The organism is Variovorax sp. CF313, from assembly GCF_000282635.1.
GTDB lineage: Bacteria > Pseudomonadota > Gammaproteobacteria > Burkholderiales > Burkholderiaceae_C > Variovorax.
Window position 1 is genome coordinate 1 of the sequence record NZ_AKIW01000026.1, and the last position, 45,311, is coordinate 45,311.

Sequence of the window (45,311 nt, forward strand, 5' to 3'; positions counted from 1 at the left end):
CGAAGATCCTCGACATCTAAGCCGAGCGAAAAGAGTACCGGAGGGGTATAGCTCAATTGGCAGAGCGTCGGTCTCCAAAACCGAAGGTTGTAGGTTCGATTCCTACTGCCCCTGCCACCTAGGTGGCACCCCGAAAAAGCCCATCGTGACCCGATGGGCTTCGGCGTCTCAAGAGGCGCATTGAATAGAAGGCCGAAAGGCGCAGGAAATCAGCCAACCATGGCCACTTCTCAAATCGAAACCGTGAGCACCGGCGCAGACAAGGCCAAGTTGGCCGCGGCTGTTGTGCTGGCAGTGGGCGCCATCGTGGCGTTCTATCTGCTGTCGCGTCAGGGCTCGCTGGTGCAATGGGCTGCGCTGCTGGTCGGCCTGGCCGCTGCGGTGGGTGCCTTTGGCAGTTCGGAGAATGGCCGTCAGTTGTGGGCTTTTGGCCGCGACTCGTGGCGCGAGGTCAAGAAGGTCGTGTGGCCGACCCGCAAGGAAGCAATGCAGATGACGGCTTATGTGTTCGCCTTTGTGGCGATCATGTCCGTCTTCCTCTGGCTCACCGACAAGACGCTCGAATGGGTGTTTTTCGACCTCATTCTGGGCTGGAGAAAGTAAGCAATGACCGACGACGTAGTTGAAACCACGCCTGAAGAGGAAAACACTCCGATTCTGGCTCCCGCCGCCAACCCCGATCTGCGTTGGTATGTGGTGCATGCCTATTCGGGCATGGAAAAGGCCGTCGAGCGCAACATCACCGAGCGCATCAACCGCGCCGGCATGCAGGACAAGTTCGGCCGCATCCTGGTTCCGACCGAGGAAGTGGTCGAGATCAAGAACGGCCAGAAGCGCACCACCGAGCGCCGCTTCTTTCCTGGCTACGTCCTGGTCGAAATGATCATGGACGACGAGAGCTGGCACCTGGTGAAGCACACCAACAAGGTGACGGGTTTCGTGGGTGGCGCCAAGAACCGTCCGGCCCCGATCTCGCAGAAAGAGGTCGAGGACATCGTCAGCCAGATGCAGCAGGGCACCGAGAAGCCGCGCCACAAGGTCGAGTTCACCGTCGGCGAATTCGTGCGCGTCAAGGAAGGCCCGTTCACCGACTTCAACGGCACGGTCGAAGAAGTCAACTACGAGAAGAGCAAGGTCAGCGTGTCGGTCATGATTTTCGGCCGCGCGACGCCTGTGGAGCTCGAATTCAGCCAGGTCGAAAAGACCTGAGCCACAGGCCGCAAGGCCTGAAGCATTCCCGGCTGCGCGTTGTCCGACTCGGCGCGCGGCCTTGATCGAAGAGTCGTTCAACCCCGGGGAGCCCTGGCCGCAAGCCAAGGCGATATCACCCGCAAGGAGCAAAAAGCATGGCGAAAAAAATCGTCGGCTTCATCAAGCTGCAAGTGCCAGCTGGTAAGGCCAACCCGTCCCCGCCGATCGGTCCCGCACTCGGTCAGCGCGGTCTGAACATCATGGAGTTCTGCAAGGCGTTCAATGCGCAAACCCAAGGCGTCGAGCCGGGTCTGCCGCTGCCGGTGGTCATCACCGCGTTCGCTGACAAGAGCTTCACCTTCATCATCAAGACGCCCCCGGCGATCACCTTGATCAAGAAGGCCATCAAGCTGGAAAAGGGCTCGGCCCGTCCGCACACCGACAAGGTCGGCAAGATCACTCGCGCACAGCTCGAAGAAATTGCCAAGGCCAAGATGAAGGACCTGACTGCCGCCGACCTCGACGCAGCAGTTCGCACCATCGCCGGCTCGGCCCGCTCGATGGGCGTGAATGTGGAGGGCGTGTAAATGTCCAAGATCACCAAGAAGCAGAAGTCGCTCGCAGGCAAGGTCGACAGCAACAAGCTGTACCCGCTGGCTGACGCGATCGTCATCGTCAAGGACGCCGCCACCGCCAAGTTCGACGAATCGATCGACGTGGCTGTGCAGCTCGGCATCGACGCGAAGAAGTCGGACCAGGTCGTGCGTGGCGCCGTCGTGCTGCCCAACGGCACCGGCAAGACCAAGCGCGTCGCCGTGTTCGCCCAAGGCGCCAAGGCTGAAGAAGCCAAGGCCGCCGGCGCCGACATCGTCGGCATGGACGACCTCGCTGCCATGGTCAAGGCTGGCGACATGCCTTTCGACGTCGTGATCGCTGCCCCTGACGCGATGCGCGTCGTCGGTACGCTCGGCCAGATCCTCGGCCCGCGCGGCCTGATGCCCAACCCGAAGGTTGGCACCGTGACGCCCGACGTTGCGACCGCTGTCAAGAACGCCAAGGCTGGCCAGGTCCAGTTCCGCGTCGACAAGGCCGGCATCGTGCACGGCACGATCGGCCGCCGCTCGTTCGACAACGACAAGCTGCAGGGCAACCTCGCCGCGCTGATCGACGCTCTGGTCAAGGCAAAGCCCGCGACCAGCAAGGGCGTGTACCTGCGCAAGGTGGCTGTGTCGTCGACCATGGGTCTGGGTGTCCGCGTGGACACGCAAACCATCTCGGCGAGCTAAAGAGATTTGCCTTGCTCCTGATCTAACGTGAAGGGGCGGGGCGAATGTGGTGGGTCGCGGCAGCTCAGGTTGCTGCGGGCCATCCAAGACCGCTGGTGTGCAGGGCGCTGCACTTAATCGCCGGATCGATCCTTCCGGTATCCAGCGCAGATGGCGATCCCGCTGCAAGGAATTTGATTTTTGTTCCGAAACAGTTGTTGGTCGCTGCATGAAGCGCGATCCCAGGCCCCGGCCGAAGATCGCATTAAAAGGAGTAGACCTTGAGTCTGAATCGCAGTGAGAAAGAAGCGGTCATCAGTGATGTGACCAGCCTCGCCGCAAAAGCTCAAACGCTCGTGATGGCGGAATACCGTGGCATCACGGTGGCCGATATGACCAAACTGCGCATCGAGGCGCGCAGCAAGGGTGTGACCCTGAGTGTTCTGAAGAACACCCTGGCACGCCGTGCTGTCGCCGGTAGCGCGTTTGAGATTGTTGGCGACCAGATGACCGGTCCGCTGATCTACGGCTTTTCCGAAGACGCAGTGGCTGCCGCCAAGGTGGTGGCCGACTTCGCGAAGACCAACGACAAGTTGGTGATTCGCGGTGGCGCGTTTGGCGGCAAGGCCCTGGACGTGAACGGCGTGAAGCAACTGGCCAACATCCCTTCGAAGGAAGTGCTGCTGGCGCAATTGCTGGGCTTGATGCAATCCCCGATCTCTCGTACCGCCCGCGTGCTCGCGGCGCTGGCCGAGAAGCGCGGTGGTGGCGAAGCTGCACCCGTTGCCGATGCACCGGCAGAAGCGCAGGCCGCTTGAGCCTCGCGTTTGAAACATTCAACCCAATTGTTAGGAAACAAAAATGGCATTCGATAAAGACGCATTTCTGACCGCACTCGACGCGATGACGGTCCTGGAACTCAACGACCTGGTGAAAGCCATCGAAGAGAAGTTCGGCGTGAGCGCCGCTGCAATGTCGGCTCCGGCCGCCGGTGGTGGCGCTGCCGCCGCTGTGGTCGAAGAGAAGACCGAATTCAATGTCGTGCTGGCCGATGTCGGCGCGAACAAGGTGTCGGTCATCAAGGCCGTGCGCGAAATCACCGGCCTGGGCCTCAAGGAAGCCAAGGACCTGGTGGAAGCCGCTCCCAAGGCTGTCAAGGAAGGCCTGTCGAAGGCTGACGCTGACGCTGCCAAGAAGAAGCTGGAAGAAGCCGGCGCCAAGGTGGAACTGAAGTAATTCAGACCCCCTAGAGGGCTGGAGGTGCTTGAAAAGGCCCTCCAGCCTTTGCCGCTTTCAGAGCGCACCCGAAAGTCGGCTTGATTGCCGGCTTCCCCGGAGATCTTCAGGTCGAAGGGAAAGTCAAAATCAAGCGGATTTTCGAGTGTCTTCTGACCCCGACTGCAGAAGATCCCTTGGTTCGGGCGATGTGCAACGCATCGCTGTCCGCCAACGGCTGGTAGTGGCCAGCCGCCAAGCAGTGGTGCCTCGGCACTGCTGACAAGTCGCTGAAGATCTCAAGCACCGGAGCTCTCATGGCCCAATCGTCCGCGTACAGTTACACCGAACGCAAGCGCATCCGAAAAAGTTTCGGCAATCGCGACAGCGTCGTCGAAATCCCCTACCTGCTGCAGATGCAGAAAGACGCGTACACCGCGTTCCTGCAAGCCGGCATTCCCCCGAAACAACGCACCGTCGAAGGCCTGCAGGCCGCGTTCGACGCCGCCTTCCCGATCGTCTCGCACAACGGTTTCGTCGAGATGAAGTTCCTCGAGTACAACCTGGCGAAGCCGGCGTTCGACGTGCGTGAATGCCAGACCCGTGGTCTGACCTTCGCCTCGGCCGTGCGAGCCAAGGTCCAGCTCATCATCTATGACCGCGAGTCGTCGACGTCGCAGTCGAAGGTGGTCAAGGAAGTGAAGGAGCAAGAGGTCTACATGGGCGAAGTGCCGCTCATGACCGACAAGGGTTCGTTCATCATCAACGGCACCGAGCGCGTGATCGTCTCGCAGCTGCACCGTTCGCCGGGCGTGTTCTTCGAACACGACAAGGGCAAGACGCACAGCTCGGGCAAGCTGCTGTTCTCGGCCCGCGTGATTCCTTACCGCGGTTCGTGGCTCGACTTCGAGTTCGACCCGAAGGACATGCTGTACTTCCGCGTGGACCGTCGCCGCAAGATGCCGGTCACGATCCTGCTGAAGGCCATCGGCCTGAACCCGGAATCGATCCTCGCGAACTTCTTCGTGAACGACAACTTCCGCCTGATGGACAGCGGCGCGCAGATGGAGTTCGTCTCCGAGCGCCTGCGCGGCGAAGTCGCGCGCTTCGACATCACCGACAAGTCGGGCAAGGTCGTGGTCGCCAAGGACAAGCGCGTCACCGCGCGCCACACGCGTGAGCTCGAGCAGGGCGGCACCACGCACATCAGCGTGCCGGAAGACTTCCTGGTCGGCCGCGTGATCGCCCGCAACATCGTCGACGCCGACTCCGGCGAAATCCTGGCCAAGGCCAACGACGAGCTGACCGAAGCGCTGCTGAAGAAGCTGCGTACGGCTGGCGTGCAGGACATCCAGGTCATCTACACGAACGAACTGGACCAGGGCGCGTACATCTCGCAGACGCTGCGCATCGACGAAACGGTGGACGAATTCGCCGCCCGCGTGGCCATCTACCGCATGATGCGCCCCGGCGAGCCGCCGACGGAAGACGCCGTGCAAGCGCTGTTCCAGCGCCTGTTCTACAACCCGGACACGTACGACCTGTCGCGCGTCGGCCGCATGAAGTTCAACGCCAAGGTCGGCCGCGACGAGTCGACCGGCCCGATGGTGCTGACCAACGAAGACATCCTGGCCGTGGTCAAGATCCTCGTCGACCTGCGCAACGGCAACGGCGAAGTCGACGACATCGACCACCTGGGCAACCGCCGCGTGCGTTGCGTCGGCGAACTGGCCGAGAACCAGTACCGCACCGGCCTGGCACGTATCGAAAAGGCCGTGAAGGAACGTCTGGGTCAAGCGGAACAAGAGCCGCTGATGCCGCACGACCTGATCAACAGCAAGCCGATCTCGGCCGCGCTGAAGGAATTCTTCGGTGCGTCGCAGCTGTCGCAGTTCATGGACCAGACGAACCCGCTGTCCGAAATCACCCACAAGCGCCGCGTGTCGGCCCTTGGCCCGGGCGGTCTGACGCGTGAACGTGCAGGCTTCGAAGTGCGCGACGTGCACGTGACCCATTACGGCCGCGTGTGCCCGATCGAAACGCCTGAAGGCCCGAACATCGGCCTGATCAACTCGCTGGCCCTGTACGCCCGCCTGAACGAATACGGCTTCATCGAGACGCCGTACCGCCGCGTGGTGGACAGCAAGGTCACCCACGAGATCGACTACCTGTCGGCCATCGAGGAAGGCAAGTACGTCATCGCCCAGGCCAATGCGGCCCTGGACAAGGACGGCGTGCTGACCGGCGACCTGGTCTCTGCGCGTGAAGCCGGCGAATCGATCCTGGTCGGTGCCGAGCGCATCCAGTACATGGACGTGTCGCCCGCGCAGATCGTGTCGGTGGCCGCATCGCTCGTGCCGTTCCTGGAGCACGACGACGCGAACCGCGCGTTGATGGGCGCCAACATGCAGCGTCAGGCCGTGCCCGTGCTGCGTCCCGAGAAGCCGATGGTCGGTACCGGTATCGAGCGCGTCTCCGCGGTCGACTCGGGCACCGTGGTCACGGCCACCCGTGGCGGTATCGTCGACTACGTCGATGCGACCCGTGTCGTGGTGCGCGTGAACGACGCCGAAGCGGCTGCCGGTGAAGTCGGTGTGGACATCTACAACCTGATCAAGTATCAGCGTTCGAACCAGAACACCAACATCCACCAGCGTCCGATCGTCAAGCGCGGCGACAAGATCGCCAAGGGCGACGTGGTGGCCGACGGCGCATCGACCGACCTCGGCGAACTGGCCCTCGGCCAGAACATGCTGATCGCGTTCATGCCCTGGAACGGCTACAACTTCGAAGACTCGATCCTGATCTCGGAACGCGTCGTTGCCGAAGATCGCTATACCTCGATCCACATCGAGGAACTGGTGGTGATGGCTCGCGACACGAAGCTGGGCGCTGAAGAAATCACGCGCGACATCCCGAACCTGGCCGAGCAGCAGCTCAACCGCCTCGACGAATCCGGCATCATCTATGTCGGCGCCGAAGTGCAGCCGGGCGACACGCTGGTGGGCAAGGTCACGCCGAAGGGCGAGACCACGCTGACGCCTGAAGAGAAGCTGCTGCGCGCCATCTTCGGCGAGAAGGCTTCCGACGTGAAGGACACCTCGCTGCGTGTGGACCAGGGCTCGCAAGGCACCGTGATCGATGTGCAGGTCTTCACCCGCGAAGGCATCACGCGCGACAAGCGCGCCCAGCAGATCATCGACGATGAACTCAAGCGCTTCCGCCTCGACCTGAACGACCAGCTTCGCATCGTCGAAGCCGACGCGTTCGACCGTATCGAGAAGCTGCTGACCGGCAAGGTCGCCAACGGCGGCCCGAACAAGCTGGCCAAGGGCACCAAGCTCGACAAGGCCTACCTGTCGTCGGTCGAGAAGTTCCACTGGTTCGACATCCGCCCGGCGGAAGACGAAGTGGCCACGCAGCTCGAGTCGATCAAGAACTCGCTGGAGCAGACGCGCCACAGCTTCGACCTCGCGTTCGAAGAAAAGCGCAAGAAGCTCACGCAGGGCGACGAGCTGCCCGCGGGCGTGCTCAAGATGGTCAAGGTCTACCTGGCCGTCAAGCGCCGCCTGCAACCCGGCGACAAGATGGCCGGCCGCCACGGCAACAAGGGTGTGGTGTCGAAGATCGTTCCGGTCGAAGACATGCCCCACATGGCCGACGGCACGCCGTGCGACATCTGCCTGAACCCGCTGGGCGTGCCTTCGCGGATGAACGTGGGCCAGGTGTTGGAAGTGCACCTGGGCTGGGCCGGCAAGGGCATTGGCCAGCGCATCGGTGACCTGCTGCAGCAGGAGGCCAAGGTGGCCGAGCTGCGCAAGTTCATGGAGCAGCTGTACAACGGCTCGGGCCGCCAGGAAAACATCAGCTCGCTGAACGACACCGAACTGCTCGAAATGGCAGCGAACCTGCAGAACGGCGCGACCTTCGCGACGCCTGTGTTCGACGGTGCTTCGGAAGAAGAAATCCGCGGCATGCTGAAGCTCGCCTACCCGGATGACATCGCCAAGCTCAAGGGCCTGACCGATACGCGCACGCAGGCCTACCTGTTCGACGGCCGCACCGGCGACCAGTTCGAGCGCCCCGTCACCGTCGGCTACATGCACTTCCTGAAGCTGCACCACCTGGTGGACGACAAGATGCACGCCCGTTCGACCGGCCCGTACTCGCTCGTCACGCAGCAACCGCTGGGCGGCAAGGCGCAGTTCGGCGGCCAGCGTTTCGGGGAAATGGAAGTGTGGGCGCTGGAAGCTTACGGCGCCGCCTACGTCCTGCAGGAAATGCTGACCGTGAAGTCCGACGACGTGCAAGGCCGTACCAAGGTGTACGAAAGCATCGTCAAGGGCGAGCACTCGATCGAAGCCGGCATGCCGGAATCGTTCAACGTGCTGGTCAAGGAAATCCGTTCGCTGGGGCTCGACATCGAGCTCGAGCGTTCTTAAGTTGAAAAGGGAAAGAGTCTTATGAAATCGCTACTCGACCTGTTCAAGCAATTCACGCCCGATGAGCATTTCGATGCCATCAAGATCGGCATGGCTTCGCCCGAGAAGATCCGCTCGTGGTCTTTCGGCGAAGTGAAGAAGCCCGAGACGATCAACTACCGCACGTTCAAGCCCGAGCGCGACGGCCTGTTCTGCGCCAAGATCTTCGGCCCCATCAAGGACTACGAGTGCCTGTGCGGCAAGTACAAGCGCCTGAAGCACCGCGGCGTGATCTGCGAGAAGTGCGGCGTCGAAGTCACGCAGACCAAGGTGCGCCGCGAGCGCATGGGTCACATCGACCTGGCCGCGCCCTGTGCCCACATCTGGTTCCTGAAGTCGCTGCCGTCGCGCCTGGGCCTCGTGCTCGACATGACGCTGCGCGACATCGAACGCGTGCTGTACTTCGAAGCCTACGTGATCACCGACCCCGGCATGACCCCGCTGAAGAAGTTCGGCATCATGTCCGAGGACGACTACGACGCGAAGCGCAAGGAATACGGTGACGAATTCGTCGCCAAGATGGGCGCCGAAGGCATCAAGGACCTGCTCGAAGGCATCGAACTCGACAGCGAGATCGAACGCCTGCGCGGCGACCTGACCGGCTCCGAAGTCAAGGTCAAGAAGAACTCCAAGCGCCTGAAGGTGCTGGAAGCCTTCCGCAAGTCGGGCATCAAGCCCGAGTGGATGGTGCTCGACGTGCTGCCCGTGCTGCCGCCGGACCTGCGTCCGCTGGTGCCGCTGGACGGCGGCCGCTTCGCGACCTCCGACCTGAACGACCTGTACCGCCGCGTCATCAACCGCAATTCGCGCCTGCGCCGCCTGCTGGAGCTGAAGGCTCCGGAAATCATCGCGCGCAACGAAAAGCGGATGCTGCAGGAAGCTGTCGACTCGCTGCTCGACAACGGCCGCCGCGGCAAGGCCATGACGGGCGCCAACAAGCGCGCGCTGAAGTCGCTGGCCGACATGATCAAGGGCAAGAGCGGCCGCTTCCGCCAGAATCTGCTGGGCAAGCGCGTCGACTACTCGGGCCGTTCGGTCATCGTGGTGGGCCCGACGCTCAAGCTGCACCAGTGCGGCCTGCCGAAGCTGATGGCGCTCGAGCTGTTCAAGCCCTTCATCTTCTCGCGCCTCGAGGCCATGGGCATCGCGACGACGATCAAGGCTGCCAAGAAGGAAGTCGAATCGGGCACGCCGGTGGTCTGGGACATCCTGGAAGAGGTCATCAAGGAGCACCCGGTCATGCTGAACCGCGCTCCGACGCTGCACCGCCTGGGCATCCAGGCCTTCGAGCCGATCCTGATCGAAGGCAAGGCCATCCAGCTGCACCCGCTCGTTTGCGCGGCCTTCAACGCCGACTTCGACGGCGACCAGATGGCTGTCCACGTGCCGCTGTCGGTGGAAGCGCAGATGGAAGCCCGCACGCTGATGCTGGCCTCCAACAACGTGCTGTTCCCGGCTTCGGGCGAACCGTCGATCGTTCCTTCGCAGGACGTGGTGCTGGGTCTGTACTACACGACCCGCGACCGCATCAACGGCAAGGGCGAGGGCCTGATCTTCTCCGACATCGGTGAAGTGCAGCGCGCGCTCGACGCCAACGAAGTCGAACTCACCGCCAAGGTGGCGGTGCGCATCACGGAGTACACCAAGGACAAGGAAACCGGCGTCTTCACGCCGTCGACCTCGCTCGTGGACACCACCGTGGGCCGCGCACTGCTGTCCGAGATCCTGCCGAAGGGCCTGCCGTTCTCGAACATCAACAAGGCGCTGAAGAAGAAGGAAATCTCCAAGCTCATCAACGTCTCGTTCCGCAAGTGCGGCCTGAAAGAGACCGTCGTGTTCGCCGACAAGCTGCTGCAGAACGGCTTCCGCCTGGCGACCAAGGCCGGCATCTCGATCGCGATCGACGACATGCTGGTGCCCGCTGAAAAGCACGGCATCATCGAACGCTCGGCCAAGGAAGTGAAGGAGATCGAACAGCAGTACGTCTCCGGTCTCGTGACCTCCGGCGAGCGCTACAACAAGGTGGTGGACATCTGGGGCAAGGCCGGCGACGAAGTGTCGAAGGTCATGATGGCCAAGCTCTCGAAGCAGAAGGTCATCGACCGCCACGGCAAGGAAGTCGAGCAGGAGTCGTTCAACTCCATCTACATGATGGCCGACTCGGGCGCCCGCGGTTCCGCAGCGCAGATTCGCCAGGTGGCCGGTATGCGGGGCCTGATGGCCAAGCCGGACGGCTCGATCATCGAGACGCCCATTACCGCGAACTTCCGCGAAGGCCTGAACGTGCTGGAGTACTTCATCTCCACCCACGGTGCCCGTAAGGGTCTGGCCGACACGGCGCTGAAGACGGCGAACTCGGGTTACCTGACCCGTCGTCTGGTCGACGTGACGCAGGATCTGGTGGTCACCGAACAGGACTGCGGCACGCACGGCGGCTACCTGATGCGCGCGATCGTCGAAGGCGGTGAAGTGATCGAATCGCTGCGCGACCGTATCCTCGGCCGCTCGGCTGCGGACGACGTGCTGCACCCGGAAAACCGTTCGGTGCTGCTCAAGGCCGGCGAGATGTTCGACGAAGACAACATCGAAGTCCTGGAAGCCCAGGGCGTCGACGAAGTCAAGGTCCGCACCGCGCTGACCTGCGAAACCCGCTTCGGCATCTGCGCGACCTGCTACGGACGCGACCTGGGCCGCGGCGGCCTGATCAACATCGGCGAAGCCGTCGGTGTGATCGCTGCCCAGTCCATCGGCGAACCCGGCACGCAGCTGACGATGCGTACCTTCCACATCGGTGGCGCCGCTTCGCGCGCTGCCATCGCTTCGAGCGTGGAAGCCAAGTCGAACGGCTCGATCGGCTTCAATGCCACGATGCGCTACGTGACCAACAGCAAGGGCGAGCTGGTCGTGATTTCGCGTTCGGGCGAGATCGTCATCCATGACGAGCACGGCCGTGAGCGCGAACGTCACAAGGTGCCGTACGGCGCCACGCTGACGGTCAAGGCCGACCAGCAGATCAAGGCCGGCCACGTGCTCGCCAACTGGGACCCGCTGACCCGCCCGATCATCACGGAATTCGCCGGCAAGACGCAGTTCGAAAACGTCGAGGAAGGCCTCACGGTTGCGAAGCAGGTGGACGAAGTGACCGGTCTGTCGACCCTGGTCGTGATCGATCCGAAGCGCCGCGGCGCTGCCAAGGTCGTTCGCCCGCAGGTGAAGCTGATCGATGCGCAAGGCCAGGAAGTGAAGATCCCCGGCACCGATCACTCGGTGACGATCGGCTTCCCGATCGGCGCGCTGGTGCAGATCCGCGACGGCCAGGACGTGGGCCCCGGCGAGGTGCTGGCGCGTATTCCGGTCGAAGGCCAGAAGACCCGCGACATCACCGGCGGTCTGCCGCGCGTCGCCGAGCTGTTCGAAGCCCGTTCGCCTAAGGACAAGGGAATGCTGGCCGAAATGACCGGTACCGTGTCGTTCGGCAAGGAAACCAAGGGCAAGATCCGCCTGCAGATCACCGATCCGGAAGGCACGGTCTGGGAAGACCTCGTGCCGAAGGAAAAGAACATCCTGGTGCACGAAGGCCAGGTGGTGAACAAGGGCGAAAGCGTGGTCGACGGCCCGGCGGACCCGCAGGACATCCTGCGCCTGCTGGGTTCGGAAGAACTCGCGCGCTACATCGTGGACGAAGTGCAGGACGTGTACCGTTTGCAGGGTGTGAAGATCAACGACAAGCACATCGAGGTGATCGTTCGCCAGATGCTGCGCCGCGTCGTGGTCGACAACATCGGCGAGACCGGCTACATCTCCGGCGAACAGGTCGAACGCAGCGAAATGCTCAACACCAACGACGCCCTGCGCGCCGAAGGCAAGATCCCCGCGACGTTCACCAACCTGCTGCTCGGTATCACGAAGGCATCGCTGTCGACCGACTCGTTCATCTCGGCCGCGTCGTTCCAGGAAACGACGCGCGTGCTGACCGAAGCCGCGATCATGGGCAAGCGCGACGAGCTGCGCGGCCTGAAGGAAAACGTCATCGTCGGCCGCCTGATTCCCGCAGGCACCGGCATGGCGTACCACCAGGCCCGCAAGGTCAAGGACGCCATGGACGAAGCCGAGCGCCGCGCCATCGCCGAATCGGAAGCTGCCGAACTGGCAGGCTCCGCCGACAGCGATGCGACGACCAGTACGGCGGACGCCAGCGAAGGCGCTGCGACCGAATAACTGGGTAGCATCACCGGCCATGACCGGTACACACGCCCCCCGACCGCCCCCGGTTGGGGGGCGTTTTTCTTTGTGTTTTCCATGAGGCGTTGTCGTCGATGAGCGTGTTGCCCGAATCGCTGGCCAGCTGGATCGTCATTGCGATCCTGTTGTTCTGGTTTGTCGGTGCCTACAACCGGCTGGTGCGTTTGCGCGCGGCTGTGCTGCAGGCCTACGGCCTGCTCGACGCGGCCCTGGGCAAGCAGCTGGATTTCGTGCAGGCCAGCATCACCGCCGCGCCAGCGCCAGAAGCAGCGCCAACGGGGGAGTCGCTGTCGTCCATCGCGCCATTGCAGGCCGCGACGACCCAACTCGCGACCTTGCTCGGTGCGACCCGGCTGCACCCGTTGGACGGCGGCGGCATGGCCGCGCTGGCCACTGCGCTCCAGGTGTGGGCCAATGCATGGCGCCGCCAGCACCCGGACGAGGTGACGGTGTTCGATGCCGACGGCACGCTGTCGCGGCCGGCGCAACTGCAGCCTGGGGCCGAGGCCATGTCGCCCAGCGCCAGCGAGCCGATCGCGTGGCCCGAGCCTTCGGCCGCGGCGGAGATCGCTCGGGGCCAGTTCAATCAGGCGGTGGGGCACTACAACGCCGCGATCGCGCAATTCCCGGCACTGCTGGTGGCATGGGCCGTGCGTCTGCGTCCGGCTGCGCCGTTGCTCTGAACGAACCCGGCGCGATTCTTTTCCATCTTTTCATTGCGTGGCGCCCGGCTTTCCGGGCGCCCGTTACCATCGTCCCAACTTGTCAGAACTACCTTCCGATCCTTCCTCGAGCAGCAGCGGCACGCCGTCATTGCAGCCCCCGCTCTGGCGCCAGCTGCAACTGACCGCAGTGGCGCTGGCGTCGATCCGCGCCGGCACCTCGGGCTCCGTCGCGTTCGAAGCCGTCGAGCCCGTGCTGCGGCCCGGCGTGCAGGCGCTCGGCTTCCAGGTGCTGCGATGGCTCGGCCGCGCCGAGGCGCTGCGCCGCCACCTGGCCAAGCGCACGCCGCCGCCCCTGCCCGATGCATTGCTGTGCACCGCGCTGGCGCTGGCCTGGGACGCCGAGCGCGCGCCCTACGAACCGTTCACGCTGGTCGACCAGGCCGTCGAGGCCGCCAAGCGCAACCCCGCGACGCGGGCGCAGGCCAGCTTCATCAACGCCTGCCTGCGGCGCTTCCTGCGCGAGCGCGACGAACTGGTGGGCGCCACCGACTCCGAGCCGGTCGCGCAATGGAACCACCCTCGCTGGTGGATCGAGCGCCTCAAGCGCGACCATCCGCGCGAGTGGCAACGGGTGCTGGGCGCAGACAACGCGCAGGCGCCGATGACGCTGCGGGTCAATGTTCAGAAGTCGACCGCGGCTTCCTATCTTGTGGAGCTGGAGGCCGCCGGTCTCGGCGCGACGCGCGTGGGTCCCAGCGGCCTGCAACTGACGCGTGCACGCCCCGTGCAGCAACTGCCCGGCTTTGCCGACGGTGCCTGCTCGGTGCAGGATGCCGCTGCGCAGATGGCCGCGCCGCTGCTGCTCGAAGGCCTGTTGCCGGCGAAGCCCGGTGCCGCAGTGCCGCTGCGGGTGCTCGATGCCTGCGCGGCTCCCGGCGGCAAGACCGCGCACCTGCTCGAAATGGCGACTCCCGGCGCCATCGACGTGACCGCGCTCGAAGTCGATGCCGCCCGCAGCCGCCGCATCGACGAAACCCTCGCCCGCCTCGGACTGAGCGCCAAGGTGCTCGTGGCCGACGCGGGGCGCCCGGCGCAGTGGTGGGACGGCACGCCTTTCGACGCCATCCTGCTCGATGCGCCATGCACCGCCTCGGGCATCGTGCGGCGCCATCCCGACGTTCGCTGGCTGCGCCGCGAGAGCGACACCGCCCAGCTCGCCGCCCAGCAGGCCGCGCTGCTGGCCGCGCTCTGGCCGCTGGTGCGGCGCGGCGGCCGGCTCCTTTACTGCACCTGCTCCGTGTTTCGCGAAGAGGGTTCGCAACAAATTGATGCGTTTCTTGTACACAACACCGACGCCCGATTGCTGCCATCGCCAGGCCATTTGCTGCCCCAAAGCGGGTCGAATGCCCGCGGCGTCCCGGACAATCCCTCTGGTGACCACGACGGTTTCTTCTACGCCCTGCTTGAAAAGCGCCCGCACTGAGCGGCGCTGGCCGGTCTGGCTGCCCATCCTGTTCTGGGCCTGGGCGATGTGCATGGCCTGGCTGCCGGCTCCGGCGGCCGCCCAGGCCCGCACCGGCGCGTCGATCACGCAGATGCGCCTCGAACAGGCCGACGACGGCGTTTATTTCAGTGCTGCGGTGCAGTTCGAACTGCCCTCGCTGGTGGAGGAGGTGCTCGACAAGGGCATCGCCATCTATTTCGTGGCCGAGGCCGAGCTCTACCAGGAGCGCTGGTACTGGACCGACCGAAAAGTCGCCCAGGTCACGCGCCACATGCGGCTGGCCTACCAGCCCCTCACGCGCCGCTGGCGGCTCAACGTATCGGCAGCGCCGATGACGGGCGCGGCCGGCCTGGGCATCTCGCTGAACCAGAACTTCGACACGCTGGCCGATGCGCTCGACGCCATCAAGCGCGTCGGCCGCCTGCGGTTGGCCGACGTGTCGGAGGTCGGCGACGATCCGCTGCACCAGGTCACCTTCCGCTTCCGGCTCGACACCTCGCAGCTGCCGCGCCCGTTCCAGATCGGCGTGGTCGGGCAGGCCGACTGGAACATCGCCACCGAGCGCACGGCCCGGCTCGCAATGGAGAAGCAGAAGTGAGCATTTCCGGGCGCAGCGGCGCAGCGGCCACGCCGGCCGCGCGCCGCGCGCGGGCCACGCGCTGGGCTATTGGCGTCGGTGCCGCGCTGGTCACGGCCATCGGCCTGGTGCTGATGTTCCTGCTGGCGCAGGCCACCAACAACCGCGCGCTGTACGAGCGCTACTACGTGCGCCTGTTCGGCATCAACGTCGTGGTGGCGGTGCTGCTGGTGCTGGTGATCGGCTGGGTCGCCTTCCGTTTGCTGCGGCGGCTGCGGCAAGGCAAGTTCGGCAGCCGGCTGCTCATCAAGCTGGCTGCCATCTTCGCGCTGGTGGGCGTGGTGCCCGGGGCGCTGGTCTACGTGGTGTCCTATCAGTTCGTTGCGCGCTCGATCGAGAGCTGGTTCGACGTCAAGGTCGAAGGTGCGCTCGATGCCGGCCTGAACCTCGGGCGCGCCACGCTCGATTCGCTGTCAGACGATCTCGCCGCCAAGACGCGCGGCGCCAGCGCACAGCTGGCGCAGGTGCCCGACACGAGCGCGGGCCTGGTGCTCGAACGCATCCGCGACCAGCTCGAGGCCACCGACGTGATCCTCTGGACCGGTTCCGGGCAACTGGTGGCCAGCGCCGGCAGCTCCCGTTTCCAGCTCAGCCCCGAGCGTCCGACCCCCCAGCAGTTCCGTCAGGTCCGCCCGGAGCGCGCCGTCGCGCACGTCGAGGGTCTGGACGAAACCGCCCTACCGGGCGCGACCCCGCCGGTGGCGAGCGTGCGCGCGCTCGCCATGGTGCAGAGGCCGGGCTTCGACTTCGACACCGCGCCCCGGTATCTGCAAGTCACGCGGCCGCTGCCGCCGGCCGTGGTCGCCAACGCGCTGGCCGTGCAGGAGGCCAACCGCGAATACCAGGAGCGGGCGCTCGCTCGCGAGGGCCTGCGCCGCATGTATATCGGCACGCTCACGCTGAGCCTGTTTCTCGCCGTGTTCGGTGCGGTGCTGCTGGCCGTGCTGTTCGGCAATCAGCTCGCGCGGCCGCTGCTCGTGCTGGCCGACGGTGTGCGCCAGGTGGCCGCCGGCGACCTGCGGCCCACCGCGGTGCTTCAGGGCAAGGACGAACTGGGCGGCCTCACGCGCTCGTTCGCCGTCATGACCCAGCAGCTGGCCGATGCCCGCGGCGCCGTCGAGAAGACCGTGGGCGAGCTCGATGCCGCGCGCGCCAACCTGCAGACCATTCTCGACAACCTGACCTCCGGCGTGATCGTGCTCGACGCCAAGGGCACCGTGCTCTCGACGAACCCGGGCGCGACCCGTGTGCTGCGCGCGCCGCTCGCGGCCTACGAAGGTCGGGCACTCGTCGACGTGCCGGGCCTGGCCGACTTCGGCACCAAGGTGCAGCAGCAATTCGAGGACTTTCTCGTCGAGCGCGTGCAGCACGGCCTCGACCACTGGCAACACGCCTTCGAACTGCACGCTTCCGGCACCGACCTGCCGCAGCAGGACGGCGCCATCAACATCGTCGCGCGCGGCGCGGAACTGCCCGGCGCCGCACGGCTGCTGGTGTTCGACGACATCTCCGAGATCGTCTCGGCCCAGCGCGCGCAGGCCTGGGGCGAGGTTGCGCGCCGGCTGGCACATGAAATCAAGAACCCCCTCACGCCGATCCAGCTCTCGGCCGAGCGGCTGGAGATGAAACTGTCGGGCAAGGTCCAGCCGCCCGAACAGGCCGTGCTCGTGAAGTCGGTGAAGACCATCGTCGACCAGGTCGATGCGATGAAGCGGCTGGTGAACGAATTCCGCGACTACGCGCGACTGCCCGCCGCCGACCTCAAGCCGGTGGATCTCAACGCCCTGCTGGTTGACGTGCTCCAGCTCTACAGCGCGGAGAACCTGCCGATCACGCTGCGCTCCGAACTCGACGAGCGCTGCCCGCCCATTCGCGGCGATGCGCAGCAGATCCGCCAAGTGATACACAACCTGTTGCAGAACGCGCAGGACGCCGCCGAGGCTGCCGCCAGCGGGACCGGCAGGGCGGGCGAGGTCGTCGTGCGCACGCGGCTCGGAGATTCGGGGCAGCGCGTGCGCCTGACCGTGCAGGACAGCGGCCCTGGTTTTGCCGAGAACATCCTGAAGCGCGCGTTCGAACCCTACGTCACCACGAAAACAAAAGGTACCGGTTTGGGCCTTGCGGTCGTCAAGAAAATCGCCGACGAGCATGGCGCGCGCATCGAGCTTTCCAACCGTGTCGTCGACGGGGCTGTAGCAGGGGCGCAAGTCTCGCTATCATTCGCGCTGGCAAGCGGGCCGCGGGCAGCGGCCGCTCACACCGAAGATTCAAAGTCTTCCGCCGCCTGAGCCGCACGAATATCCGTCGCACAGGCGACGGATGGGCCCGCGGACCCTACACACATTGCAGACACCAGCGCAAACAACAAGCAGCACTCATGGCAAACATTCTCGTGGTCGATGACGAGCTGGGCATCCGGGACCTGCTCTTTGAAATTCTCAATGACGAAGGCCACAACGTGGAGCTCGCGGAAAACGCCGCCGAGGCGCGCGCTGCGCGCCAGCGCGCGCGGCCCGACCTCGTTCTGCTCGACATCTGGATGCCCGACACCGACGGCGTCACCTTGCTCAAGGAGTGGTCCACCGCCGGCCTGCTGAGCATGCCCGTCATCATGATGAGCGGCCACGCCACCATCGACACCGCGGTCGACGCCACGCGCATCGGCGCGTTCGCCTTCCTCGAGAAGCCCATCACCATGCAGAAGCTGCTCAAGGCGGTGGAGCAGGGCCTGGCGCGCGAGAGCGCGCGCCGCGCCGCTGCAGGCGTGGTGCCCGCGCCCGTCGCCGGCAGCCAGGCAGCCGCCATCACGACGACGGGCGACAGCCTGCTGATGGCCTCGCTGGCTTCCGTGCCGGTGGCCGACGCCGGCCCGCAGTCGACGCAGAGCTTCGATCTCGACCGCCCGCTGCGCGACGCGCGCGACGGTTTCGAGAAGGCGTACTTCGAGTTCCACCTCGCGATGGAGAATGGTTCGATGACCCGCGTCGCCGAGAAAACCGGCCTCGAACGCACCCATCTCTATCGAAAGCTCAAACAACTTGGTGTGGATCTTTCAAGAGGGCGCAGAAGCGCTGTATAATTTAGGGCTGCACTCAAATGCAATGGCCCGGTAGCTCAGTTGGTAGAGCAGCGGATTGAAAATCCGCGTGTCGGTGGTTCGATTCCGCCCCAGGCCACCACTCTTCTAAGCCCTTGATTCTTAACGGAATCAGGGGCTTTTCAGTTTGTGGCGCCTCGCTGTCCGCTTGATTTGGTACGCCAAGCAGGTACACCGTGGCATCTTCGCTTCATAGAATCGGCAGCGCATCAACTGTTCGCCGACGCTCGTTCATGGCCCAGCCGTTCAAGCCCCCCGGCTGGGATCTATCAGTTGCGCCGCAAGGTGCCAAATGAGTTGCGGCGTGTCCTCGGCCACGAATACAAGAGATCTCTCAAGACGCGCGATCCATCCGAAGCAAAGAGCGATTTGCCGAGGAGTGGGCGAGATCCGACGATGTACGGCGTGTCCACACCACGTTTGGCGAACGCCTCACCGTCGACCGTCTGGCCCACGAGGCGGGCATGAGCATCCCCACGTTTCAGACCCACTTTCGTAGCGTCCCCAGAGTTCTCCGATGCAGTACCTCAAGTCGGTACGCCTCCATCAAGTGCGCCTGTTGATGCTGCGAAACGAGAAGACGGCTTCCGCAGCGAGCATCGAGGTGGGATATGAAAGCGCGTCGCAGTTCAGTCGTGAGTTCAAGCACTTCTTCGGACTCAGTCCGGGCAATGAGATTCTTCGCCTGAAGTCGAGCTTCGCGATGCAGCCCTTGCCGGGAGAGCAGACATGGGTGACGTCACATTGATCGACGCGGACTGATTCCCGCGATGCGGCCATCTGGCAAACACTAAGAGCATGTGAACGCCGTTGTGGTCGCGGTGGCGCCGTGCAGCACGCCTGCGGTGTCGGATCCGTTTCCACACGACCTCAGCCAATGGTTGACCCCGGGATTGGCCATGCTAACGCTGCTGAAGCAGGATCAGAACCTAGCCGCATCAACCCGGGCGGCCCACCGGTTAAATGCTTCGAGAACTGCCGCTGGCTGTTCCAGCGTCGACATGTGCCCGCACTCAGAAATGATGACGAGTTCGACATCGCCAGAAAGAAGGCTCGACATCTCTTCGCTGAGTGACGGCGGTGTCACCTGATCTTCGCGGCCGCACACGACCAACGCCGGGCAGCGCAGCTCACCAAGTATCTGCCGGCTGTCTGGCCGGTTGATGGCCGCTGTCTGTTGACGTGCGAACCCTTCACTTCCGACGTTTCGGGCCATGTCGCCGAGCAACTCCAGCAACTTCGCGTCTTGAGAGTGCGACGGATGGATGATCCTTGCCGCGAACCCATTGGCCACCTGAGTGAAACTTGCGGTCGCCGACCCAAGCGCAGTGACCATGCGTCGCCGGCTTTCTTTCATCTCTTCAGAATCGGCACGCGCACCCGTGTCGAGTAGAGCAACTCCGGCGATCCTTTGTTGCGCCTGCCTGCACACCTCCATCGCCACGTAGCCGCCCAATGAGAACCCTGCCACGGCAAATGGTCCTGATGGCATCAAACTAAGCGCCGAGACGGCAAGAGCGGCAACGTTGTTTGCAGTATGGGTCTCGGCAACGGCAACAAAGCGATCCGCTGACAAGGCGTGTCGAATGGTCTCCCACACTCTCTGGTCATTCATAAGCCCAGGAAGCAGCAGCATGGGAAGAGGCTGATTTCTATACATGTCGGATCCTTCTGAGAAGGCTCCGTTTGTTGAACATGCTTTTGTTATAACTATGAAGTGAAGTTCATAGTCAAGCGAAATCGAGGATACAAGGATATGTGGATCAAAGAGTTTTCCGAGTCGGCAGGACTTCCGGTCGCTACCGTGCGCTTTTACGTAAAGAGTAAATTGCTCCATCCGAAATTGGGTACGGCCGGTGGCTCTCGTCCCTATATGGAGTTCTCGGAAAAGGACCTGTGGCTCACTGCTGCAATCAAGGCAGGCCAGGCTTTGGGCATTTCTCTTGCAGAGATCAAATCGCTGATCGATGAGCGGCGCGGCGGCGATAGAACGAAAGCAAAGCTGCTGCAGACAATGATCTCTCACCGGCAGAGACTTTCACAGCGAGCGACAGAAGTGGCGGCCTTGATCCAGTTCGTCGATGCAAAGATTTCATGGCTGCGTGGCGGCAGTTCAGGTCCAATGCCCGAACCCCCGTGATGGTCGAATTTGGCTTGTTGACTTTTGAGCCCTGCGGCTTGCCGCCGACAATCGGCCGCTCACGAATCAGCGCAGATCTAGGGAAGGTCTGAACAAGAGCACGTTTCTTGCATGAAGGACTGAACCCTGCAAAGGAGCACGAGCGATGAGCCAGATCAGTTTTGCGGATGCCGAGCAAGCTGGCAAGAGGAAGAAGACAAGGCGCGAAGTCTTCCTTGCCGAGATGGAACTGGTGGTGCCGTGGAAGGCGCTGCTCAAAGTCATCGAGCCCCACTATCCAGTGGCAGGCCGAGGCCGTCGTCCCTACCCGCTGCAAGCCATGCTGCGCGTGCACCTGATGCAGAACTGGTTCGCCCTGAGCGACCCGGCGATGGAAGAAGCCTTGTATGAGATCGCCTCCCTGCGCACGTTCGCCGGACTCGGTCTGGAGGCTATCCCCGATGAGACGACCATTCTGAACTTCCGCCACCTGCTGGAAGCCAGCGATCTGGCCGAAGACATCTTCAAGCAGGTCAACGCCCATCTGGCCAGGAAGGGACTGCTCTTGAAGCGCGGCTCTATCGTGGACGCAACCATCATTGCGGCGCCCAGTTCGACCAAGAACGAAAGTGGCGAGCGAGATCCGGAGATGCACCAGACGAAGAAGGGCAACCAGTGGCACTTCGGTATGAAGGCTCACATCGGCGTGGACGCAGACTCGGGGCTGGTGCACACGGTGACGACCACTGCAGCCAACGAGGCAGACGTGGAACAGGTGAGCGATCTGCTGCACGGCAAAGAGGATGCGGTGTGGGCAGACTCGGGCTATCGCGGAGCACAGAGCCGAGTCAAGCGCAGCGTGCAATGGCATATTGCGGGCAGGCCCAGCGACATGGCGAAGATGCCGGAGGGCCGAGCCAAGGCCAGAGCGCGCAAGCAGGAATACCAAAAGGCCAGCATCCGGGCAAAGGTCGAGCACCCGTTCCGGGTGATCAAGCGGCAGTTCGGTCTGGCGAAGGTGAGGTTCAAGGGACTGACCAAGAACACAGCGCATGTGATCACGCTGTTTGCGCTGTCGAACCTGTGGATGGTCAGAAGGAAGCTGATTGCGATGATGGGACAGGTGCGCCCGCAGGCAGCGTGAAGCGGCCACAGAGGCTCTCAAACGCGTGGGATGCCCGGTGCGATGAGCCCGCAAGCGCAGCAACTCAACACGCGTCCTCGTCATCAAATCAATTTACGACTTGATCAGACGTTCCCTAGACGGCCGTTCTTCGGCGCGTCAGTCTTCGCGCTCTTGAGCAAACGTCCCTACTTGCTTCGCTACGACAACGAGAAGACGCTGAACTTCAGCGTGCTGGTGAACGTGTGGCCGCGCATCCAGCAGCGCTCCGACGTGCACTACCCTGCCGTGTTGTCTGTCGCCGGGGCGCAGACCCAGTCGGTGACCCGGAGCGGGGTGTGCCTGCCGAACTAAGATGTGCCCGGACAGCGCCACAGCACTTCGCTTACATGCCGACCGCACACTGCCCCAACAACCGATTCGGCCAACACCTGGCGAAGCAGTACGGCGTCGATGCCGTCCCGTCGCTCGTCGCTACGTCGCGCTGGGGGTCGGAGCTCGGCATTGCGCGCCTTCACTACGATCTCCCGCATCTTTTCGTCCTGCCGCCCTTGCCGGCCGAAGACGCTTTCCTGCTCAGCGTGGAAATCTCGTCGGGCGGCTCCCGGCGGATTCACAGCGGCGGCACCATGCTGCGGCTTGGCCCGCAGCGGGAAGGCACTTTTCACATCACAGACCTGTCGGAATGCAACTCTGCCTATGTGTGCAGTCCGTTCCATTCGATGCTGTTCCACGTGCCGCGCGAAACCATCGACTCCTTCGCAGAGGAAATGGACGTACCCCGCGTGCGTGCACTGCGTTGCGACGCGGGCACGGTCGACACCGTGGTGGCGAGCCTCGGCCGCGCGATGCTGCCGGCATTGATGCAGCCCGGAGAGGCGAGCACCTTGTTCGTCGATCACCTCGCGCTGGCATTGAAGGCCCATGTGCTGCATGCCTACGGTGGCGCGGCGGGCGTGGCCAATGCAGCCTCACGAGGCCTGGCGCCCTGGCAGGAGCGCCGTGCCAAGGCCTTCCTGATGGCGCACCTGGCCAGTGATGTGTCACTCGCCGAGGTGGCGCGCGAGTGCGGGCTGTCGCGCAGCCATTTCAGCAAGGCCTTCAAGCAGACTTTCGGCCAGGCCCCGCACGCGTGGCTGGTGGCGCAGCGCGTCGATGCCGCGCGCCGCCTGCTGCGCCAGCCCGATCTTCCAATCGCGGAGATCGCCGCGACCTGCGGCTTTGCCGATCAGAGCCATCTGACGCGTGTGTTCTCCGCGCACATCGGGACTCCGCCGGCGCGCTGGCGTCGCCTGAACGCCGGCTGATCCGCGCGCCGCTTCCGGCTGCGGCTCAGGGCATCACGCCGAGCGTGGCAACAAGGCCGGCACCAACGGCCGATTCAGCTGCTTCACCCACCACTGCAGCGCCTGCCCCGTGGCACCCGTCTTCCACCCCAGCCAGAACGCCTCCGGCGCGCGCGGCTCCTCGGTCTGCAATTCAATCAGCGTGCCGCGCGCCAGCTCGCCCTCGACGCAGGCGCGCGGCAGGAAGCCGTGGCCGAGCCCGGCCACCTGGCACGCGACCTTCGCGGTCATCGACGGCACCGCGATGCGCGGCTGGCCCGCCAGCAGGCCCACGGTGCGGTCCGACAAGGTACGCGCGCTGTCGCTCACCACGATGGCGTTGTGCTCCAGCAGGTCGCCTCGCCGCACCGGGCGCATCACACGCGCCAGCGCATGCGTAGGGGCGACGCAGAAGGCGAAATCGAGACTGCCCACCATCACGGCCTGGTAGCCACCGCCCGCCGGACCTTCGCCAGCGGCAATGACCACGTCGGCGCGGCCCTCGCGCAGCGCCTCCCAGCTGCCGGTGAGCGCCTCGCAGCCGATGCGCAGCCGCGTGCCGCAGCGCAGCTCTTCGAAGGCGCGGACGTCGTCGATGAGCGACTGCGTGGGAATGAGCGAGTCGTGCACGAGCCGCAGCTCCGACTCGAAGCCGGTGGCGATCTGGCGCATGCGCGATTCGAGGTCGCTCGCCGCGCCGAGCAGCCAGCGCCCCTCCTTGAGCATCTCGCGGCCCGCGTCCGTGAGCGCGATGCGCGGCCCGTTGCGCTCGAACAGCTGCATGCCCAGTTGCTCCTCCAGCTTGCCCACGGCGTACGAGATGGTGGAAGGCACCTTGTTCAGGCGCGTGGCGGCGGCGGCGAAGGAGCCGTGGCGGTCGATCGCATCGACCACCTCGATGGCTTCCAGGCTGAGCTTGAGCATGCGGCGTTTCCTTCAAAAAAATGGCGCCCGGAACAATGATCGAAAAATTCGATGATAGATGGCAAAAACGTTCGTCAACAACACCTTCTTGAAGGTCGATGATTCATCCCATGCCTCGGAAACTCCTCCGATGCCAATTATGAATTCAATCGAATTCAAGAACCGCAAAGGAATGAACCATGTTGGAAATTCGCAGTGCCGCCGACCGCGGAATCGCAGACTTCGGATGGCTGAAGTCCCGCCACACCTTCTCGTTCGGCCATTACCACGACCCGAAGCAGGAAGGCTTCTCCGACCTGCTGGTGATCAACGACGACCGCGTGACCCCCGGCCGCGGCTTCGGCACCCATCCGCACCGCGACATGGAGATCTTCTCGTACGTGCTCGACGGCGCGCTCGAGCACAAGGACTCGATGGGCACCGGCTCGGTCATCCGCCCCGGCGATGTGCAGATGATGAGCGCCGGCACCGGCGTGCGCCACAGCGAGTTCAATTCGTCGTCCACCGAGGCGCTGCACTTCCTGCAGATCTGGATCGTGCCGGCCAAGAAGGGCGTGCCGCCGCGCTACCAGCAGGTGCACTTCGCGCCGGAAGAAAAGCGTGGCCGCCTGCGCCTGATCATTTCTCCCGAAGGCACCGACGGCTCGCTCGCGGTGCACCAGGACGCCCGCGTCTACGCCGGGCTGTTCGACGGCGCCGAGCAGGCCTCGCTCACGCTTGATGCCGACCGCTACGCCTATGCCCATGTGGCTCGCGGCAGCGTGGCGCTCAACGGCCAGCGCCTGAACGAGGGCGACGGTGTGCGGCTGCGCGACGTGCGCCAGCTCGACCTGACCCAGGGTGAGGGCGCCGAAGTGCTGGTGTTCGACCTTCGCCCCAACGAGCTGCCTGCGTTCTGAGCCACGCGACGGCAAATGTCCAAACCGCCTCATTAATCGACAAGACACGCACCCTCGCTCCCAACGAGGATTGCTCCACGGGTTAACCCCAGTTTTTTCTCTCGCCGATCTCTCATCCCATCCCATTCACGGAGTTATTTCATGTCCATCAAAGCCACCCCCACCGCCGGCGCCAAGCTGCTCACCCCCAAGGACCACACGCTCGTCATGATCGACTTCCAGTCGCAGATGGCCTTCGCCACGCACTCGATCGACGCGGTCAATTTGCGCAACAACGCTGCGCTGGTGGCCAACGCGGCCGCAGGCTTCGGTGTGTCGACCATCCTCACGACGGTGGCCGAGAAGAGTTTTTCGGGCCCGATGTTCAGCGAGATCACCGACGCCTTCCCGGGCCAGAAGATGCTCGACCGTACCTCGATGAACACCTGGGAAGATGCCGCCGTGATCGACCGCATCAACGAGATCGGCAAGAAGCGCATCGTGCTGTCCGGCCTGTGGACCGGCGTGTGCATCGTCGGCCCGGCGCTGTCGGCGCTGGACCAGGGCTTCGAGGTGTACGTGATCGCCGACGCCTGCGGCGACGTGTCCGCCGAGGCGCACAACCGCGCGATGGACCGCATGGTGCAGGCCGGCGCACAGCCCATGACCTCGCTGCAATACCTGCTCGAGCTGCAACGCGACTGGGCTCGCACCGACACCTACGAGCTGACCACCGGCATCGCCAAGAAGTTCGGCGGCGCCTACGGCCTGGGCGTGACCTACGCCAAGACCATGTTCGGCGCGCACGAAGGCTGAATCCCGCGGTGAGCACGAAGATGAAGCCCTATGTCCTGTCGCTTGCGCTCGGCCTGCTGGTCGGCGTGATCTACGCACTGTTCCAGGTGCGCTCGCCGGCCCCGCCGGTCATCGCCCTGGTGGGGCTTCTCGGGATCCTGCTCGGCGAGCAGATCCCGCCGCTCATCAAGAGCGTGATCAAGCCCGATACCGTGGCCACCTCGTGGCTGCAGCACCAGGTCGCGCCGCATGTGTTCGGCGAGTTGCCGCAGCGCGCGAAGGCCGAGCCCGCTGCCGCAGCCGCCGCCGCCGCCGTATCGACCACACACAAAGAGTCATGAGCGATCTGTTCGACGAACAACGCCGCCGCCTATGCCTGGGCACACTCGGTGCCGCCATTGCCGGCTCGGCAATGACCCCCTCTCATGCCCAAAGGAAGTCTGACATGGCCAGTTCCTCCGCCCCCGATCTGATCCTGCATAACGGCCGCTTCACCACGCTGGACCGCGCCAACCCCGAGGCCAGCGCCGTGGCCATCAAGGACGGCCGCTTCCTGCGGGTCGGTCGCAGCGAAGACGTGCTGCCGCTGGCCGGCACCGGCACCCGCGTGGTCGACCTGCAGGGCAAGCGCGTGCTGCCGGGGTTGATCGACAACCACCTGCACATCATTCGTGGCGGGCTCAACTACAACCTCGAACTGCGCTGGGACGGCGTGCGCAGCCTGGCCGATGCCATGGGCATGCTCAAGCGCCAGGTCGCCATCACGCCGGCGCCCCAGTGGGTGCGCGTGGTGGGCGGCTTCACCGAGCACCAGTTCGCCGAGAAGCGCCTGCCGACCATCGAGGAACTGAACGCCGTGGCGCCCGACACGCCGGTGTTCATCCTGCACCTGTACGACCGCGCGCTGCTCAACGGCGCCGCCATGCGCGCCGTGGGCTACACCAAGGACACACCCGCACCGCCCGGCGGCGAGATCGTGCGCGACAGCGCCGGCAACCCGACCGGCCTGCTGCTGGCCAAGCCCAACGCGTCCATCCTGTATGCCACGCTGGCCAAGGGCCCGAAGCTGCCGTTCGACTACCAGGTGAACTCCACGCGCCACTTCATGCGCGAGCTCAACCGCCTGGGCGTGACCGGCGCCATCGACGCGGGCGGCGGCTTCCAGAACTACCCCGAGGACTACCAGGTGATCCAGCAGCTGGCCGATGCCGGCCAGCTCACCATCCGCCTGGCCTACAACCTGTTCACACAAAAGCCCAAGCAGGAAAAGCAGGACTTCCTGAACTGGACCGCCACCTCCAAATACAAGCAGGGCGACGACTACTTCCGCCACAACGGCGCGGGCGAAATGCTGGTGTTCTCGGCCGCCGACTTCGAGGACTTCCGCCAGCCGCGCCCCGACATGGCGCCTGAGATGGAAGGCGAGCTGGAAGAAGTGGTGCGCGTGCTCGCGCAGAACCGCTGGCCCTGGCGCCTGCACGCCACTTACGACGAAACCATCGACCGCGCGCTCGATGTGTTCGAGAAGGTCAACCGCGACACGCCGCTGGCCGGCCTGAACTGGTTCTTCGATCACTGCGAAACCATCTCCGAGAAGTCGATCGACCGCATCGCGGCGCTCGGCGGCGGCATTGCCGTGCAGCACCGCATGGCCTACCAGGGCGAGTACTTCGTCGAGCGCTACGGTGCCGGCGCGGCCGAGGCCACGCCGCCCGTGAAGCGCATGCTCGAGAAGGGCGTGAACGTGTCCGCCGGCACCGACGCCACGCGCGTCGCGTCGTACAACCCGTGGGTGTCGCTGTCGTGGCTCGTCACCGGCAAGACCGTGGGCGGCATGCAGCTCACGCCGCAGCGCAACTGCATCGACCGCGAGACGGCGCTGCGCATGTGGACCGAGAAGGTCACCTGGTTCTCCAACGAGGTCGGCAAGAAGGGCCGCATCGAGGCCGGCCAGCTGGCCGACCTGATGGTGCCCGACCGCGACTTCTTCGCCTGCGCCGAATCGGACATCGCCGGCACCACCGCGCTGCTCACCATGGTGGGCGGCAAGGTGGTCTACGGCGCCGGTCCGTTCGCACCGCTGGACGAAGGCACGCCGCCACCGGCCATGCCCGACTGGTCGCCCGCGCGCACCTTCGGCGGCTACGCGGGCTGGGGCGACAAGGAAGGGCGCCCCTTGCAGCAGACGATCCGTCGCATGGCGGCGGATTGCGCCTGCGCCAACGACTGCAACGTGCACGGCCACCAGCACGCCACGGCCTGGAGCAGCAAGCTGCCCATTGCCGATCTGAAGAGTTTCTGGGGCGCGCTGGGCTGCGCCTGCTGGGCGGTGTGATGATGACGATGCGCTGGCAACCTTCACCCGTGCTGCGCTGGATCGCGCTGCTGCTGCTGTGCGCGGCCTACCTGCAGGGTGGTTTCAACAAGGCGATGGACTTCGGCTCGGCCATCGCCGAGATGAACCACTTCGGCGTGTCACCCGCGGCACCGATGGCGGCCGCCGTCATCGTGCTGGAGCTGGGCGCCTCGGTGCTCATCCTCACGGGCTTCTATCGTTGGCTGGGTGCCGTGGCGCTGGCTGCGTTCACACTGTTCGCCACCTTCGTGGCGCTGCGCTTCTGGCAGATGCCGGTGGGCCAGGAACGCTTCATGGCCGCCAACTCGTTCTTCGAGCACCTTGGACTGGTTGGCGGCTTCCTGCTGGTGGCCTGGCACGACTTGCAGGGACGCAAGAATGATTGAGGCCGCCAAAGCCGCGCAGCCAGCCGGTGGCGGCGGTGGCAGCTTCGCGCCGCTGCGCCAGCCCGTCTTCGCCGTGCTGTGGACCGCCACTGTGCTCGGCAACATTGGCAGCTTCATGCGCGACGTGGCGAGTTCATGGCTGGTGACCGACCTGTCGGCCAGCCCGACGGCCGTGGCGCTGATCCAGACGGCGGCCACGCTGCCGATCTTCCTGCTGGCCATTCCGGCGGGCGTGCTGTCGGACATCCTCGATCGCCGGCGCTTCCTGATCTTCGTGCAGCTGGTGCTGGCCAGCGTGAGCAGTACGTTGCTGGTGCTGTCGCACACAGGCGCGCTCACCGTCGAGTACCTGATTGCGCTGACCTTCGTCGGCGGCATCGGCGCGGCGCTGATGGGGCCGACCTGGCAGTCGATCGTGCCGGAGCTGGTGCCCAGATCCGACCTGAAGAGCGCGGTGGCGCTGAACTCGCTGGGCATCAACATCGCGCGTTCCATCGGCCCTGCGGCGGGCGGCCTGATCCTCGCGAGCTTCGGTGCGGCCCTGACCTACGGCGCCGACGTGCTGAGCTACGTGTTCGTCATTGCCGCGCTGATCTGGTGGAAGCGCCCGGCCGCGGTCGACAGCGGCCTGTCGGAGAACTTCCTCGGCGCCTTCCGTGCCGGCCTGCGCTACACGCGCGCCAGCAAGGAACTGCACCGCGTGCTGTTGCGCGCGGCCGTGTTCTTCCTGTTCGCAAGTTCGGTGTGGGCATTGCTGCCGCTGGTGGCACGCCAGACGCTGGGCGGCACCGCCGGCTTCTACGGCGTGCTGCTGGGCGCCGTTGGCGCGGGCGCCATTGCCGGTGCGCTGGTCATGCCGCGGCTGCGCCAGCGGCTCGATGCCGATGGCCTCGTGCTGCTGGCCTCGGTGATTACCGCCGCCGTGATGGGTGCGCTCGTGTTCGCACCGCCGAAGTGGCTGGCCATCGTGCTGCTGTTGCTGCTGGGCCTGGGCTGGATCATTGCGCTGACCACGCTCAACGGCGTGGCGCAGGCCATCCTGCCGAACTGGGTGCGCGGCCGCGGGCTGGCGGTGTACCTCACCGTGTTCAACGGCGCCATGGCGGCCGGCAGCCTCGGCTGGGGCCTGGTTGCACAGGAAATTGGCGTGCCCTACACGCTGGTGGCCGGCGCCATCGGCCTGGTGATCGTGGCCGTGCTGTTCCACCGTGCGCGGCTGCCCACGGGCGAGTCGGACCTGCAGGCTTCCAACCATTGGCCCGAACCGCTGGTGGCCGAGCCCATTGCGCACGACCGTGGCCCGGTGATGATCCAGGTCGAGTACCGCATCCGCAAGGAAGACCGCCCGGCCTTCCTCGACGCGATGAAGCGCCTCTCGCTGGAGCGCCGCCGCGATGGGGCGTACGCATTGGGCATCACCGAGCACACCGGTGACACCGAGCGCGTGATGGAGTGGTTCCTTGTCGAATCGTGGGCCGAGCACCTGCGCCAGCACCACCGCGTTTCGCACGCCGACGCCGACTTGCAGAGCGAGGCCGTGCGCTTTCACATCGGGCCGGACAAGCCCGCGGTGCATCACTTTCTTTCTCTCTGACGACAGACGAATTTCGCCGACAACCCGGGCGTACCAAGGAAAAACATGGCTACTTCAAAATCCACCAAGGCCGCCAAGGCCCTGGCCAGCAGCACCAAGGCGCGCCGCGTCGCGTCGCTGCACACCCCGAGCGACCTGGGCGCCGACGCCACGCGCGACATTTCCGCGGCGCTCAATGTGCTGCTGGCCGACGTGTTCGCGCTGTACTTCAAGACGAAGAACTTCCACTGGCACATGTCGGGCCCCTCGTTCCGCGACTACCACCTGCTGCTGGACGAGCAGGCCGACCAGATCTTCGCCACGGTCGACCCCATTGCCGAGCGCGTGCGCAAGGTGGGCGGCACCACGCTGCGCTCCACCGGCCACGCCGCGCGGCTGCAGCGCCTGTCGGACAACGACGCCGACTTCGTGACCCCCATCGGCATGCTGGCCGAGCTGCGCGAGGACAACCAGCGCCTGGCCGGCTTCATGCGCGGCACGCACGCAGTGTGCGACGAGTACGGCGACGTGGCCACGGCCAGCGTGCTGGAGAACTGGATCGACGAGGCCGAGCAGCGCACGTGGTTCCTGTTCGAGTCCGTGCGCCAAGGCTGAGCGCACCCGCCTTCCTGCATCTTTTTTTCCCCTTCACACCATTCCGAAAAGGAAGACCATGACCACACTCACCCTGCGCGACGGCACCGAGCTCTACTACAAGGACTGGGGCTCGGGCCAGCCCATCCTGTTCAGCCACGGCTGGCCGCTGAGCGCCGACATGTGGGACGCGCAGATGCTGTTCTTCGCGGAGCGCGGCTACCGCACGATCGCGTTCGACCGCCGCGGCTTCGGCCGTTCGAGCCAGCCCTGGACCGGCTACGACTACGACACCTTCGCCGACGACATTGCCGAGCTGATCGAGAAGCTCGACCTGAAGGACGTGATCCTCGCGGGCTTTTCCATGGGCGGCGGCGACGTCACGCGCTACATCGCGCGCAAGGGCAGCTCACGCGTCGCCAAGCTCGCGCTCATCAGCGCCGTGACGCCGCTGTTCATGAAGACGGCCGACCATCCCGGGGGCCCCGATGCGTCGCTGTTCGCCAGCATCCGCGCCGGCCTGGCTGCCGATCGGCCGCAGTTCCTGGACGACTTCAGCACGCTGTTCTACGGCACCAACCGCCCGGGCGCCAAGGTGTCCCAGGGCGTGTTCAAGCAGACGCTGCAGATCGCGCTGCAGGCCTCCATCAAGGCCACCATCGACTGCGTGACGGCCTTCTCCGAAACCGATTTCCGCCCCGACATGGCGAAGATCGACGTGCCCACGCTCGTGATCCACGGCGACGACGACCAGGTCGTGCCCATCGAGGCCACGGGCAAGCTGGCGGCCGAGATGATCAAGGGCAGCCAGTTCAAGGCGTACGCCGGCGCGCCGCATGCCACCTGCAACACGCACGCCGACCAGGTGAATGCCGACCTGCTGGCTTTCATCAAGGGCTGATGCTGCCACCGCCCCGGCAGGGCGCCTGTAGCGACCTGCCGGGACGGTGCTGCATGCGCGCCCGGCACATCAAGAATTTCTCATGACCACTTCTCCTTCTTCTATCCAGGTCCGCGACAACCCCGCAAAGCACCGCTTCGAATACGCGGCTCAGGGTGAGCGTGCCGTCGCAATCTATTCGCTCGAAGGCAACGTCATCACCTTCATCCACACGCTGGTGCCCGAAGCCCTGCAAGGCCAGGGCATCGCGAAGCAGCTGGTGCTGGCCGGCCTCGCTTCGGCGCGTGAGCGCGGGCTGCGCGTGGTGCCGCAGTGCCCCGTGTTCAACGCCTACATGCGGTCTCACCCCGAGACGCACGACCTGCTGGCCGACGAAGGCCGCAAGCTGCTCGGCCTCTGAGAAAAAGGCACCGCGCATGACCGCCGACGACCGCCAACCCGGGTTGCGCACCGCCACGCTGGACGAGATTGCCGGGCGCGTGCTGCCGGGTGCCGAAACCGTCACCGCCGTCATCCAGCAGACGGTGAAGCGCGAGTCCGTGGCCGCCTACGAGCAATGGCTGAAGAAGGTGGTGCCTATCGCCTCGCGCTTTCCCGGGCACCGCGGCGTCAACATCATCCACCCGGCCGGCGGCGGCCTGCAGTACACCATCGCCATCCGCTTCGATTCGCTCACGCATGCGCAGGACTGGTTCGCCTCCGTCGCGCGCCGCCAGCTGGTGGAAGAGGTGGCGCCGTTCCTCGACGCCGACGAGAAGGTGGAAACGCGCAGCGGGCTCGAGTTCTGGTTCCATCCGCCCGCAGGGCAGCCGCCGGCCAAGCGCTACAAGCAGTTCCTGTTGACGCTGTCGGTGATCTATCCGCTGACCATGCTGGTGCCGGCGGTGCTGCACCGTCTGCTGGCCTCGGTGCCCGTGCTGTCCGACTACTGGCTGGCGCACTTGTTGGCCGCGGCGACCATCGTCGGGCTGATGGTGTACCTCGTCATGCCGAGGTACACGCGCCTGATGGCGCGCTGGCTCTACAGGTGAGGCGCAGCTGACGCCGGCGCAGGATCGCCTTCGTGCGTACTGCGCTGGAGCATCACGGCGCAGGCTGCCAGCACCGGCGGCACGGCAAAGCACCATACGTTCCACTGCAGGTAGATGAGCGCCGCCGCCGCGCAGCCGGCGGCGAACCAGACCACCGCGGCCGACATGCGCCGCATGCGCGCGCGGGCGGCGGCCGCTTCTTCGGGCGCCTGCTTGCCGCGCATCAGGTCGGCGAGATCGACCATGACCTGCGTCGTCGTGCCGGTCATCAGCGTGGTCGGCGGTGCGCTGCCCAGGTGGATGCGGTGCACCGCGTTCTGGATCGCCATGGCCGACACCAGCACCAGGCCCGTGAGCATCGCGCTTGCGCTGTCGCCATCGGCGAAGGGGCCGAAGCGGATGGCCAGGATGGCGCCCGCCAGCAGCAGCGCGGCCTTGAGCACCAGCATCGTGCGCAGCACCGGCAGGCCGAAGCCGGGAAGGCCATAGCTCAACAACCGTGCGAGCACGACCACGATGCAGAACACCGGCAGCGCAAGCAGCTTGGTGATCGTGCCCGAGGTGCCATGCACCAGCGCCGCGCCGATGGTGACGAAGTTGCCGGTGACGTGCGCGGTGAACAGGCCATGCAGCGCCAGGAAGCCGGCGGTGTCGACGAAGCCGCCGTTGAGGCTCATGAGCTGCGGCAGGGAGGGTTTCATGGTGGTTCCTTCGATGGGGATCCCATGGTGCGCGCGGCGGCGCGCGCCGTCTTGCAGGGTTGGACGCGGCTTTGCATATTCGGACGCATTCCGTATCGGCGTCCGCATTCGGATCCTTTCACATGCCGATTCGGATCTCTCTGCGCCAGGCGCCTGGCGGCTTGCCGGTGTACTGGGAAAAGACGCGTGTGAAGTGGCTCTGGTCCGCAAAGCCGCAGGCCGTCGCAATCTCCACCAGCGGTCGTTCGAAGTCCATCAGCAGCGCTTGCGCACGTTCGATCCGCTGCGCGATCAGCCATTGGTGCGGCGTCTGTCCGGTGGTCTCGCGGAAGGCGTGGATGAAATAGCTGCGCGACAGGTTGCAGGCGTCGGCGATCTCGGCAATCGAGATGCCGCCATTCATCTTGCTGCGCAGCATCTCCTTGACCCGCGCCTCGTGCGAACGCGAAAGCAGCCGGTTCGTCCGGGGCCCGGTTGCCGTGGCTCCGCGGCCGTAGTTGTCGACCAGGTAGCTCGTCATCGCGACGCCGATCTGGTCGATGAACAGCTGGCTGACCTCGGCAGGGCGTTCCAGCGCAGGGGTCAGCGCGCTCGCGAGGTGGGCGAGCACGTCGTCCCTGGCGCCCGCAACATCGACGAGGCCGCCGACGCGAGGCCCCTGTTTTTCGTCGATGGCGCGTTCCAGGGCCGGATGCGAGATCTCGAGCAGCACGAAGTCGAAGCCGCTTTGCATGTCCGCGCGGTAGCGGTCGCAAAAATCACGGACATAGATCGAGCCCTTGCCGAAGTCATGGCACGACGCATGGTGCTCATGGAGGATTCGCCTGCGGTGGCCGTCGCGCAACGAGATGCCGAGCAGCACTCCGCGCGCGCTTGCGGCTGTTTCCACGTAGTGGAGCTCATTGGCGTTCACGGTCTTGCGGTAGATCCGCAAGCCGTTGGCCGAGAGTGCCTGGTCTTTCTGGAGATGACCGACCGTGCATCCCAGCATGTCTTTTGGCGTGGGCCCTGCCGCCGGCTGGGGGAGGCCACTTCGTGCCTCGAGGAGACCGCTTTCAGCGCGCATGGATGGAAGAGAGCGGAGATTGAATTAGCCGAGTATCCGATCGGCGACGCTGCGGCCGATCACAGATGGGAATTTTGCACACTTTCCTGGTGAAGTTTCGTTCGGAATCGAGCGAGAACGCGAATTTTCAGGTAATGCACCGGCGGCGCCCGTTTTTGGACAATGACCGTACGATGAAAAAAGCGGCCTTGTCAGGCCGCCCGGAAGAGGTGCAGGAGCAGATCGCCTTGTCGCTCACGAGCCGGCCAATTGCTTGCCGTCGTTCCCCGGCTCGGTTCGCGGCCGGCCGGCATCGACCATCTGCGCAGACGCAGACCGGCCGTGATTGATCAGAAGAACCGCAACCATGCCGATCACGGCCGGAATCGCGATCGCCATGAAGTTCTGCTGCAGCGGCAGGTTCATGCCCACGAGCACGCCGATCAGGATGGGAGCCAGGATCGCGCCGCTGCGCCCGATTCCCAGTGCCCACCCGAGACCCGTGGCGCGCACTGCCATCGGATAGAACTGGCCGGTGTATGCGTTGGCCACGATCTGCGTGCCGATGGTCGACGCACCGGCCAGGCCGATGAGGACGAACAGCACCGGCGTCGGCATCTTGTAGCCAAGCAGCGTGAGCGAAATCGCGGCCAGCGCATACATGCCTGCCAGCACGTACTTGATGTGGAAGCGGTCCGCGAGCCAGCCGCCGCCGATTGCACCGACCATCGCGCCCGCGTTGAGCACCAGCACGAACGTCAATGCCGAACCGAGGCTGTAGCCCGCACCGGCCATGAGTTTCGTCAGCCATGAACTCAGCGCGAACACCATGAAAAGGCACATGAAGAATGCGAGCCAGAACATGACGGTGCTGAAGCCGCGGCCCTCCTGGAAGAGATGCCTGATCGGTGCGCCGGCAGCCCGGTCGGCGGGCGGCACGACGAAGCGGTCGGTTGCCAGCGGCTTGTAGCCCGGGTCGAGCCTGGAGGCGATCTTCTTCAGCTCTTCGGTTCGTCCCCGGGCCAGCAGGAACGGCATCGATTCCGGCATGTACTTCAGGATGAAGGGGATCAGAACCAGCGGCATGCCCGCCGCGAAGAACACCGACTGCCAGCCGTAGGTTTCGATCAGGCCCTTGCCGAGCAGCGCGGCGATGATCCCGCCGACCGCATAGCCGCTGAACATCAGCGTGACGAGGGTCGCGCGCATCTTCTTCGGCGAGTATTCGGTCATCTGCGCAACGACGTTCGGCATGACCCCGCCGATGCCCAGCCCCGCGAGGAAGCGGACCACGCCGAAGGTGACGGGGTCCCTGGCGAACCCGGCTGCCGCGGTGAACACGCTGAACAGGCCCACGCAGATGACGATGGCCCATCGACGGCCGATCCTGTCGGCGATGGTGCCGAGAAAGATGGCGCCGAACATCATGCCGAAGAGTGCCGAACTGACCATGAAGCCGGCGTTGGTGGGCTGGACGCCCATGTTCGCCATGATCGAAGGCAGCGCGATGCCGACCACGGAGAGGTCGTAGCCATCGAACACGATGATCAGGGCGCACCAGAACAGCACGAGCCCGTGGAAGCGGTTGAAGCGGGTTTCGTCGGCCAGCTTGTGAAGGTCGATCTGACGCATGACTCGTGTCTCCGAGTTGATGGAAAAAGGGGTGCGTCAGCGCCTTGTCGGCGGGCGAACGTTGACGGCGTTCGCATGGTGGATTGCGGGTGCGCGAAGGTCCAACGCATTTTCAGGATGTTCTCTATGAAGCCTGGAAATGTTGGGGCGGGTCTACCCACAAGCTGCCCTTCATGCGAAATCCAGATGTGCGCCATCACCGAATTTCGTTCGACGCTGCAGCGAGGCTTTCGTAAATTGACCTGCAAGGCAAGCGCCGCTGTTGGCGCTGCCGCGAATCAACAGCTGCGGACCGTGCCCCGCAAAAAAGGAAACAGCCATGCAAGGAAAGATCGGCCTCGAGGAACACTTTGCGCTTCCCGAGACGCTGCAGGACTCGGCCGGCTTCGTGCCTGGGGATTACTGGAAGGAACTCAGCAGCCGTCTCATCGACATCCATGAAGGGCGCTTGCGCCAGATGGACGAAAACGGCATGGAGATGATGATTCTTTCGCTCAACGCGCCCGCCGTGCAGGCGGTTCCCGATCCGGTCAAGGCCCATGAACTCTCTGTCCGCGCCAACGATTTCCTGGCGGAGCAGGTCGCGAAGCGGCCCGACCGCTTCCAGGCATTCGCCGCCTTGCCGATGCAGGACCCCGACAAGGCGACCGAGGAGCTCGAGCGCTGCATGACCGTGCTCGGTTTCCGTGGCGCGCTGGTCAACGGGTTCTCGCAGGTCGGCACGGCCGACAACGCCGTCTACTACGACGCGCCGCAGTATGCGTCCTTCTGGGCCACGGCGGAGCGGCTCGATGCGCCGTTCTATCTGCATCCGCGCAACCCGCTTGCGAGCTGGGCCCAGATCTACGAAGGCCACCCGTGGCTGCTCGGGCCCACGTGGGCCTTTGCACAGGAAACCGCCGTCCACGCCCTGCGCCTCATGGCCAGCGGCCTCTTCGACCGGCATCCCGGCCTGAAGATCATCCTTGGCCATCTCGGCGAAGGGCTCCCGTACAACATGTGGCGGGTCGACCACCGCAATGCCTGGGTCAAGGCACCCAAAGGCTATCCCGCCAAGCGCAAGCTTTGCGAGTACTTCCACGAGAACTTCTATCTCACGACGTCCGGCAACTTCCGCACCCAGACGCTGATCGACGCGATGCTGGAAGTCGGTTCGGACCGGATCCTGTTCTCGACCGACTGGCCCTTCGAGAACGTGGACCACGCATCGAACTGGTTCGACGATACGAGCATCAGCGAAGCCGACCGGCTGAAGATCGGCCGCACGAACGCACTGTCGCTGTTCAAGCTGAAGCAATCCTGAGGTGCCGGCGCGGCGAGAAGACCAGATGATCGACATCGACGAATGGACCATCACCGGCGCAACGCTGAAGGCGCAGGGCGGAACAGCCAGCGCGCGCCTGAAGACGGTGATGGACAGCCTTGTGCGCCATCTGCACGATTTCGCGCGCGAGGTGCAGCTCACCGAAGCCGAATGGTCCCGCGGCATCGACTTCCTCACGCGCGTCGGCAGGATCACCGATGACAAGCGCCAGGAGTTCATCCTGCTGTCGGATGTGCTCGGGCTTTCGACGCTCGTTACCGCGCAGTGCAACCGGCGTCCGACGGGCTGCACGGAGGCGACCGTCTTCGGTCCCTTCTATGTCCCCGACGCACCGAAGTACCAGAACGGCGACGACATCTCCAACGGCGCGCACGGCATGCCCTGCTTCGTCCGGGGCAGCGTGCGGGGCATCCAGGGCGAGCGCATCGCCGATGCGCGGATCGACGTCTGGCAGTCCGACGACGAAGGCTTCTACGACGTCCAGCGCCCCGAACTGGGCAGTGCCCAGGGCCGTGGCCAGCTGAGCACGCGCGAGGACGGCCGCTTCGATTTCAGGTCCATCTTGGCCGTGCCGTATCCCATCCCCCACGACGGCCCCGTGGGGCAGCTGCTGGAGCAACTCGGCCGCCATCCCTGGCGTCCTGCCCACCTGCACTTCATGATCCAGGCGCCGGGGTACGAGACGCTCATCACCCACGTGTTCCGCTCGGGCGGCACGTACCTGGATTCCGATGCCGTGTTCGGCGTGCGCTCCTCGCTCATCGCCGACTGGAAGCGCCATGAGCCCGGCGTCGCGCCGGACGGAACGCGCATGGACGAACCCTTCTACACGCTCGACCACGACTTCGTGCTGAACAAGGCGCCACGGGATTGAAGGCATGGAAATCAAGCACATCGTCATGTGGCGCGTCGCCGGAGCCTCGGCCGCGGAACGAAGCGCGAACTGCATCGCGGTGCGCAATGCATTCGAAGGGCTGCGCGGCCGCATCCCGGGGCTCCTGGAGCTGGAAGTCGGAATCGATGTGAGCCGCATCGACTACGCCTGCAACGTGGTGCTCTGCACGCGCTTTCGCGATGCGCGCAGCCTCGAAGACTATGCGACCCATCCCGAGCACCTTCGCGTGAAGCGCGAACTCGGCAGCATCCGCACCGAGCGCCATCAGGTCGACTACGCCTGCTTGCCGGCGCCCTGATGCCGCTGCGAGCGCTCATGGAACAGGCCGAATATCAGCTCGCGCAGCCAGCGGTTGCCGCTGTCCTGGTGAAATCGCTCGTGCCACTGCTGCCGGATCTCGAAGGGCACGACCTCGAACGGCGCATTGACGATGTGCAGGTCAGTGCGCGACGCCACCATCGCCTGGGCGAGGCGCGCCGGTGCCGTCAGCAGCAGTCCCGACGAGGCGACGATCGAAGACAGGCCCAGTGAATGGGCGGCCGTCAGCACCACGCGCCGCCGATCGAGCGCGCCGGCTCGTTCCAGTGTCTGCTGCAATTGAAAGTCGGTCGTTCCATGGGGGCGGTACGCGATGTGTTCGGCCGCAAGATACTCGTCGAGACCAATGCTGTCGCGCCCGCCCAGGGGCGAGGCCCTGGACGTGAGCACGACGAATGTCTCGTCGAACAGCCGCTGCTGGTAGAACGACGGCCCTATAGGCTCCCAGCTGCCCAGGGCGATGTCGATCTGCCCGTGGAGCATGCGCTGGCGCGCCTCGGCAATGGGCACATCAACGGTCTCGAATCGCACCCCTGGCGCTATGCCGCGCGCGACCAGGAGCAGCTCCGACATCATGACCAGCTGCCCGATGTCGTTGACGGCAATTCGAAACGTGCGCCCGGATGTTTGCGCCTCGAAGGTCCTGCCCTGGTCGACCGCCTGCATCAGGCAGGCGAGGCCTTCCTCGATCGGGGTGATGAGCCGCTCGGCGACCGGCGTCGGGACCATGCCGTCGGTCGAGCGCACGAACAGCGCGTCGTTGAAGCGCTCGCGCAGGCGCTTCAGGGCATTGCTCATCGCCGACTGGGTCATGCCGAGGCGCTCGCCCGCCAGCGTGACGCTGCGCGTGGCGTAGATCGCCTGGAACGCCAGGAAGAGGTTCAGGTCGATGGTGTTGATGTTCACCGCGGCATCACTCGTTGTCGAGCACTTCCAGGTTGTCGTAGACCATGCGAAGCATGTCCCTCAGCGATTCGGCCTGCGCGAAGCTCAGCCCCGACAACGACACCCGCTCGTAGAGCTGCGCCAGGGGAATGATCCGCAGCGCGAGGTCGCGCCCCGCGTCGGTCAGGCTCAGGGCGAGCGCGCGGGCGTCTTCGTCCGACCGGTCGCGCACCAGGATGCCGCGCTGCAGCAGCCCGTCGACCACCCGCGAAAGCGTGGAGGGCTCCGTCGAGGTGTGCAGCGCCAGGTCGGACAGCCGCTGATGCGCCGCGTGGTGCAGTGCGACGCACACCCGCCACTCGGTCAGCGAGAGGTTGAACTGCTTGAGCTCCCTGCTGAACGATTGCCCCATCCTTGTTCCTGCACGCGCAAGCAGGTAGGGGATAGCACGCTCCAGGTCGTGCTGAGGCAATTTATCTGTAGATGCATTCAATTCACGAACCAATTCCGCCGACGGACCGGGCCGCTCGGAGGAAGGAATCGAGGAGGGTTTTCTCTTTGCCATGGCCGATCTTACAAACAATCGTCGGCGCCTTCATAGCGTTAATACCTAGGGTTATTTGATTGCATTTGCAAATGTTTTCTTCTCCAATCAAGGCTCCAACCCGAGATCCATCCAACCCTTCCTGGAGACCCCCATGACAGATGCCGCGAACCCGTTTGCCCAACTCAATCACGTCGACCTCCCGGCCCCCGGCAGGAAATCGCCGGTGAAAGACGCGCCTCCGATCGAATCGATAGTTGCATCCGCAAGCGAATTGGTGCCGCTGCTTCGTTCCCGGGCGCAGCGCACCGAGCAGGATCGACGCGTTTCCGACGAAACCACGCGTGCCTTCCACGATGCGGGCTTCTTCAAGCTGATGCAGCCGGCGCGCTATGGCGGCTTCGAGTACGGATTCACAGCCTTCATCGATGTGGTGAGCGAACTGGCGCGGGGCTGCACCTCGTCGGCGTGGGGCTGCTCGCTGGGAGCCATCCACCAGTGGCTCGTCGCGACCTTTCCCGAGGAGGCACAGGACGACGTGTGGCGCAAGGACCCCGGCGCGATCGTCTGCGGTTCGTACGCGCCCGCCACGATGGCCGAGAAGGTCGACGGCGGCTACCTCGTGCAAGGCAAGTGGCTCTTCGCGTCCAACGTGGACAACTCCCAGTGGGCCTTGCTGGGCGTGCAGTTCCCGCCCGAGGAAAAAGGCGCACCGCCGACCGCGGGCTTCCTGCTCGCCCCTCGGTCGGACTGGTCGATCGAGGACAACTGGCACGTCGCCGGCCAGGCGGGCACGGGCTCGAAGGCGGTCGTCATCGACAAGCCCGCCTTCATCCCCGGGCATCGCAAGCTCACGTTCGCCGAGGCCTCCTCGAACTGCCCTCCCGGCGCCAGCGTCAATGCGAATCCGATCTACCGCATTCCCTTTCTCTCGGCGGTGCCGGTCTGCCTCGTGTCGCCCATCCTCGGCACCGCTCAGGGCGCGGTCGACGAGCTGATCGAGCTGGCCGGCTCGCGCGTCACCCGCGGCGCGGTGGCCGGCGCAGGCAGCAGGCTGAGCGAGTTCTTCCCTGTGCAGTCCCGCCTGGCCGAGGCGTCGGCAAGCGTCGATGCGGCGCGGCTGCTGCTCTACCGCGACACCGCGCAGGTGGAGCAGATGGCGCTCGACGGCCATGTCATCAGCGTCGAGCAGCGCATCCGCAATCGCCGCGACCATGCCTTCGCCGCGCGCCTGTCGCGCGATGCCGTCGAGGCGGTTTTCGCCAGCGTGGGAGGCGCGGGCCTGTCGCTGAACCAGCCGATCCAGCGGATGTGGCGCGACGCCAATGCCATCTCGCGCCACATCAGCCTCAACTGGGACGCGGTCTCCTCCATGGTGGGACAGTACCTGCTCGGCCTCGAGCCGAAGGGCCAGTACTGATCGAGGCGCCGGCCATGTATTCCTGGGCTCTGATCACGGGCGACGCCGCCGAAACGGCCGATGCCCGCCAACTCCGGCAGGCGCTCGGCGCCTTTCCCACGGGGGTGTGCCTCGTGACGACCACCACGCCGGACGGCAAGCGCGAGGGGATGACGATCAACTCCTTCTCGTCGGTGTCGCTGGACCCGCCGCTGATCCTGTGGAGCATCCGCGACGACACGCGCAGCGCCGACGCGTTTCTTGCGGCGCGCTCCTTCAACCTCAGCGTCCTGGCTGCCGAGCAGCGCGACCTGGCCTGGCATTTCGCCAAGCCTGCGGCGGACAAGTTCGAGCGCTTCGGCGAAGCCTTCGCCCTTGCATCCAACGGATGCGCGCGATTGACGCGCAGCGTCGCGACATTCGAATGCTCGACGTATTCGCGCCACCAGGAGGGGGACCACACGATCATCCTCGGTCGCGTGGATCGCTTCTCGCGCACCGACACGCCGCCCTTGCTCTTTCATTCGGGGCAGATGGGCTCGCTGTGGGAGCTTGCGGAAACGCTGGCGAGGCCGCAGTAGCGTTGCGCGTGCGGCGGCGTGCGGCGGCGTGCGGCGGCGTGCCGAGGCGGCAGCGCCAGCTGCCTCAGCTGGCCGTGGCGCGCCGCAGCGCCGCGCGTGCCAGCAGGCGCGTCGAGTCGAGCGTCGGCAGCGCGGAGTTGCCGTCGCTCAGCACCAGCGGCAGCTCGGTGCAGCCCAGCGCCACGGCATCGCAGCCGCGCGCCTTCAGGTTTTCGATCATCCGCTGCAGCGCGGCCGTGGATTCCGGCCGGAACACGCCGCACACCAGCTCGTCCATGATGATGCGGCCGAGCTCGGCGCGTTCGCCGGCATCCGGCCGCACGGCGTCCAGCCCGGCGGCCGACAGCGCCTGCGGGTAGACCTCGCTGTCGACCAGCCAGCGCGTGCCCAGCACGCCCACGCGGCGAAAGCCCCGCGACAGCGCCTGCGCCGCGACCACCTCGGCGATGTGCAGCCATGGCAGCGGCGAGCGCGGCAGCACAAGGTGCATCGCCTGGTGGATCGTGTTGTCGGGGCAGACCAGGAAATCCGCACCGGCCGCCGCCAGCTTGCCCGCCGAGGACAGCATCAGCTGCGCGACGCCGTCCAGGTCGCCGCGGTCGAGGCAGTCCACATACGCGGCGAGCGAGTGGGTATGCATCGACACCTCCGGGTGCGCGTGGGCCGCGCCAAGGTGCGAGGCGCCTTCAACGCAGAGCGTGCGGTAGCAGAGCGCGGCGCCTTCGGCCGAGCAACCGACCACACCGATATGCAATGGCATGACAACTTCTCCTGAACGGGTGAATGGAAGATCGGGCGCGTCCACGGCTGTAGCGTTCATCGCCTGTGCGATACCGCCATGCCGGCCTGGCGATCGAGCCGCAGCGTCATCAGCGTCGCGATGGCCATCAGCAGGCCGACCACGTACCAGGCATGGTGGAAGTCCGCGAGCTGCACGGCCGGCGCGCCGCGCAGCGCCTGCGATGCGCCGAGCACCATCGCGCCCAGCGCCACGCCGAGCGCGAGCGACACCTGCTGCAGCATCGTGCCGAGCGTGCTCGCGCCGGCGCGCGATTCGTCGGGCACGTCGGCAAAGGCCAGCGTGTTGACCGCGGTGAAGTTCATCGAGCGCGCCATGCCCGCCGCGACGAGCAGCACGCACACCCACGGCAGCGGGTCGCCCGGCGACAGCAGCCCGCAGCCGAACAGCGTGGCGGCGCAGATCGCGCCGTTCACCGTCAGCACCCTGCGAAAGCCGAAGCGCCGCAGCACCGCCGTGGTGGCGCTCTTCATCACGAGGTTGCCGCCCATGTACACCAGCAGCATGGAGCCGGCCTGGAACGCGTTCATGCCGAAGCCGATCTGGAACATCAGCGGCAGCAGGAAGGGCGAGGCATTGATCGCGACACGCGAAACGAAGCCGGCCGTCGCGGTGGCCAGCGCATAGGTCGGCACCGCCAGCGCGCGCAGGTCGAGCAGGGGCGCCGCCGTCCGTCGCGCATGGCGCACCGCGGCGGCAGCCGCCACGGCGCCCAGGGCCAGCAGGCCGAGGGTGGTGGGCGAGCCCGGCTGCGGCCCGCCCAGGCGCGTGAGGCCTTCGACCAGCGCGGCCAGCGCGACGGCGGTGAGCACGAAGCCGGCCGCATCGAAGCGCGCCGGAGCCGCGTCGGTGCGGCGCGGAAACAGCCGCATGATCAGCCACAGCCCCGCAAGGCCCAGCGGCACGTTCAGCAGGAAGATCCAGCGCCACGATGCATGCGTGGCGATGAGCCCGCCCAGCGGCGGGCCGATCACCGGCGCGATGAGCCCGGGCCAGGTGATGGTGCCGATGGCCTCGATCAGCCGGTGCTTCGGCGTCTCGCGCAGCACCACGAGCCGGCCCACCGGCGACATGAAGGCCGCCGCGGCGCCCTGCAGCACGCGCGCCGCGACGAACACCTCGAAGGTGGGCGCGAGCCCGCAGGCGAGCGAGGCCGAGGTGAAGGCGCCGACCGCGAGCGCGAACACCCGCCGCGCCCCGAAGCGCCCGGCGCACCAGCCCGCCGCCGGCACCAGCGCCGCCATCGCGATCAGGTAGACGGTGACGCCCAGGCTCGCGTCGAGCGCGCCCATGCCGAAGCCGGCGCCGATGGCCGGCAGCGCGGTGACGATGATGGTGGCGTCCAGCGTCTCCATGAAGAAGGCGGCCGCCACGGTGAGCGCGATGCGCTTCGAGGCGCCGTCCGTGGCCGCTGGCGGCTGCGCGGTGTCGTTCATGGAACCGAGTCTGACACCGTCCCGGGCCTAGGGTTTTCCCCGAGATGTCGATCCGGCAGATCGGACGGGCCCTGCCTGCGCCATCCGGATCGTCGGCGGGGCGCCGTTCGCCCGTTCGCGAAAAGATCCATCAAATCAAGGACTTGGCGCGCAGTCGACGCGCTGTTGGCGGTGGCATGTCGATTGCTCAATCACAAGGCCGGCCGTGCGCCCCGCTACGGAGCCTGGCCACGAATTGGAGACAAACCGATGAGCACCCCCATGGAACATCCCACCGCACCCAAACCCTTCTACAAGTCCCTGTACTTCCAGGTCATCACCGCCATCGTGCTCGGTGTGCTGCTAGGGCATTTCTACCCCGACACCGGCGCGTCGATGAAGCCGCTGGGCGACGGCTTCATCAAGCTGATCAAGATGATCATCGCGCCGATCATCTTCTGCACGGTGGTGGTGGGCATCGCCGGCATGGAGGACATGAAGAAGGTCGGCAAGACCGGCGGGCTGGCGCTGCTGTATTTCGAGATCGTGAGCAGCGTCGCGCTGGTGGTGGGCCTCGTCATCATCAACCTCGTGCGGCCCGGCGCGGGCATGAACGTCGACGTGAGCCAGCTCGACACCAAGGGCATCGCGGCCTACACCGGCCCGGGCAAGATGACCAGCACGGTCGACTTCCTGCTCAACATCATCCCGAGCACGCTGGTCGATGCCTTCGCCAAGGGCGAGATCCTGCAGGTGCTGCTGATCGCTGTGCTGTTCGGCTTCGCGCTGCACCGCTTCGGCGGGCGTGGCACGCTGGTGTTCGACGTGATCGAGAAGGGCTCGCACGTGCTCTTCGTGATCGTCGGCTACATCATGAAGCTGGCGCCCATCGGCGCCTTCGGCGCGATGGCCTTCACCATCGGCAAGTACGGCGTGAGCTCGCTGCTGCAGCTGGGCCAGCTGATGGCCACCTTCTACGCCACCTGCCTGTTCTTCATCTTCGTGGTGCTGGGGCTCATCGCGCGCTTCCACGGCTTCAGCATCTGGAAGTTCATCAAGTACATCAAGGAAGAGCTGCTGATCGTGCTGGGCACGTCGTCGAGCGAGTCGGTGCTGCCGCGCATGATGGCCAAGCTGGAGAACCTGGGTGCGAAGAAGTCGGTGGTCGGGCTGGTGGTGCCCACGGGCTACTCGTTCAACCTCGACGGCACCTCGATCTACCTGACGATGGCGGCCGTGTTCATCGCGCAGGCCACCAACACCGACATGACCCTCACGCAGCAGCTCACGCTGCTGGCCGTGCTGCTGCTCACCTCGAAGGGCGCGGCGGGCGTCACGGGCAGCGGCTTCATCGTGCTGGCGGCCACGCTGTCGGCCGTGGGGCACGTGCCGGTGGCGGGCCTTGCGCTGATCCTGGGCATCGACCGCTTCATGTCGGAAGCCCGCGCGCTGACCAACCTGATCGGCAACG

The 45,311-nt window shown here is 65.3% G+C and carries 44 protein-coding genes and 2 tRNA genes; 37 read left to right on the forward strand and 9 right to left on the reverse strand.

Features of this window, described 5'->3' with window-relative positions; translation table 11 throughout:
• Window positions 1-41 precede the first annotated feature (41 nt).
• The 17 genes from PMI12_RS08455 (at window position 42) to PMI12_RS27810 (ending at window position 19,045) form a co-directional block, all read left to right on the forward strand.
• Window positions 42-117: transfer RNA gene (locus PMI12_RS08455), tRNA-Trp, on the forward strand.
• 102 nt (window positions 118-219) lie between these two features.
• On the forward strand, window positions 220-603 hold the full coding sequence (gene secE / locus PMI12_RS08460) for a preprotein translocase subunit SecE (protein ID WP_007831049.1): 384 nt from the start codon (window positions 220-222) through the stop codon (window positions 601-603).
• Between the two features lie 3 nt (window positions 604-606).
• Complete coding sequence (nusG, locus tag PMI12_RS08465; protein WP_007831050.1) at window positions 607-1,209, forward strand: transcription termination/antitermination protein NusG; 603 nt, start codon at window positions 607-609, stop codon at window positions 1,207-1,209.
• A gap of 137 nt (window positions 1,210-1,346) precedes the next feature.
• Window positions 1,347-1,778 carry a 50S ribosomal protein L11 gene (gene rplK, locus PMI12_RS08470; protein WP_007831051.1) on the forward strand — a complete coding sequence of 144 codons (432 nt, stop codon included), beginning with the start codon at window positions 1,347-1,349 and terminating at the stop codon, window positions 1,776-1,778.
• The gene (rplA, locus tag PMI12_RS08475; RefSeq protein WP_007831052.1) at window positions 1,779-2,477 is read left to right on the forward strand and encodes a 50S ribosomal protein L1; all 699 of its coding nucleotides are present in this window, start codon (window positions 1,779-1,781) and stop codon (window positions 2,475-2,477) included.
• A gap of 260 nt (window positions 2,478-2,737) precedes the next feature.
• A complete protein-coding gene (rplJ, locus tag PMI12_RS08480) occupies window positions 2,738-3,274 on the forward strand; it encodes a 50S ribosomal protein L10 (protein ID WP_007831059.1) in 537 nt (178 codons plus the stop codon).
• A 43-nt stretch (window positions 3,275-3,317) separates the two neighbouring features.
• The gene (gene rplL, locus PMI12_RS08485) at window positions 3,318-3,692 is read left to right on the forward strand and encodes a 50S ribosomal protein L7/L12 (RefSeq protein WP_007831060.1); all 375 of its coding nucleotides are present in this window, start codon (window positions 3,318-3,320) and stop codon (window positions 3,690-3,692) included.
• A 296-nt stretch (window positions 3,693-3,988) separates the two neighbouring features.
• Window positions 3,989-8,113 carry a DNA-directed RNA polymerase subunit beta gene (gene rpoB, locus PMI12_RS08490; protein WP_007831061.1) on the forward strand — a complete coding sequence of 1,375 codons (4,125 nt, stop codon included), beginning with the start codon at window positions 3,989-3,991 and terminating at the stop codon, window positions 8,111-8,113.
• Window positions 8,114-8,134: 21 nt separating this feature from the next.
• A complete protein-coding gene (gene rpoC / locus PMI12_RS08495; protein WP_007831062.1) occupies window positions 8,135-12,370 on the forward strand; it encodes a DNA-directed RNA polymerase subunit beta' in 4,236 nt (1,411 codons plus the stop codon).
• 98 nt (window positions 12,371-12,468) lie between these two features.
• Window positions 12,469-13,077: a hypothetical protein gene (locus tag PMI12_RS08500; protein ID WP_007831063.1), complete on the forward strand. Its 609-nt coding sequence runs from the start codon at window positions 12,469-12,471 to the stop codon at window positions 13,075-13,077.
• A 130-nt stretch (window positions 13,078-13,207) separates the two neighbouring features.
• Complete coding sequence (rsmB, locus tag PMI12_RS08505; RefSeq protein WP_007831064.1) at window positions 13,208-14,542, forward strand: 16S rRNA (cytosine(967)-C(5))-methyltransferase RsmB; 1,335 nt, start codon at window positions 13,208-13,210, stop codon at window positions 14,540-14,542.
• Between the two features lie 52 nt (window positions 14,543-14,594).
• Complete coding sequence (locus PMI12_RS08510; RefSeq protein ID WP_007831065.1) at window positions 14,595-15,161, forward strand: DUF4390 domain-containing protein; 567 nt, start codon at window positions 14,595-14,597, stop codon at window positions 15,159-15,161.
• Window positions 15,158-17,488: a sensor histidine kinase gene (locus PMI12_RS08515; RefSeq protein WP_007831067.1), complete on the forward strand. Its 2,331-nt coding sequence runs from the start codon at window positions 15,158-15,160 to the stop codon at window positions 17,486-17,488. The genes PMI12_RS08510 and PMI12_RS08515 overlap by 4 nt, the downstream gene beginning before the upstream one ends.
• 89 nt (window positions 17,489-17,577) lie before the next feature.
• A complete protein-coding gene (locus PMI12_RS08520; protein ID WP_007831069.1) occupies window positions 17,578-18,279 on the forward strand; it encodes a response regulator in 702 nt (233 codons plus the stop codon).
• Between the two features lie 24 nt (window positions 18,280-18,303).
• Window positions 18,304-18,379 (forward strand) — tRNA-Phe (locus PMI12_RS08525).
• Between the two features lie 47 nt (window positions 18,380-18,426).
• Window positions 18,427-18,765 carry a DUF6538 domain-containing protein gene (locus tag PMI12_RS29660; RefSeq protein ID WP_443259949.1) on the forward strand — a complete coding sequence of 113 codons (339 nt, stop codon included), beginning with the start codon at window positions 18,427-18,429 and terminating at the stop codon, window positions 18,763-18,765.
• A gap of 49 nt (window positions 18,766-18,814) precedes the next feature.
• Window positions 18,815-19,045: a helix-turn-helix domain-containing protein gene (locus tag PMI12_RS27810; protein WP_007831070.1), complete on the forward strand. Its 231-nt coding sequence runs from the start codon at window positions 18,815-18,817 to the stop codon at window positions 19,043-19,045.
• Between the two features lie 174 nt (window positions 19,046-19,219).
• Here the strand turns inward: PMI12_RS27810 and PMI12_RS08535 are convergent, their stop codons facing one another.
• Window positions 19,220-19,933 carry an alpha/beta fold hydrolase gene (locus PMI12_RS08535; protein ID WP_049965543.1) on the reverse strand — a complete coding sequence of 238 codons (714 nt, stop codon included), beginning with the start codon at window positions 19,931-19,933 and terminating at the stop codon, window positions 19,220-19,222.
• Window positions 19,934-20,053: 120 nt separating this feature from the next.
• Here PMI12_RS08535 and PMI12_RS28060 point away from each other — a divergent pair, with 120 nt between their 5' ends.
• The 4 genes from PMI12_RS28060 to PMI12_RS08545 all read left to right on the forward strand — a co-directional run bounded on the left by PMI12_RS28060 (window position 20,054) and on the right by PMI12_RS08545 (window position 22,846).
• Window positions 20,054-20,437 carry a helix-turn-helix domain-containing protein gene (locus PMI12_RS28060; RefSeq protein WP_081502630.1) on the forward strand — a complete coding sequence of 128 codons (384 nt, stop codon included), beginning with the start codon at window positions 20,054-20,056 and terminating at the stop codon, window positions 20,435-20,437.
• 145 nt (window positions 20,438-20,582) lie between these two features.
• The gene (locus PMI12_RS08540) at window positions 20,583-21,560 is read left to right on the forward strand and encodes an IS5 family transposase (RefSeq protein WP_007831079.1); all 978 of its coding nucleotides are present in this window, start codon (window positions 20,583-20,585) and stop codon (window positions 21,558-21,560) included.
• Between the two features lie 153 nt (window positions 21,561-21,713).
• Entirely contained in the window at window positions 21,714-21,893 is a 180-nt protein-coding gene (locus PMI12_RS28675) for a hypothetical protein (RefSeq protein WP_157632163.1), read from the forward strand.
• Window positions 21,894-21,928: 35 nt separating this feature from the next.
• Window positions 21,929-22,846 carry an AraC family transcriptional regulator gene (locus PMI12_RS08545; protein ID WP_007831083.1) on the forward strand — a complete coding sequence of 306 codons (918 nt, stop codon included), beginning with the start codon at window positions 21,929-21,931 and terminating at the stop codon, window positions 22,844-22,846.
• A 33-nt stretch (window positions 22,847-22,879) separates the two neighbouring features.
• Here the strand turns inward: PMI12_RS08545 and PMI12_RS08550 are convergent, their stop codons facing one another.
• A complete protein-coding gene (locus PMI12_RS08550; RefSeq protein WP_007831090.1) occupies window positions 22,880-23,788 on the reverse strand; it encodes a LysR family transcriptional regulator in 909 nt (302 codons plus the stop codon).
• 179 nt (window positions 23,789-23,967) lie between these two features.
• Between PMI12_RS08550 and PMI12_RS08555 the strand changes: the two genes are divergently transcribed.
• From PMI12_RS08555 to PMI12_RS08600, 10 genes are all read left to right on the forward strand, one after another.
• Window positions 23,968-24,687: a pirin family protein gene (locus tag PMI12_RS08555; protein WP_007831092.1), complete on the forward strand. Its 720-nt coding sequence runs from the start codon at window positions 23,968-23,970 to the stop codon at window positions 24,685-24,687.
• 141 nt (window positions 24,688-24,828) lie between these two features.
• Window positions 24,829-25,482, forward strand: coding sequence for a hydrolase (locus PMI12_RS08560; protein ID WP_007831100.1), 654 nt, complete (start codon window positions 24,829-24,831; stop codon window positions 25,480-25,482).
• 20 nt (window positions 25,483-25,502) lie between these two features.
• On the forward strand, window positions 25,503-25,802 hold the full coding sequence (locus PMI12_RS08565) for a DUF1427 family protein (RefSeq protein ID WP_007831104.1): 300 nt from the start codon (window positions 25,503-25,505) through the stop codon (window positions 25,800-25,802).
• Between the two features lie 104 nt (window positions 25,803-25,906).
• Window positions 25,907-27,796 carry an amidohydrolase gene (locus PMI12_RS08570; RefSeq protein WP_007831105.1) on the forward strand — a complete coding sequence of 630 codons (1,890 nt, stop codon included), beginning with the start codon at window positions 25,907-25,909 and terminating at the stop codon, window positions 27,794-27,796.
• Window positions 27,796-28,203, forward strand: a complete 408-nt coding sequence (locus tag PMI12_RS08575; RefSeq protein WP_007831106.1) for a DoxX family protein — start codon at window positions 27,796-27,798, stop codon at window positions 28,201-28,203. The genes PMI12_RS08570 and PMI12_RS08575 overlap by 1 nt, the downstream gene beginning before the upstream one ends.
• Complete coding sequence (locus PMI12_RS08580) at window positions 28,196-29,797, forward strand: MFS transporter (RefSeq protein ID WP_007831107.1); 1,602 nt, start codon at window positions 28,196-28,198, stop codon at window positions 29,795-29,797. The genes PMI12_RS08575 and PMI12_RS08580 overlap by 8 nt, the downstream gene beginning before the upstream one ends.
• Before the next feature lie 45 nt (window positions 29,798-29,842).
• Window positions 29,843-30,391, forward strand: coding sequence for a Dps family protein (locus PMI12_RS08585; RefSeq protein ID WP_007831109.1), 549 nt, complete (start codon window positions 29,843-29,845; stop codon window positions 30,389-30,391).
• A gap of 58 nt (window positions 30,392-30,449) precedes the next feature.
• Window positions 30,450-31,271, forward strand: coding sequence for an alpha/beta fold hydrolase (locus tag PMI12_RS08590; protein WP_007831111.1), 822 nt, complete (start codon window positions 30,450-30,452; stop codon window positions 31,269-31,271).
• 82 nt (window positions 31,272-31,353) lie between these two features.
• Window positions 31,354-31,671, forward strand: a complete 318-nt coding sequence (locus PMI12_RS08595) for a GNAT family N-acetyltransferase (RefSeq protein WP_007831113.1) — start codon at window positions 31,354-31,356, stop codon at window positions 31,669-31,671.
• A 16-nt stretch (window positions 31,672-31,687) separates the two neighbouring features.
• Window positions 31,688-32,302 carry an antibiotic biosynthesis monooxygenase gene (locus tag PMI12_RS08600; protein ID WP_007831115.1) on the forward strand — a complete coding sequence of 205 codons (615 nt, stop codon included), beginning with the start codon at window positions 31,688-31,690 and terminating at the stop codon, window positions 32,300-32,302.
• Here the strand turns inward: PMI12_RS08600 and PMI12_RS08605 are convergent.
• From PMI12_RS08605 to PMI12_RS08615, 3 genes are all read right to left on the reverse strand, one after another.
• Complete coding sequence (locus PMI12_RS08605; RefSeq protein WP_007831116.1) at window positions 32,293-33,003, reverse strand: DUF1275 family protein; 711 nt, start codon at window positions 33,001-33,003, stop codon at window positions 32,293-32,295. The two genes, PMI12_RS08600 and PMI12_RS08605, sit on opposite strands and share 10 nt — an antisense overlap.
• Before the next feature lie 118 nt (window positions 33,004-33,121).
• On the reverse strand, window positions 33,122-34,069 hold the full coding sequence (locus PMI12_RS29370) for a helix-turn-helix domain-containing protein (protein WP_007831117.1): 948 nt from the start codon (window positions 34,067-34,069) through the stop codon (window positions 33,122-33,124).
• A gap of 234 nt (window positions 34,070-34,303) precedes the next feature.
• Window positions 34,304-35,680 carry an MFS transporter gene (locus PMI12_RS08615; protein ID WP_007831118.1) on the reverse strand — a complete coding sequence of 459 codons (1,377 nt, stop codon included), beginning with the start codon at window positions 35,678-35,680 and terminating at the stop codon, window positions 34,304-34,306.
• Window positions 35,681-35,999: 319 nt separating this feature from the next.
• On the opposite strand from PMI12_RS08615, the gene PMI12_RS08620 reads away from it, so the two are divergent.
• The 3 genes from PMI12_RS08620 to PMI12_RS08630 are packed head-to-tail and all read left to right on the forward strand — an operon-like array spanning window position 36,000 to window position 38,197.
• Window positions 36,000-36,983 carry an amidohydrolase family protein gene (locus PMI12_RS08620; protein ID WP_007831119.1) on the forward strand — a complete coding sequence of 328 codons (984 nt, stop codon included), beginning with the start codon at window positions 36,000-36,002 and terminating at the stop codon, window positions 36,981-36,983.
• 25 nt (window positions 36,984-37,008) lie between these two features.
• Window positions 37,009-37,878 (forward strand): intradiol ring-cleavage dioxygenase, encoded by an 870-nt coding sequence (locus PMI12_RS08625; protein WP_007831120.1) that lies wholly within the window; start codon window positions 37,009-37,011, stop codon window positions 37,876-37,878.
• Window positions 37,879-37,882: 4 nt separating this feature from the next.
• Window positions 37,883-38,197: a Dabb family protein gene (locus PMI12_RS08630; RefSeq protein WP_007831122.1), complete on the forward strand. Its 315-nt coding sequence runs from the start codon at window positions 37,883-37,885 to the stop codon at window positions 38,195-38,197.
• Here the strand turns inward: PMI12_RS08630 and PMI12_RS08635 are convergent.
• Window positions 38,173-39,123: a LysR family transcriptional regulator gene (locus tag PMI12_RS08635; protein ID WP_007831123.1), complete on the reverse strand. Its 951-nt coding sequence runs from the start codon at window positions 39,121-39,123 to the stop codon at window positions 38,173-38,175. The genes PMI12_RS08630 and PMI12_RS08635 overlap by 25 nt on opposite strands.
• Window positions 39,124-39,130: 7 nt before the next feature.
• Window positions 39,131-39,514, reverse strand: a complete 384-nt coding sequence (locus PMI12_RS08640) for a MarR family winged helix-turn-helix transcriptional regulator (RefSeq protein ID WP_007831124.1) — start codon at window positions 39,512-39,514, stop codon at window positions 39,131-39,133.
• Window positions 39,515-39,800: 286 nt separating this feature from the next.
• Between PMI12_RS08640 and PMI12_RS08645 the strand changes: the two genes are divergently transcribed.
• Window positions 39,801-41,066: an acyl-CoA dehydrogenase family protein gene (locus tag PMI12_RS08645; protein WP_007831126.1), complete on the forward strand. Its 1,266-nt coding sequence runs from the start codon at window positions 39,801-39,803 to the stop codon at window positions 41,064-41,066.
• Window positions 41,067-41,080: 14 nt separating this feature from the next.
• Window positions 41,081-41,626: a flavin reductase family protein gene (locus tag PMI12_RS08650; protein WP_007831128.1), complete on the forward strand. Its 546-nt coding sequence runs from the start codon at window positions 41,081-41,083 to the stop codon at window positions 41,624-41,626.
• Between the two features lie 64 nt (window positions 41,627-41,690).
• On the opposite strand, the gene PMI12_RS08655 is transcribed toward PMI12_RS08650, so the two are convergent.
• The gene (locus PMI12_RS08655; RefSeq protein WP_007831130.1) at window positions 41,691-42,386 is read right to left on the reverse strand and encodes an aspartate/glutamate racemase family protein; all 696 of its coding nucleotides are present in this window, start codon (window positions 42,384-42,386) and stop codon (window positions 41,691-41,693) included.
• A 56-nt stretch (window positions 42,387-42,442) separates the two neighbouring features.
• On the reverse strand, window positions 42,443-43,861 hold the full coding sequence (locus PMI12_RS08660) for an MFS transporter (protein WP_007831131.1): 1,419 nt from the start codon (window positions 43,859-43,861) through the stop codon (window positions 42,443-42,445).
• 261 nt (window positions 43,862-44,122) lie between these two features.
• Here PMI12_RS08660 and PMI12_RS08665 point away from each other — a divergent pair.
• The coding region (locus tag PMI12_RS08665; RefSeq protein ID WP_193386542.1) for a dicarboxylate/amino acid:cation symporter at window positions 44,123-45,311 on the forward strand (1,189 nt) is incomplete at its 3' end.

Bases quoted from the DNA above. Each gene is read 5' to 3' on its own strand.
- nusG (WP_007831050.1), top strand. From the start codon at position 607: ATGACCGACGACGTAGTTGAAACCACGCCTGAAGAGGAAAACACTCCG.
- PMI12_RS08570 (WP_007831105.1), top strand. From the start codon at position 25,907: ATGGCCAGTTCCTCCGCCCCCGATCTGATCCTGCATAACGGCCGCTTC.
- PMI12_RS08500 (WP_007831063.1), top strand. From the start codon at position 12,469: ATGAGCGTGTTGCCCGAATCGCTGGCCAGCTGGATCGTCATTGCGATC.
- PMI12_RS08660 (WP_007831131.1), bottom strand. From the start codon at position 43,861: ATGAACGACACCGCGCAGCCGCCAGCGGCCACGGACGGCGCCTCGAAG.
- rpoB (WP_007831061.1), top strand. From the start codon at position 3,989: ATGGCCCAATCGTCCGCGTACAGTTACACCGAACGCAAGCGCATCCGA.
- PMI12_RS08590 (WP_007831111.1), top strand. From the start codon at position 30,450: ATGACCACACTCACCCTGCGCGACGGCACCGAGCTCTACTACAAGGAC.
- PMI12_RS08620 (WP_007831119.1), top strand. From the start codon at position 36,000: ATGCAAGGAAAGATCGGCCTCGAGGAACACTTTGCGCTTCCCGAGACG.
- PMI12_RS29370 (WP_007831117.1), bottom strand. From the start codon at position 34,069: ATGCGCGCTGAAAGCGGTCTCCTCGAGGCACGAAGTGGCCTCCCCCAG.
- rplL (WP_007831060.1), top strand. From the start codon at position 3,318: ATGGCATTCGATAAAGACGCATTTCTGACCGCACTCGACGCGATGACG.
- PMI12_RS08630 (WP_007831122.1), top strand. From the start codon at position 37,883: ATGGAAATCAAGCACATCGTCATGTGGCGCGTCGCCGGAGCCTCGGCC.
- PMI12_RS08585 (WP_007831109.1), top strand. From the start codon at position 29,843: ATGGCTACTTCAAAATCCACCAAGGCCGCCAAGGCCCTGGCCAGCAGC.
- secE (WP_007831049.1), top strand. From the start codon at position 220: ATGGCCACTTCTCAAATCGAAACCGTGAGCACCGGCGCAGACAAGGCC.
- PMI12_RS08520 (WP_007831069.1), top strand. From the start codon at position 17,578: ATGGCAAACATTCTCGTGGTCGATGACGAGCTGGGCATCCGGGACCTG.
- rpoC (WP_007831062.1), top strand. From the start codon at position 8,135: ATGAAATCGCTACTCGACCTGTTCAAGCAATTCACGCCCGATGAGCAT.
- PMI12_RS08645 (WP_007831126.1), top strand. From the start codon at position 39,801: ATGACAGATGCCGCGAACCCGTTTGCCCAACTCAATCACGTCGACCTC.
- PMI12_RS08615 (WP_007831118.1), bottom strand. From the start codon at position 35,680: ATGCGTCAGATCGACCTTCACAAGCTGGCCGACGAAACCCGCTTCAAC.
- PMI12_RS08550 (WP_007831090.1), bottom strand. From the start codon at position 23,788: ATGCTCAAGCTCAGCCTGGAAGCCATCGAGGTGGTCGATGCGATCGAC.
- PMI12_RS08575 (WP_007831106.1), top strand. From the start codon at position 27,796: ATGATGACGATGCGCTGGCAACCTTCACCCGTGCTGCGCTGGATCGCG.
- PMI12_RS08650 (WP_007831128.1), top strand. From the start codon at position 41,081: ATGTATTCCTGGGCTCTGATCACGGGCGACGCCGCCGAAACGGCCGAT.
- PMI12_RS08560 (WP_007831100.1), top strand. From the start codon at position 24,829: ATGTCCATCAAAGCCACCCCCACCGCCGGCGCCAAGCTGCTCACCCCC.
- PMI12_RS08600 (WP_007831115.1), top strand. From the start codon at position 31,688: ATGACCGCCGACGACCGCCAACCCGGGTTGCGCACCGCCACGCTGGAC.
- PMI12_RS08535 (WP_049965543.1), bottom strand. From the start codon at position 19,933: ATGCTGCTGCTTCCTGGGCTTATGAATGACCAGAGAGTGTGGGAGACC.
- PMI12_RS08540 (WP_007831079.1), top strand. From the start codon at position 20,583: ATGAGCCAGATCAGTTTTGCGGATGCCGAGCAAGCTGGCAAGAGGAAG.
- PMI12_RS08640 (WP_007831124.1), bottom strand. From the start codon at position 39,514: ATGGGGCAATCGTTCAGCAGGGAGCTCAAGCAGTTCAACCTCTCGCTG.
- PMI12_RS28060 (WP_081502630.1), top strand. From the start codon at position 20,054: ATGTGGATCAAAGAGTTTTCCGAGTCGGCAGGACTTCCGGTCGCTACC.
- PMI12_RS27810 (WP_007831070.1), top strand. From the start codon at position 18,815: ATGCAGTACCTCAAGTCGGTACGCCTCCATCAAGTGCGCCTGTTGATG.
- PMI12_RS08580 (WP_007831107.1), top strand. From the start codon at position 28,196: ATGATTGAGGCCGCCAAAGCCGCGCAGCCAGCCGGTGGCGGCGGTGGC.
- rplK (WP_007831051.1), top strand. From the start codon at position 1,347: ATGGCGAAAAAAATCGTCGGCTTCATCAAGCTGCAAGTGCCAGCTGGT.
- PMI12_RS08625 (WP_007831120.1), top strand. From the start codon at position 37,009: ATGATCGACATCGACGAATGGACCATCACCGGCGCAACGCTGAAGGCG.
- PMI12_RS08545 (WP_007831083.1), top strand. From the start codon at position 21,929: ATGCCGACCGCACACTGCCCCAACAACCGATTCGGCCAACACCTGGCG.
- PMI12_RS08555 (WP_007831092.1), top strand. From the start codon at position 23,968: ATGTTGGAAATTCGCAGTGCCGCCGACCGCGGAATCGCAGACTTCGGA.
- PMI12_RS08655 (WP_007831130.1), bottom strand. From the start codon at position 42,386: ATGCCATTGCATATCGGTGTGGTCGGTTGCTCGGCCGAAGGCGCCGCG.
- PMI12_RS08605 (WP_007831116.1), bottom strand. From the start codon at position 33,003: ATGAAACCCTCCCTGCCGCAGCTCATGAGCCTCAACGGCGGCTTCGTC.
- PMI12_RS08595 (WP_007831113.1), top strand. From the start codon at position 31,354: ATGACCACTTCTCCTTCTTCTATCCAGGTCCGCGACAACCCCGCAAAG.
- PMI12_RS08565 (WP_007831104.1), top strand. From the start codon at position 25,503: ATGAAGCCCTATGTCCTGTCGCTTGCGCTCGGCCTGCTGGTCGGCGTG.
- PMI12_RS08510 (WP_007831065.1), top strand. From the start codon at position 14,595: ATGGCCTGGCTGCCGGCTCCGGCGGCCGCCCAGGCCCGCACCGGCGCG.
- rplA (WP_007831052.1), top strand. From the start codon at position 1,779: ATGTCCAAGATCACCAAGAAGCAGAAGTCGCTCGCAGGCAAGGTCGAC.